The organism is Clostridium sp. YIM B02569, from assembly GCF_022320765.1.
GTDB lineage: Bacteria > Bacillota > Clostridia > Clostridiales > Clostridiaceae > Clostridium > Clostridium beijerinckii.
The window spans coordinates 1-41,654 of the sequence record NZ_JAKJJX010000040.1; the positions used below are offsets into that span (position 1 = coordinate 1).

At 29.3% G+C, this 41,654-nt stretch carries 43 protein-coding genes and 1 tRNA gene; 15 read left to right on the forward strand and 29 right to left on the reverse strand.

The genetic code is table 11. The features are described from left to right. Both L3B96_RS25260 and L3B96_RS25265 read right to left on the reverse strand, forming a co-directional pair. A tRNA-Glu gene (locus tag L3B96_RS25260) sits at positions 1 to 71 on the reverse strand. 180 nt (positions 72 to 251) lie between these two features. Further along, positions 252 to 800, reverse strand: a complete 549-nt coding sequence (locus L3B96_RS25265; protein WP_238948923.1) for a hypothetical protein — start codon at positions 798 to 800, stop codon at positions 252 to 254. A 233-nt stretch (positions 801 to 1,033) separates the two neighbouring features. On the opposite strand from L3B96_RS25265, the gene L3B96_RS25270 reads away from it, so the two are divergent. Next, a complete protein-coding gene (locus L3B96_RS25270; protein ID WP_238948924.1) occupies positions 1,034 to 2,278 on the forward strand; it encodes an NAD(P)/FAD-dependent oxidoreductase in 1,245 nt (414 codons plus the stop codon). A 103-nt stretch (positions 2,279 to 2,381) separates the two neighbouring features. On the opposite strand, the gene L3B96_RS25275 is transcribed toward L3B96_RS25270, so the two are convergent. The 3 genes from L3B96_RS25275 to L3B96_RS25285 form a co-directional block, all read right to left on the reverse strand. After that, on the reverse strand, positions 2,382 to 3,128 hold the full coding sequence (locus L3B96_RS25275; protein ID WP_238948925.1) for an acyl-ACP thioesterase domain-containing protein: 747 nt from the start codon (positions 3,126 to 3,128) through the stop codon (positions 2,382 to 2,384). 291 nt (positions 3,129 to 3,419) lie between these two features. After that, the gene (locus L3B96_RS25280; protein WP_012061222.1) at positions 3,420 to 3,602 is read right to left on the reverse strand and encodes a DUF1858 domain-containing protein; all 183 of its coding nucleotides are present in this window, start codon (positions 3,600 to 3,602) and stop codon (positions 3,420 to 3,422) included. 98 nt (positions 3,603 to 3,700) lie between these two features. Then, positions 3,701 to 4,987 (reverse strand): adenylosuccinate synthase, encoded by a 1,287-nt coding sequence (locus tag L3B96_RS25285; RefSeq protein WP_012061223.1) that lies wholly within the window; start codon positions 4,985 to 4,987, stop codon positions 3,701 to 3,703. 250 nt (positions 4,988 to 5,237) lie between these two features. On the opposite strand from L3B96_RS25285, the gene L3B96_RS25290 reads away from it, so the two are divergent. Next, complete coding sequence (locus L3B96_RS25290) at positions 5,238 to 6,413, forward strand: malic enzyme-like NAD(P)-binding protein (protein ID WP_238901116.1); 1,176 nt, start codon at positions 5,238 to 5,240, stop codon at positions 6,411 to 6,413. A 352-nt stretch (positions 6,414 to 6,765) separates the two neighbouring features. After that, positions 6,766 to 7,299 (forward strand): hypothetical protein, encoded by a 534-nt coding sequence (locus L3B96_RS25295; RefSeq protein ID WP_238948926.1) that lies wholly within the window; start codon positions 6,766 to 6,768, stop codon positions 7,297 to 7,299. 61 nt (positions 7,300 to 7,360) lie between these two features. Here the strand turns inward: L3B96_RS25295 and proC are convergent, their stop codons facing one another. Beyond that, positions 7,361 to 8,161, reverse strand: a complete 801-nt coding sequence (proC, locus tag L3B96_RS25300; protein ID WP_065417464.1) for a pyrroline-5-carboxylate reductase — start codon at positions 8,159 to 8,161, stop codon at positions 7,361 to 7,363. A gap of 145 nt (positions 8,162 to 8,306) precedes the next feature. On the opposite strand from proC, the gene L3B96_RS25305 reads away from it, so the two are divergent. Next, positions 8,307 to 8,645: a hypothetical protein gene (locus tag L3B96_RS25305; protein ID WP_017213159.1), complete on the forward strand. Its 339-nt coding sequence runs from the start codon at positions 8,307 to 8,309 to the stop codon at positions 8,643 to 8,645. A 100-nt stretch (positions 8,646 to 8,745) separates the two neighbouring features. On the opposite strand, the gene L3B96_RS25310 is transcribed toward L3B96_RS25305, so the two are convergent. From L3B96_RS25310 to L3B96_RS25360, 11 genes are all read right to left on the reverse strand, one after another. Further along, entirely contained in the window at positions 8,746 to 10,083 is a 1,338-nt protein-coding gene (locus L3B96_RS25310) for a replicative DNA helicase (protein WP_012061228.1), read from the reverse strand. A 135-nt stretch (positions 10,084 to 10,218) separates the two neighbouring features. Further along, a complete protein-coding gene (gene lonC / locus L3B96_RS25315; RefSeq protein ID WP_238948927.1) occupies positions 10,219 to 12,114 on the reverse strand; it encodes a Lon family ATP-dependent protease in 1,896 nt (631 codons plus the stop codon). A 12-nt stretch (positions 12,115 to 12,126) separates the two neighbouring features. Continuing rightward, positions 12,127 to 12,573, reverse strand: coding sequence for a 50S ribosomal protein L9 (gene rplI, locus L3B96_RS25320; RefSeq protein WP_017213161.1), 447 nt, complete (start codon positions 12,571 to 12,573; stop codon positions 12,127 to 12,129). Positions 12,574 to 12,576: 3 nt separating this feature from the next. Next, positions 12,577 to 14,517 (reverse strand): DHH family phosphoesterase, encoded by a 1,941-nt coding sequence (locus L3B96_RS25325; RefSeq protein WP_041900769.1) that lies wholly within the window; start codon positions 14,515 to 14,517, stop codon positions 12,577 to 12,579. Between the two features lie 20 nt (positions 14,518 to 14,537). Continuing rightward, positions 14,538 to 14,858, reverse strand: a complete 321-nt coding sequence (locus tag L3B96_RS25330) for a MazG-like family protein (RefSeq protein WP_012061232.1) — start codon at positions 14,856 to 14,858, stop codon at positions 14,538 to 14,540. A 177-nt stretch (positions 14,859 to 15,035) separates the two neighbouring features. Then, a complete protein-coding gene (rpsR, locus tag L3B96_RS25335) occupies positions 15,036 to 15,296 on the reverse strand; it encodes a 30S ribosomal protein S18 (RefSeq protein WP_012061233.1) in 261 nt (86 codons plus the stop codon). 24 nt (positions 15,297 to 15,320) lie between these two features. Continuing rightward, the gene (gene ssb, locus L3B96_RS25340; protein ID WP_012061234.1) at positions 15,321 to 15,770 is read right to left on the reverse strand and encodes a single-stranded DNA-binding protein; all 450 of its coding nucleotides are present in this window, start codon (positions 15,768 to 15,770) and stop codon (positions 15,321 to 15,323) included. 13 nt (positions 15,771 to 15,783) lie between these two features. Further along, the gene (gene rpsF / locus L3B96_RS25345; protein ID WP_012061235.1) at positions 15,784 to 16,071 is read right to left on the reverse strand and encodes a 30S ribosomal protein S6; all 288 of its coding nucleotides are present in this window, start codon (positions 16,069 to 16,071) and stop codon (positions 15,784 to 15,786) included. Positions 16,072 to 16,172: 101 nt separating this feature from the next. Beyond that, positions 16,173 to 16,367 (reverse strand): DUF951 domain-containing protein, encoded by a 195-nt coding sequence (locus L3B96_RS25350; protein WP_012061236.1) that lies wholly within the window; start codon positions 16,365 to 16,367, stop codon positions 16,173 to 16,175. Then, the gene (locus L3B96_RS25355) at positions 16,367 to 17,290 is read right to left on the reverse strand and encodes a mechanosensitive ion channel domain-containing protein (protein ID WP_012061237.1); all 924 of its coding nucleotides are present in this window, start codon (positions 17,288 to 17,290) and stop codon (positions 16,367 to 16,369) included. The genes L3B96_RS25350 and L3B96_RS25355 overlap by 1 nt, the downstream gene beginning before the upstream one ends. A gap of 15 nt (positions 17,291 to 17,305) precedes the next feature. Continuing rightward, positions 17,306 to 17,548, reverse strand: coding sequence for a DUF3343 domain-containing protein (locus L3B96_RS25360; protein ID WP_238901118.1), 243 nt, complete (start codon positions 17,546 to 17,548; stop codon positions 17,306 to 17,308). A 168-nt stretch (positions 17,549 to 17,716) separates the two neighbouring features. Here L3B96_RS25360 and L3B96_RS25365 point away from each other — a divergent pair, with 168 nt between their 5' ends. From L3B96_RS25365 to L3B96_RS25380, 4 genes are all read left to right on the forward strand, one after another. After that, entirely contained in the window at positions 17,717 to 18,364 is a 648-nt protein-coding gene (locus L3B96_RS25365) for a LysE family transporter (protein WP_012061239.1), read from the forward strand. 15 nt (positions 18,365 to 18,379) lie between these two features. Beyond that, positions 18,380 to 19,531, forward strand: coding sequence for an aminotransferase class V-fold PLP-dependent enzyme (locus L3B96_RS25370; protein ID WP_238948928.1), 1,152 nt, complete (start codon positions 18,380 to 18,382; stop codon positions 19,529 to 19,531). A 166-nt stretch (positions 19,532 to 19,697) separates the two neighbouring features. Continuing rightward, positions 19,698 to 20,285, forward strand: a complete 588-nt coding sequence (gene yyaC / locus L3B96_RS25375; protein ID WP_065417466.1) for a spore protease YyaC — start codon at positions 19,698 to 19,700, stop codon at positions 20,283 to 20,285. A 374-nt stretch (positions 20,286 to 20,659) separates the two neighbouring features. Beyond that, positions 20,660 to 20,896 carry a hypothetical protein gene (locus L3B96_RS25380; RefSeq protein ID WP_238948929.1) on the forward strand — a complete coding sequence of 79 codons (237 nt, stop codon included), beginning with the start codon at positions 20,660 to 20,662 and terminating at the stop codon, positions 20,894 to 20,896. A 1,095-nt stretch (positions 20,897 to 21,991) separates the two neighbouring features. Here the strand turns inward: L3B96_RS25380 and L3B96_RS25385 are convergent. The 12 genes from L3B96_RS25385 to rpmH form a co-directional block, all read right to left on the reverse strand. Continuing rightward, positions 21,992 to 22,480: a DUF4446 family protein gene (locus L3B96_RS25385; protein ID WP_238901120.1), complete on the reverse strand. Its 489-nt coding sequence runs from the start codon at positions 22,478 to 22,480 to the stop codon at positions 21,992 to 21,994. Positions 22,481 to 22,540: 60 nt separating this feature from the next. Next, positions 22,541 to 23,401, reverse strand: a complete 861-nt coding sequence (locus tag L3B96_RS25390) for a ParB/RepB/Spo0J family partition protein (protein WP_238948930.1) — start codon at positions 23,399 to 23,401, stop codon at positions 22,541 to 22,543. Positions 23,402 to 23,409: 8 nt separating this feature from the next. Then, on the reverse strand, positions 23,410 to 24,171 hold the full coding sequence (locus tag L3B96_RS25395; protein WP_012061244.1) for an AAA family ATPase: 762 nt from the start codon (positions 24,169 to 24,171) through the stop codon (positions 23,410 to 23,412). Positions 24,172 to 24,523: 352 nt separating this feature from the next. Then, a complete protein-coding gene (noc, locus tag L3B96_RS25400; protein WP_012061245.1) occupies positions 24,524 to 25,306 on the reverse strand; it encodes a nucleoid occlusion protein in 783 nt (260 codons plus the stop codon). A gap of 137 nt (positions 25,307 to 25,443) precedes the next feature. Next, entirely contained in the window at positions 25,444 to 26,163 is a 720-nt protein-coding gene (rsmG, locus tag L3B96_RS25405) for a 16S rRNA (guanine(527)-N(7))-methyltransferase RsmG (protein ID WP_238948931.1), read from the reverse strand. A 23-nt stretch (positions 26,164 to 26,186) separates the two neighbouring features. Continuing rightward, entirely contained in the window at positions 26,187 to 28,067 is a 1,881-nt protein-coding gene (gene mnmG / locus L3B96_RS25410; protein WP_238948932.1) for a tRNA uridine-5-carboxymethylaminomethyl(34) synthesis enzyme MnmG, read from the reverse strand. A 9-nt stretch (positions 28,068 to 28,076) separates the two neighbouring features. After that, complete coding sequence (gene mnmE / locus L3B96_RS25415) at positions 28,077 to 29,465, reverse strand: tRNA uridine-5-carboxymethylaminomethyl(34) synthesis GTPase MnmE (protein WP_012061248.1); 1,389 nt, start codon at positions 29,463 to 29,465, stop codon at positions 28,077 to 28,079. Between the two features lie 180 nt (positions 29,466 to 29,645). Next, positions 29,646 to 30,272 carry an RNA-binding cell elongation regulator Jag/EloR gene (gene jag / locus L3B96_RS25420; RefSeq protein WP_012061249.1) on the reverse strand — a complete coding sequence of 209 codons (627 nt, stop codon included), beginning with the start codon at positions 30,270 to 30,272 and terminating at the stop codon, positions 29,646 to 29,648. Positions 30,273 to 30,317: 45 nt separating this feature from the next. Continuing rightward, positions 30,318 to 31,082: a membrane protein insertase YidC gene (locus tag L3B96_RS25425; RefSeq protein ID WP_012061250.1), complete on the reverse strand. Its 765-nt coding sequence runs from the start codon at positions 31,080 to 31,082 to the stop codon at positions 30,318 to 30,320. A gap of 23 nt (positions 31,083 to 31,105) precedes the next feature. Next, entirely contained in the window at positions 31,106 to 31,315 is a 210-nt protein-coding gene (gene yidD, locus L3B96_RS25430; RefSeq protein WP_012061251.1) for a membrane protein insertion efficiency factor YidD, read from the reverse strand. Beyond that, positions 31,287 to 31,664 carry a ribonuclease P protein component gene (gene rnpA / locus L3B96_RS25435; RefSeq protein WP_012061252.1) on the reverse strand — a complete coding sequence of 126 codons (378 nt, stop codon included), beginning with the start codon at positions 31,662 to 31,664 and terminating at the stop codon, positions 31,287 to 31,289. The genes yidD and rnpA overlap by 29 nt, the downstream gene beginning before the upstream one ends. Before the next feature lie 59 nt (positions 31,665 to 31,723). Further along, complete coding sequence (rpmH, locus tag L3B96_RS25440; RefSeq protein WP_008419045.1) at positions 31,724 to 31,858, reverse strand: 50S ribosomal protein L34; 135 nt, start codon at positions 31,856 to 31,858, stop codon at positions 31,724 to 31,726. Positions 31,859 to 32,356: 498 nt separating this feature from the next. Between rpmH and dnaA the strand changes: the two genes are divergently transcribed. The 7 genes from dnaA (at position 32,357) to gyrA (ending at position 41,171) form a co-directional block, all read left to right on the forward strand. Then, complete coding sequence (gene dnaA, locus L3B96_RS25445; RefSeq protein ID WP_011967366.1) at positions 32,357 to 33,706, forward strand: chromosomal replication initiator protein DnaA; 1,350 nt, start codon at positions 32,357 to 32,359, stop codon at positions 33,704 to 33,706. A 261-nt stretch (positions 33,707 to 33,967) separates the two neighbouring features. Beyond that, positions 33,968 to 35,068, forward strand: coding sequence for a DNA polymerase III subunit beta (dnaN, locus tag L3B96_RS25450; RefSeq protein WP_238948933.1), 1,101 nt, complete (start codon positions 33,968 to 33,970; stop codon positions 35,066 to 35,068). 36 nt (positions 35,069 to 35,104) lie between these two features. After that, positions 35,105 to 35,311 carry a S4 domain-containing protein YaaA gene (gene yaaA / locus L3B96_RS25455; protein ID WP_031276195.1) on the forward strand — a complete coding sequence of 69 codons (207 nt, stop codon included), beginning with the start codon at positions 35,105 to 35,107 and terminating at the stop codon, positions 35,309 to 35,311. Between the two features lie 48 nt (positions 35,312 to 35,359). After that, entirely contained in the window at positions 35,360 to 36,463 is a 1,104-nt protein-coding gene (gene recF, locus L3B96_RS25460; protein WP_238901125.1) for a DNA replication/repair protein RecF, read from the forward strand. Beyond that, a complete protein-coding gene (locus L3B96_RS25465; RefSeq protein WP_011967370.1) occupies positions 36,463 to 36,723 on the forward strand; it encodes an extracellular matrix/biofilm biosynthesis regulator RemA family protein in 261 nt (86 codons plus the stop codon). The genes recF and L3B96_RS25465 overlap by 1 nt, the downstream gene beginning before the upstream one ends. 54 nt (positions 36,724 to 36,777) lie before the next feature. Beyond that, complete coding sequence (gene gyrB, locus L3B96_RS25470) at positions 36,778 to 38,685, forward strand: DNA topoisomerase (ATP-hydrolyzing) subunit B (protein WP_238901126.1); 1,908 nt, start codon at positions 36,778 to 36,780, stop codon at positions 38,683 to 38,685. 23 nt (positions 38,686 to 38,708) lie between these two features. Then, a complete protein-coding gene (gene gyrA, locus L3B96_RS25475; protein WP_238948934.1) occupies positions 38,709 to 41,171 on the forward strand; it encodes a DNA gyrase subunit A in 2,463 nt (820 codons plus the stop codon). The last annotated feature ends 483 nt before the right edge of the window (positions 41,172 to 41,654 follow it).

A 41,654-nucleotide genomic window follows, 5' to 3' on the forward strand; every position in this document is an offset into this window, starting at 1 on the left:
GACTCCTAGGGGAATCGAACCCCTGTTACCACCGTGAAAGGGTGGTGTCTTAACCGCTTGACCAAGGAGCCATGCTATATTGTCTTTCGCTTAAATGTCTTAACTAGATGTCCTTGAGTTATTCAAGCTGCTGACCACATAGACTATAATACCCAAAATTAGATTCCCTGTCAACACATTTTTTCATTTTTTTTATTTTTATATTATTTATTTTTAATAAAGTGGCATTATATCTACATTTCAGAGGTTCCTTAAATATAATCTCTAGCCTCCTTCAGACTAGATAAAAGATCTTTTTTTAAATTAATTTTCTCTTCAATATTTTTTATTTCACCACAACATATTTCTAAAAAATCTTCTTTCTCTATTTTATTAATATTTATACTATATCCATTCTTTTTAAAATTTTTTCCTGACGCTTTAACTTCTAAAGGAAATTTATTATTTATAAATAACAGCATTTCCTTTTCCCATACTTTACTTTTGTACAGTTTATATTTATCTCTTAAAATACTTAGATTTTTTACCTCTTCTTTAATTTCTAACTTTAATGATTCATATAGTGCATTGTAAAAAAGTACTGATATCCCTCTTTTTAATTTAATTTTCAAGAAATTTCTATTGTTAATTAAAAATTTATCTATATCACTTTCACTTATACATTCCACATCATTAAAAGAAAAACTCTTTACCCCACTCATATTCGGATAATTAACCATTATATTATCAAAGTTCATTCTGATCACTTTAAATACTCTTTCGAAATCTCCCGAATTCATATTAATTACCTTTACTTCCATTATAAAATCACCTCATTTTTAGTATTCCTTTCTTTTAACCTTAATATTACTATGATAAAATTTATTAAAAAGTATTATAAAATATTGAATAATATGATTTGAATCCTTTTATTTTAGTAGTGATTAATAAATTAATGGTATACTTAAAATATTCAGTTTATTTTAGCACTGGGTAAAATATGTGATTTAATTTTATATGGTCAATAAAACATACATAGGGAGTGATTGTTATAATGATTTATCACGATTTAATGATTGTCGGCGGTGGTGCCTCTGGCCTAATGGCTGCAATAATAGCCAAAGATTTTGGACTTGATGTGGCAATTATTGAGAGCAACGATAGAATTGGCAAAAAAATTCTTGTAACTGGCAATGGAAGATGTAATATTACTAATAAAAATATATCTCACCCATTTGGGTGTTTCCATAGTGAAAATCAAGATTTCTTTAAAGCGACATTAGATAACTTTACTGTTAAAGATACTGAAAGCACATTTTTATCTCTAGGATTGCCATTAATTGAATTGGAAAGCGGAAAGATGTATCCAAAATCTCTTCAGGCCTCTTCTGTAATAGATATATTCAGAATGGCAATAGATGATAGACAAATACCTCTATATACAAATTGTAAAATTGATTCTATAAGTAAAAAAAATAACTTTATTTTAACAAGTAATAATGATGACTTTAAAAATTTTTCTTGTAAAAAACTTATTTTAAGCTGTGGTGGGAAATCAGCTACTAAAACAGGTTCTGATGGATCTGGCTATAAACTATGCAAGTCATTGGGTCATAGTATTATAGAGCCTATTCCTGGCATTGTTCAATTAAAATTAGATTATCCTTATTTAAAAGCTCTATCAGGAGTAAAATTTGATGGCTCTGCTTCTATTTTAGTTGATAATAAAGTTATTCTAACAGAGTTTGGTGAAATACTTTTTACCGATTATGGAATTTCAGGCCCCCCTATAATGCAATTATCATCTTATGCTTCTAAAGCTCTCTATGAAAATCTAAATGTAACTATAAGAATAGATATGTTTCCACTAGAAAGTAAAGATGATATTGAAAATTTCTTTACCACACATTTTTCTATGTTGGGTCACAGAGAAATATCAACAGCCCTAATTGGGGTTATAAATAAAAAATTAATTTCTACAATTCTAAAAGATGTTGGGATAAAAGATATACATCTACCGTGCAGTAGTATTGATTGGAGAACTACCAGCAAATTAATTGATAAGTTTAAAAGATGGGATTTTAAATGTATTGGCACTAATGGCTTTAACAATTCACAAGTTACAGTTGGTGGTGTAAATACATCTGAAGTAAATAATATTTCCTTAGAATCTAAGTTAGTTAAAAATCTTTATTTCTGTGGAGAGATTTTAGATGTGCATGGAGATTGTGGAGGTTTCAATCTTCAGTGGGCATGGAGTTCTGGGTATTTAGCAGCTAAGTCTGCTGCCAATAGTTAAAAATTATTAACTTATCTATAAAAATAATACTATAAAATTAGCTGTCGTAATTATTAATGCTACCTAGATTCTTACAACAGCTAATTTCCTCTATTTACCTTTATTATCTTTTCCAATCTGCTTCTAATAGCGTTAGTTCAGTTCCTTCACCATTTTTTATAGTATGATATGATTTTAAACTATTTTCATCAATTACATTTATAGCAGCAGTTGATGAAATCTTATCCCCATATGTTGTTTCTTTCTCAAATACTACCTTAATTCTTTTAAGAGTATAATTATTAATGATATCGAGAGGAACAGCTTCCATTGCCCACTCAACATATTTGACATTATTAACATGGTTATTAGAATCAATATCACTGTATCTTATGTTAAATTGCTTATAGTATTGTGCATCATTTGTTCTTTCTATTTTATCCATACTTATATCGTAATCAACATCACCATCTGCTCCATACATATGATATTGTTCATCTTGTATTCGCATTGGCCTTCTTTTATCTATATTAATTAAGAAAAATAATGCTAGTGCTTCCCCTATAACATTATTATTCTCATCATTAATTGTATATTTTCTTAATCCATAGAATTTCTTAAAGCCTATAGCTTCTGTTGTGACACTTATTACCTCACCAAACATTGGATATCTATACATTTTTATATCGTATTTATAAAATACCCAAGCGCAGTTATTTTTCGTACAGTAATCAATTCCTCCACCTAAGGCTTCTGATTGTTGAGTGCCTACATCACATATAAAATCTATTATAGATGACAATTTACATCTTAAATTAGAATTTACTTCATAATAATGTATTTCATATTTTTTTGTAAACTTCTTACTCATAATTAACAATTGTAAAATGCAAAAATAAATCTCAAGCTAAATTTGAAACATTTTTATTTAACGAATAAATTATAGCTAAATGGCATCTATTTTGATTTACAACTCCTCCCCTCCTTTACTATATCTTATATTTATTATTATAAAAAATTATCAATAATATTGTTAATGAATTATTTAATATTATAATCACAAAAATTGAATTACCCATAAGAAAACATAAACGATATAAATATATTTTTTAATAAGTAAAAAAGGATTCCCTAAAAAGAAAATCCTTTTAAAATAATTATCTTATCTATTTAATGCTTCTAATAAATCGTCTAGATTTAATCCATGTACTGTTGCAGCTTCTGCTATAGTTTCAGCTTGAGCTGATGGACATCCAACACATCCCATTCCAAAACTCATTAAAACTTGAGCTTTAGATTGATCTGCACTAACTACTTCACCAATTGTCATATCTTTAGTTATCATACTTTCACCTTCTTTAATATAACTTTATGTAATTATTGTCTACAATAAAATTATATTTTATACAAAACATAAAGTCAATACCCGAGCATAATACTAAACTATAGATTATCTATTCTCATAGTTTGATCTCTCTTTGGTCCAACTCCAACTATAGAAATTCTAGTCCCCGTGAATTCTGATATTCTTGCTAAATACTTCTTAACATTCTCAGGTAATTCATCATAACTTCTAACATCAGCTACACTATCATCCCAGCCATCAAATTCTTCATAAATTGGTTCACACTCTGCTAAGTCTTCTAAACTTGCTGGGAAGTAATCTATAACTGTATCATTAAATTTATATCCAACACATACTTTGATTTTTTCTAGACCAGCTAAAGTATCAATCTTAGTAACAGCTAATGATGTCAATCCACTCACTCTAACTGCAGTTTTAATTATAACTAAATCAAGCCATCCACATCTTCTTGATCTTCCTGTATTTACACCATATTCGTGTCCCTTTTCTCTAATCCAGTCTCCAGTTTCACCAAGTAATTCTGTTGGGAATGGTCCTTTACCGACTCTTGTAGTATATGCTTTTGTTATACCTACTGCATTAGTAATCATATTAGGTCCTATACCAGAACCACTTGAAACGCCTCCTGCAGTTGTGTTAGATGATGTTACATACGGATATGTACCATAATCAATATCTAATAGCATTCCTTGAGCGCCTTCAAATAAAACTGTCTTATCTGCTTTAATTGCATCATATACCTTAACTGATGTATCTTGAACAAATGGTCTTAATTTCTTAGCAAAACCTAAGTATTCATCTAGTATCTCATCAAAATTTAATGCTTCTCCACCTAATACTTTAGTAATATAAGCATTTTTCATTTCAACATTTTCTCTTAATTTTTCTATAAAGACATCTTCATGCAGTAAATCACAAACTCTGATTCCACATCTTTCAAATTTATCTGTATAACAAGGTCCGATTCCTCTACCTGTAGTACCTATATCATTTTTTCCTCTAGCTTTTTCTTTTAATTTATCTAGTACCTTATGGTATGGCATTATAAGCTGTGCTCTATCGCTTACTATTAACTTTTCAGGCGATATTTTAACTCCAACACCTTCTAAGTATTCTATTTCTTCAAATAAAGCCTTTGGATCTACAACTACTCCATTACCTATAACATTTAATTTATCTTCGTATAAAATTCCAGATGGTATTAATCGCAATTTGTATTCTTTATCACCAACCACTACTGTGTGACCAGCATTATTTCCACCTTGAAATCTAACAACTACATTAGCTTCCTCTGCTAAGTAATCTGTCATCTTTCCTTTTCCTTCATCTCCCCATTGAGCTCCTAAAACAATAAATGCTGACATTTATATTGCCTCCCTTAATATATAAAGTTTAAATAAATAACTTTAATTTTTATTATCAATTTGGAGTTTCATTAAATTTATTTTAACCTCTCCTTTTAAATAGTAGCAAAGTACTTTTCTATGGTCAACCACATATCGAATATTTTTTTGCTTTTTTTATAAATAATTCGTATAATTGTTTTATATTGTTATGATCAAGATCATGTTTTTGTAAATTTGAATATATTTAGCATATTAAGGAGTGTTTTTAATGAATATTTATGAAGAAGCCTTGAAATTTCATGAAGAAAAAAAAGGTAAATATGAAATCAAACCTACCTGTGAAGTTAAGACTGCTAAGGATCTAAGTCTTGCATATACACCTGGTGTTGCAGAACCTTGTCGTGAGATACATAAAGACCCATCCAAAGCTTATATATATACTCGTAAATGGAATACAGTTGCTGTTATTTCTGATGGAACTGCGGTTCTAGGACTTGGAGACATTGGCCCACTTGCTTCTTTACCTGTCATGGAGGGTAAGAGTATTTTATTTAAGGAATTTGGTAATGTAGATGCATTTCCTATAGTTTTAGATACTAAAGATATAGATGAAATTGTTAATACAGTTGTAAATATCGCGCCAACTCTTGGAGGAATAAATCTAGAAGATATTTCAGCTCCTAGATGCTTCGAAGTTGAAAAAAGACTGAAAGAGAAATTAAATATACCAGTATTTCATGATGATCAACACGGAACGGCTATAGTTGTTTTATCAGGTCTCTTGAATGCCTTAAAAATAGTAAATAAAAAACTAGAAAGCCTAAAAGTAATTATAAATGGTGCTGGGTCTGCAGGAACTGCCATATGTAAGTTACTACTTTCTTCTGGAGTTAAAAATATAGTAATGTGTGATATAGATGGCGTAATAAGTAGAGATAAAGATTTAAGTCATAATATTTACATGCAAGAACTAGCTAATATAACTAATCCAAATAATGAAACTGGTACGCTTAAAGATGTTATAAAAGGTGCAGATGTTTTTATTGGTGTTTCTGCCCCAAATATAGTTTCTAAAGACATGGTTAGAACTATGAACAAAGATGGAATAATATTTGCAATGGCTAATCCAACCCCTGAAATTTTTCCTGAAGATGCAAAAGAAGCTGGAATTGCAGTAATGGGAACTGGTCGTTCAGATTATCCTAACCAAATAAACAATGTATTAGCCTTTCCAGGAATATTTAGAGGCGCTTTAGATGTAAGGGCTACAGAAATTAATGAAGATATGAAAGTAGCTGCTGCTTATGCTATAGCAAATGCTATACCGGCTGGTGAACTATCTCCTGATAATATAATACCAAAAGCATTTGATCTAAAAGTTCAAGCTTTAGTTGCTGAAGCTGTTAAAGAAGCGGCAATTAGAAGCGGCGTTGCTAGTATTTAGTATTCATGAATTTAAGTTTTTGATTTCCTATTTCAAATTAAGACCTACAATTGAATGATAAACTCAATTGTAGGTTTTATTATTTGTATTGCTTTTCTATTAAGATTCTACCAGATAATATAATACTGAAAATAAATATTTTATCCACAACTTCACTTAAGCAATAATTATTCACAGAATAAGTTTTATATAATTATCCACATTATATTATTATCAATCTTATCCACAAGAAGTATCTTCAAGAATTATGTTAATAAATATATTATTCTCTTAAAACCAACTTAACTATAACCAATACTATAGGCAACCATAAACTATTTAATTAATATTAATTACATTGGGAGTGAATCACATGAATAAATTACTAATACCTATAAATGATGATACCTTTAAAGCTAAAGTTAATATAAGATTTAATAATATACTTGATGGCTTATATTCTTTCAAAAATTTTACTCTTGTAGCTAGTGATATTGATGATGGTGAGAATAAACTAATCAAATTAATAGAATATATTTTTGAGATCAATAATTCTAACGCTTATATAGATTTTTATATAAACAAAATTTCACCTGAAGACAAAAATACGCTTTTTCATCTCCTTTCAGATGAAGATAAAGATATATTCACGTCTTATTTAAATTTTGATGAGCACACTGGTGTATTTTTTAGACTTATTGATAAAGAACTTATACCATTACTAGTTCGTTTAAATACAAGAGAAATTTTCTTCGTCACTTTTTATTTTACTAATAAACCTATAACAATTTGGGGAAATTATGATTTAAACTTTCCTTGTTTTTTTAATGCTCAAGAAGATTTTGAATTTTACTATAATATATCTAAATCATTTGGCCTATTAATTAATTCTGATTTGGAAGGTTAAAGTTATAAAAAAGGTATATTAAATAATTATAATTATTTAATATACCTCCACTTTTCAATTACTACATATTTTTAGATTTCTCTGCACATTTATCCATAGCCTGTATAACACTATTTCTAAAACCTAATTTCTCTAGTTCAACTACTGCATCTATAGTAGTCCCAGCAGGTGAACAAACCATATCCTTTAACTCTCCTGGATGTTTTCCTGTTTCTAAGACCATCTTTGATGATCCTAAGACACTCTGTGCTGCCATTTTATAAGCTTTAGCCCTAGGTATTCCTAATCTTACCGCTGAATCTGCCATAGCTTCAATAAACATGAAAACATATGCAGGTGATGATCCACATAATGCAATAAATGCGTGAAAATCTTTTTCTTCTAGTTGAACACATTCTCCGAAACTTTCAAATATCTTAAAGCAATAATCCAACTCATCTTTAGTTACATTCTTATTAGGGCATACCGCTGACATTGCTTGCCCTACAAGTGCTGGCGTATTTGGCATTGTCCTAATTATTTTAGCACTACTATTAATCCACTCCTCCATATTGCTAATTGTAATTCCTGCAGCTATAGTAATAATTAATTTATCTGTTGTTAATTCCGATTTAATTTCACTTATCATTTCCTTAAACATAAAAGGTTTAATAGCTAAAATAATAACATCAGATTCTCTTGCAACAATTGTGCTATCTAAAGTTGTTTTCACTTGGAAACTTTCTTCTAATCGCTTTGAAGAAGATTCCGTTTTAGTTGATACTATTATATCATCAGCCTTTATAAATCCAGATTTAATAAGACCTCCAACCATAGAACTTCCCATATTACCACAACCAATGAAACCAATTTTTTTATTCATATCATAGCCCCCATTAAAAAATTTTTGTTATTTATTCAAATTTTATCATTTTATATGAATATCTTAATTATAAACCACCACTATCATAGGATAGCTTGTATTAAAACTTCACAAACTATAATTAAATATGAAGGGAGGAATATATATGAAAGATAATTTTTTAGTATATAATAATTGTTTAATAAGCCCAAAAGAATTCATTAATTCCGTGCTATCTCTTGAGCTCGAAGAACAACTTCCTACATGTGAACTTGAAGAATCTTCAGATTTTTATTACATAAATGTAGATTCATTCTATGATAGTAAACATATATTAGAAATATCTTATAAAAATCATTTTTTAATATTAAAAATTATGTTTAATAATAATTCAAAAGAATTTTTATTTCAGCGAATTTTTTATTTATCAAAAGTTGATGTAAGTAATATTTTACTCCACGATAATAAAAGCAGTTTAAAATTAATAATTCCAAAAGCTGTTTAATACTAATCATATTATTCACATCATTTAAAGATATAAGAAATTTTATATTTATATAAATTTCTTATATCTTTTTAATTTAGTATTACTAATTATTTAAATTTTATTCCTTATGAATTAAATCTAAATTACCGAATTTACTATACTGACCAAGCCAAGCAAGTTTAACAGTTCCAACCGGTCCATTTCTCTGCTTAGCCATTATACATTCACCGATATTTTTATCTTCAGTTTCTTTATTGTAATATTCATCTCTATATAAAAACATAACAATATCAGCATCTTGCTCTATAGATCCTGATTCTCTTAAGTCAGATAACATCGGCCTATGATCTGCTCTTTGCTCAGGCGCACGTGACAGCTGAGACAAAGCTATTACTGGACATTCCATTTCTTTAGCTAACGCTTTAATCGATCTCGAAATTTCAGATACTTCTTGTTGTCTATTATCACTACCTGATCCTCCAGACATGAGCTGCAAATAGTCTATGACGATTAGATCTATTCCATACTCCATTTTAAGTCTTCTACATTTTGATCTCATTTCCATAACAGTTACGCCAGCAGTATCATCTATATAAATTTTTGCCTTTGAAAGTGGACCTGCAGCCATAGCTATATTTTCCCAATCCTTATCTTCTAAAGTTCCAGTTCTAAGGCTTAACATATCTACGTTTGCTTCTGAACAAAGAAGTTTATATGCCAATTGCTCTTTAGACATTTCCAGAGAAAAGACTACAACACTTTTATTTTCTCTAAGAGCTGCGTGTTCTACAATATTTAGTGCAAATGTTGTTTTACCCATTGAAGGTCTAGCTGCTATTAATATCATATCTCCACTTTGAAATCCGGATGTTTTTGCATCTAGATCAGTAAAGCCAGATCCTACACCAGTAATTGTTCCCTTATTGTTGAACAATTTCTCTATTTGTGCAAATCCTCTTTCTAATACATCGCTTAAAGGTTCGAAATCCTTTGATGTTCTTTTTTCAGCTATATTAAATATTTTCTTTTCAGCACTATCCACGACATCTTCCACATTACTTTGATTATTATAACTTTCTTCTATTATTGCAGTTGATGACTTAATAAGTTTTCTCAACGTAGATTTATCAGAAACAATTTTTATATATGCGCTTAAGTTTGCAGTAGTTGGTACAGAAGAGCTTATTTCTGTTATATAGGTTACCCCTCCAGCTCTCTCAAGCATATCAGAACTCTTCAAATATTCTAATAGTGTTAATAAATCTACTGCTATATCACTTCTAAACATTTCTTGTATAGCTTTATATATTACCTTATGACCATCTCTATAAAAATCCTCTTCTTCTAAACTCTCTAGAACTTTGGCAATAGCATTCTTATCGATGATCATAGATCCTATAACTGATTGTTCCGCTTCTATGCTTTGAGGCAAACTCCTCATAACTGATGCATCCAAGTTTTATTCCTCCTATCTAATTATCAATTGACAATTAATTTTCCCTTTATCTTTTGTATATCATCATTCTAATTCTATCATTTCTTAGTTGCAAAAAAAAGTCTCCTTCATATTAAGGAGACCTATTTCATTAAATTAAATAAGGGCAATGTCCATAATCTCTTTTATAGATCCTACAGTTCTAATATCTATGTCATCAGTATTTAGAGGAATTTCATTTTTATTATCACTTGGAATTAAAACAGTTTTTATTCCCATTCTTCTAGCTCCATATATTTTTTCAAATATTCCTCCAACTGGTTTGACATTTCCTTTGAGTGATATCTCTCCTGTAATAGCCATATCTTGTCTTATAGGTTTGTTTAACAACGAACTTATTATGCAAATGGTGATAGCTGCACCTGCTGAAGGTCCATCTATTTTTCCTCCACCAACTATATTAACATGAATATCATAATCTTTAATGTCTTTATCGGTTAAGCTTCGGATTACTGAAGCAGCATTAAATACGGAATCCTTAGCCATACTTCCAGCTGTATCATTAAATCTTACTATACCTGAACCCTTTTTCTTTGCAGCAAAAACTGTAGCTTCAATTTCAATTGTAGATCCTAAAAAACCACTAACGCCTAATCCATACACATGCCCAACTTCGCTTTTGTCTACATTGCTTAGTCTTTCATATGGTGTATATCTTCCAACTGATATTACCTCATCTAAATCTGATAATTTTATTTCTAAGTTATCAATAAATTTTTTAGATCGGTGTAACGCATATCCATATGTGTCTGTCAGAATATTTACAGCTTTTCTACCCTCAAATGTATAATTACTTATTTTTTTAGCAACCCCATCTTCTAATTTTACCTTTAATTTCTTAGCTGCATCTTCTACTATGAATACGACATCCTTTGAAGAAAGAGGTTCAAAATACACTTCTGTACATCTAGACCTTAAAGCCGGATTAATTTCACTTGGACTTTTAGTTGTAGCGCCAATTAAAACAAAGTCTGCTGGAGCTCCATTATCAAAAAGATATTTTATATATTTAGGTATTGTTTCATCATCCGGATCATAGTATGATGATGAAAATTCTACTCTTTTATCTTCTAAAACCTTCAACAGCTTGTTTTGAAGCATAGAGTCCAATTCTCCAATCTCATCTATAAATAGTATACCTCCATGCGCCTGTGTAACTAAACCTGGTTTAGGTTCTGGTATCCCAACCTCAGCCAGATCCCTTTTACTTCCTTGATATATTGGATCGTGCACTGATCCTAGCAATGGGTTTGTTATTTCTCTAGGATCCCATCTTAATGTAGTACCATCAACTTCAACGAATTTAGATTTGTCATCAAAAGGAGTAAATGAAAGTTTTTTAACCTCATCTAAAGCTAATCTTGCTGCTGTAGTTTTTCCAACTCCCGGAGGTCCATATAATATTATATGTTGTGGATATGGTGATGAAAGCTTTGATATTAATGATCTTATAGCTCTTTCTTGCCCAACTACTTGATTAAAATCAGTTGGTCTTAAAAAGCTCATAATATTTTTACTAGTAATTCTACTATCTAATTCTATTAAATTATTCAATTTGCTGATAGTCTTTTTATTTTCAGAACCCTTTTGCTTGTTTATAACTGAAAGTCTAACTTCATCTATATACTTTTCCTGCTTTTCCATAATAGATTGTTCAACTTGAGATTCGATTTTATTTTGAACATATCTTTTTGCTAGTTCATTTGAAATTAACCTAACTGTTCTATTTATAGCTTTTTGCAATTCTTCTTCCTTAGGTGTAACTTTTAAATCTTTTCCCTCTGCTAATATAGTATTTAGTGCGAAAACTTTATCGCGGAGATTTGATGATTGAATGAATTTATCTAGTTTAAACCTAACTGTTCTAGCCCTAAAAGCTCCTTTGTCAAGTACATTCTTAGTTATAGAAAATAAAGCCTCGATTTGTGATTCTAATGATAAGGTTCCTGAAATAATATCCTGCAATAAGCTTGCGTCATCATATGAATTCAAAATTAATCCTCCTTATTCTTGTGGAACAATAATCACCTTCATTTTAGTGCTAACTTCTGGATATAGTTTAATATCAATTTCATATCCACCTGCTAATTTTATTGTATCCATAACAATTTTCTTTTTATCTATTTCAATCTTATACTGTTCTTTAATTAATTCTGCAACATCTTTACTAGTAATTGCACCAAATAACTTTCCACTTTCTCCTGTCTTAGCTTTAATTTTTATTTCTTTTCCTTTTAATTCTTCAGCTAATTTTTGTGCTGCCTCAAGTTCTGCTAACTTTTGTTTTCGCTCATTTTCTTTTTTATTATTCAAAATGTGCATATTTGCATCACTAGCTTCTTGTGCTAATTTCCTTGGAAATAAAAAGTTTCTTGCATACCCGTCTGAAGCCTCAATGATATCACCCTTTTTACCTATCTTTTTAACATCTTGTAATAAAATAACTTTCATAACTTATTCACCTATCCTTAAGTATTTTTTCATTACTTCTTTTAATTCAACAATTACTTCCTCAATTGTCTTATTTGATATTTTTACGCCAGCAATATTCATATGTCCTCCTCCGCCAAGTGCTTCTAGCACTACTTGAACATTAATATCGCCTACTGACCTTCCACTTATATATATATCGTTATTTACTTCCCCTAAAACAAAGCTTACAGATATTCCGGATATATTTAGCAATTCATCTGCTGCCTTTGCTATAATTACTGTATCAATATTTTTAGGGGTTATAGCAATAGCTGTATTATCTCTTACTTCAGCAGATTTTATAGTCTCAGCAATAAGTAAATAATCTTCTAGGTCATCAGTAAACATCTTTTTAATTTCTATAGGATCTGCTCCCAAGGATTTTAAAAATGATGCAGCATCAAAAGTTCTGACACCAGTTTTAAAAGAAAACCCTTTTGTATCCATAAAAATACCTGCAAGCAAACCTTCTGCTTCTGTTCTTGTTAATTTAGGCTTATCAACCATATACTGAATAATTTCTGTTACCATCTCTGATGTAGATGAGGCATATACTTCTATATAATTAAGTATATCATGCTCTATCATATCAGGACTTCTTCTATGGTGATCTATTATTACTTTTCTTTGAACCTTATCTACTAGCGATAAATCAGCAACATAACTCTTATTATGAACATCCACAATAATTACTAGTGTTTGGGCATCTAAATCACTTTTTGCCTCTTCTACTGATATAAATAAATCATCATATTTAGATTCCTTGTTTAATTTATTTAAGAAATATCCAATTGCAGTAATGTCATTATTTAATATAATTTTACACCCGATCCCCAATTGCTTAACCACGCTAGCCAATCCGACTGCAGATCCAAAGCAATCCATATCAGGATTCTTGTGTCCTATTATATAAACCTTACTACTCTCTCTAATTAGTTCACTCAAAGCTCTAGCTATAACTCTTGCTTTTACTTTAGTTCTTTTTTCTATTTCTTTTGAATTTCCACCAAAAAACTTTATGTCATCATTAGTTTTAACAACAACTTGATCTCCACCTCTGCCTAACGCTAACTCTTTAGCTATATTAGCATTGTTATGATTTTCAAGTGGAGACATTCCACCTCTGCCAACACCAATAGATAAAGTAATTTCAATTGAATTCCCCTTATCTATTTTTGATATTACTTCCATTATATTGAACTTGTGTTTTATTTCATCTTCAATATACTTATCTTGAATTGATAATACATATTTATTGGTATCATATCTTTTAATCATTGCTTTTAAGTTATTGGCATATGTGTTTATTGTTCTCTCTATTTCAGCTACTAAAAGCGGTCTGTTGTTATCATCGGTTTTATCTATTACTTCTGTAAAATTATCTACTTCTATTAACATTACACTCTCTTGAGTGGTTTCATAATCTATTAGCTTCGTAATGTCATTAAAAGATAATAAGTATAGATTTTTTTTATTTTTAGTTTCAATTAAAGTAGCGTATACATCATATAATTTATTTTGTATGCTCAATCTTTGATGCAAATTATTTTCATTCTTTAAAAAATCATCTAGATTTATACCTCTGGCTATACTTAAAATATTCTTTTCAGTATTTTCTTCATCTGATTTTAAAGTGTTAAATAAATTATTATACCAAACTATTTCTCCATCTTCTTTTATCAATACTAATGGATATATTGATTTTAATGCATTCTCTGATATACCTTTATTTATACTTTTTATAAATTGGTTAAAATCACTTTCCTTTTCCAAGTAATAATTTAATTGGTGGAAATTATCTATAAAATAGATTACTAGGATAATTATACCTATGCCTGTATAATTATATGCAAATAATAGTATTAAAATTGTAATTAGTAATCCAGGCTTAAGCAAACGTTTAAGCATAGTTATCCAATTCATAAAAAGCCTCCTAAGAATATTTAATCTCTTCTGTTACTAATATAATGCTTCAACTTACTTAAGCTTTTACCTTCTTTTTCAACTTGATCCTCTGCTCTTACCCCTAAATCTAATTTTGATTTTATATTATGGTCTATATCTACCAATGAATATCCTAACTTATCACCTAGAATATATAGTATAATTATAGCTCCTGAAATACAATCTAAAATAGAATCACGGGCTACATTGTTACCTTTTGTCAATAGTCTGAAAAACTCTCCTATTATACAAAGAAGTTGTGCTTTTAAATCTTCTATAATCTTAATGTTAGTCATAATATTAAAATTATCTTTTCTCATAGTCTATCACCTCTCTCAAAACCCTTGTATTATTATTTTAATTTTTTTTTGTGAGTATTGCAAGAATTTATAGACAATTTGCTATATTTTTCCACAAAGTTGAGAGATTGATTTAATAATAATATTTTTTTATATTAAAAACCCCCTGATTTCTCAGGGGGGATATTACTACTACCATTATTCTGTTGTAAATGGTAATAATGCTATGTTTCTTGCTCTCTTAATTGAAGATGTTAATTCTCTTTGGTGCTTAGCACAAGTTCCAGAAATTCTTCTTGGAAGAATCTTTCCTCTTTCTGTAACATATTTTCTAAGCTTATTTATATCTTTATAGTCGATAAATTCAGCTTTATCTACACAAAAAGCACAAACTTTTTTTCTAGATCTTCTCATTTTACCGCCAGGTCTTCTACCGTTGTTACCTTCTTCTCTGCTCATTATATTCCCTCCTTACTTAAAATTTTAGAAAGGCATATCTCCGTCATCTACCGGAGTTATATCCTCTTCAAATCCACCACTGAATGCATCATTCGCTGGTGCTGAATATTCATTGCTATTACCAAAACTATTTCCTGATGAATTACTTCCTTTACTTCCTAGGAATTCAACTCCACCAAATTGATCTGCTACAACTTCCGTAACATATCTCTTAGTTCCGTCTTTCGCATCATAACTTCTGGTTTGGATTCTACCACTAATAGCCACTTGGCTACCTTTACTCATGTAATTAGCAGTACTCTCAGCTTGTTTGCCCCATACTACTACAGGAACAAAATCTGCTTCTCTTTGGCCAGTTTTTGTATTATATTTATCAACTGCTAATGTTAAGGTTGTTACTGCTGCTCCACTTCCTGGAGTAAATCTTAGTTCTGGATCTTTTGTTAATCTTCCGATTAGAACTACTTTATTCATTTACAACGCCACCTTATACTTGTTCATTAACAATGATATGTCTTATAACACCATCAGTGATTCTGAATATTCTATCTAACTCTCTTGGTAATTCAGGGTTAGCAGTAAAGTTAACTAAAGTATAAAAACCTTCACTAACTTTTGAGATTTCATAAGCAAGCTTTCTCTTACCCCAGAAATCAACATTTTCTACTGTTCCTCCACCATTTTCTATAACACCCTTAAACTTTTCGATGTTAGCTTTTACAGTTTCTTCATCGAATGATGGGTTTAATATAAATATAGTTTCGTACTTTCTCATTAATTTCACCTCCTCCCCTCGGACTAACGGCTATGCTTTGCATAGCAGGGATTACAATTAATGATTATACCATTAATAAAAGAATGAATCAAGTTATTTTGCTAACTTTCTGCAGCAATTACTATTTTTTTTGCTTCCTTTTTAAATTTCACTCTAGGAATCATTACAATTCTACCACAGCCAGTACATTTTATTTTTATATCTGCACCTACCCTTATTATTTCAAATTGATTTGAACCGCATGGATGTTGCTTCTTCATTTCAACCACATCTCCAAGATTAAAGTTTTCTACCATTACTCCCCATCCTTCTCTATATTTTCATTATCTAGTTGTTTCTCATCCAATGATACATTTATTCTATTTTTATCTAAAGCTAACTTTATTGACATTCTAAGCTCTCTTTCCATTTTCCACTGCATTAATGGCTTTGCATTCCCTACTACTCTTATTGTAACCTTTGATACTTCAAGAGCTATGACCCCAGTTATTTCTATGGATTCACCTATATATTCTTCGTTTTTGCTCTTAAAATCGTCACAAGCAGCTCTTATAACGTTAATAACTTTTTTAATATCTTCCTGTGGAGATATATCTATGTCTACCGTGAACCTAATATCATTCCTCGAATGATTTGTAACTCCACCTATTGACCCATTTGGAATTGAATGTATATCCCCTGTAAAATCTTTAATCACGGTGGCTCTAATTCCTATACTTTTGACAATTCCGTTAAAACTTCCTATTGTTACATGATCTCCTACTCCAAATTGATTTTCAAATAAAATAAAAAATCCATTAATTAAATCTTTTATTAGACTTTGCGCACCAAGACCAACTGCAATTCCACCTATACTCGCAAACGTAAATGACATACCACCAAATACAATTGATATTATTATTGTTATCCCCATAAAATATACTGAATATTTTAAAACACTTTTCAATACTTCCCCCAAAGTTTTTGCCCTTTGAGAATCCAAAGAAATCACTGCATTGCTTTCAATCTGCTTATCAACAAACTTTTTTATTAAATGCTTACCTATTTTTATAGAAAAATACATTATAATAATTACAACTGCTATTTTAAGTGCTTTATTTATTATTAGCTCGATTGATTTAACACTTATGATATCTACTAGCGTACTATTAATATTAGATTTCAATTCTTTTAAAAATTGGAAATCTTCCTCTAACTCTATTAAGTAATTACCATACAAACATAATCCCCCCTCCTATTTATTAATTAGTATATATCCTTCATCATTTCTATAGTATATATTTTTATATTCCATCAAATCATTATTTATTATGTTATCTATATCTGCCTTTTTATCTATTCTCACGCATATCCCACAACTCATAGTTATAGATGTAGGAGTTGGCATTATTCTAAACTCTAGATCTAATTCTTTTAAATTTTTTTCTGCTGACATTGCATCATATGTATTTTTGAATACTATTATATAATAATCCATATTTACACCACCTATATAATCTTTATTATAACTTATATTAATATTATATATATTTTTTTAAATTTATAAAGGTTAAGAACACATTCATATAAAAACTTCATAAATTTAGTGAAAAATATATCTTTTTATTTTATAATTATATAGAAATGCAATTAGAAGGAGAATATAATGTTTTCAGTAATTAACATATTAAAAGCTATATTAATTGGTTTTTTTACAGGTTTTGTTGCCTCTATACCTTTGGGGCCCTCAGGCCTTGAATCTGTTAGTCGTTCAATATCAAAAGGTTTTAAAGAGGGATTTAAAGTATCACTTGGTGCTGTATCCGCAGATATAACATATATAGTAATTATAAACCTAGGTCTTTTTACAATACTTACTAGAAATCCTAAGTTTCACAGTCTATTTTGGATAGTATCTGGTATTGTTTTAATTATATCTAATAAAATATCATTTACAGCTAAAAAGCCAGACCTTAACTTAGAAAAATCAATTTATAGACGTTCATCAAATGCTTTTTTAACTGGTTTTTTGATAACGTTTCTCAATCCAACAACTCCATCATTATGGATTGCATTAAGTGGAACCATATTCAATGTTTGGAGACATCATGGAAGGATATATTTTATATTCTCAATCTCATCAATGATAATTGGAAGTATAACTTGGTTTTGCTTTCTTAATATTTTAGTAAGTAAAGGTTTTAAGAAATTCAAACCTGATTTGGCCAATAATACAACTAAAATATTGGACTACTTCCTATTTGCTTTGGGTATAATATTTATTATTTGGGGCTCTTACAAATTATTTTTTTAGAGGTGAATACTTGATATGGAAGTTTACTTAGATAATTCATCAACAACTTTTCCTAAACCAAAGCAAGTTATTAATGCCATGTGTGACTATATGCTAAATGTAGGTGGCAATGCAGGCCGTGGAAATTACAGTAATTCTCTTCAAAGTAATAGATACCTTTATGATGCAAGAGAATTAATTTGCAATTTTTTTGGTTATGATTCCCCTAGTAATGTTATTTTTACAAACAACGTTACTACATCTTTAAACATATTAATCAAAGGTATTTTAAGGCATGGTGATCATGTAATAACATCTTCAATGGAACATAATTCTGTTATTAGACCATTATTCTCTTGTAAGGAGAATCTTCAAATTGAATTAGATATAGTGGCTGCAAATTCTGAAGGTTTTATCAATGCCAATGATTTAAAGAAGAAAATTACTAATAAAACAAGGCTAGTTGTAATGACTCAAGCATCTAACGTCACAGGCTCAGTACAAGACCTATATAACATCGGTAAAATATGTGATGAAAACAATATTTTTTTCATTGTTGATTCTTCTCAGGGTGCCGGTGTTCTGGATATCAATATGAAAAACATAAAAGCTAATGCGATAGCTTTTACAGGACATAAAAGTTTATTGGGTCCGCAAGGAATTGGTGGATTTATATTGGACTCTAAATTTAATGACTCTTGTTCAAGTCTAATACATGGCGGTACTGGAAGTCTTTCTTATTCTTTATCACAACCAGACTTTCTACCTGATAAGTTTGAATGCGGAACTCATAATCTTCCAGGGATAGTTGGATTATCAGAATCTATTAAATACATAAACTCAGTAGGTTTAAATTCAATTTATGAACATAATAACTACTTAATAAAACATATGCTAGAAGGTTTGCTAAACATCAAAGGAATAACTGTTTATGGTGATTTATCTGGCAAAAGGCTAAGTTCATGTATTTCTATAAATCTTAATTCCCTCGATCCTTCTGAATTGGGATATTATTTAGAATGTGAAGGAATAAAGACTAGATCTGGTTTGCATTGTTCTCCATTAGCACACAAGACCATAGGTAGTTATCCATCCGGAACTGTCAGACTAGGCATTAGTTATTTTACAACTAAGGAAGAAGTTAATTATGTGCTTACGGTTCTAAATAAAATTTCAAAAAATCTATAACAACAAATATTTCAAGTGCTCTTAGCACCGGCCTTAATACATACCTTTTATATTATTTTCTTGTTAGATGTGATTATTAATTTAATTTATATTCTATTTATTATTTTTAGATAATGAATAAAACCTCTTTTTATTGGAAATAAATCTAATAAAAGGAGGTTTTCTTATGTGTCAAAGTTTTTCTGTAAACTCATCTTCACTGGCTTCTTGTACTAAAATCAAAGATTATTTATTGACTGAATTACAACCAATACTTTATGAAGATAGACCAATTATATTTATTTGTATTGGAAGTGATAGATCTACTGGAGATTCATTAGGCCCATTAGTAGGACATAAATTAAAACATTTTTCTAAGAATAATATACATATATTTGGAACACTCGAAAATCCAATACATGCAAAAAATATAGTAAGTAAATTAAATGAGATAAATTTTAATTTTATAAATCCATATATTATAGCAATCGATTCTTGTTTAGGATCTATAAATAATATAGGTAAAGTTTTCATACAGAAAAAGCCTCTACTTCCTGGTTTGGCTTTAAATAAGAACCTTCCTGCCGTTGGTGATATGAGTATAACTGGTATTGTAAATGTATCCGGAGGATTTGATTTTTTGGTTTTACAAAATACTAGATTATATACTGTTATGAATCTCGCAGATTCAATTTCTAGAGGTATCTATTATTTTATTTTAAAGAGCTTAGATAGGCCTAGCACTACTAGCACTTCTGTAAATATTCAATTTTAGTAACTTTTAATTCTTAATTGTTTTAACAAAACAATTCTCATTTCTATGATTATTAATTTATTTTAAACTTATATAGTTGTCATCAGTGTAATACTATTTTGTATTATTTTTTAATAAAGATTGTTTCACGTGAAACAATCTTTATTTTCTTTGCTAATTTTCTTTTAATAATAAAAACTTTCTAACCATGCGTGGTATATTATAATTTAATAATTTTCTGGTTTTTAACATAACTATAATCACTTACTTATAACTATACTAGTGTAAGAATGCTTGAATAATTCTACAACTAAATAAAGTAAAAAAACACCTATGACAAATCCTTATTATAATTGAGTTACCACACAATAATGCCAACAAGGAGCCATACATAAATGCTTGAAAACACAATTGTATCGGATGAACTATCAATATACAATTTTTTAAAAGAACTAAATTTTAATTTTTACTTAACTACGCGTCAATTAAGGAATTTAGAAAATATAATGAATGCTATGATATCAGAAGGTTATAATGTTAAAATTTCCGACATAGCAGAGCTTGCTCCTTCGAAACATAGAACTAGTATTACTAGATTTCTTTCAAATAATAGTTTCTTTACTACCGTGTAACGGATTAGTTCTGCCATACTCAATTGATATCTATGATAAAGATAGAATTAACTCAAAAATTAATTACAACACTTCTCAAGCTTGAAAATAAAGCCTATATATTAGCTGTTCGTTAGGCGATTGAACCATTTTTTAGAGATTACAAAACTTACTTAGGGCTAGATGGAAATCAAGTGAAAAGTAAAAAAAGTATTAATAGATATCTAATCATAATGTTAGTAAATTATACTTATTGCGAAATATACTGTATTGATTTTCTTCACATTAATACTGAATATAAGTTGCTAATAAGAATTTAGAAAAGTCTAAAATAATATATTTACAAAGCTACTTCAAGCGGGTAGGTCTAGAAAAATTTTCTAGTCATTAGAAATAGCTTGTAATCTGTTTTTTTATTCAACTGTAAATTTCTTTAAACAAAGCTGCACCATTGTAGATAATATCTATTTTTGAATAAGGAAATCAATCTTGATTATCTATGTAAATGCGTCGATATATTCCTTCAAGGTTCATTTATTCATACGCTATATCTTCTCTATATTTTATTTTTATATACTCTTTTATTATCTTTATGCTTATTCCTATTATATCTACATAATATCCTTACAGAAAATTGTCCATTTCTATACTTGCATTTTTGTGTGTCTATAAAAAATCATCAATGAATTCTACCTTTCAGATACCCCCTAGATTTCACTACACTTAATTTAGGTGGTATACTTACAAACATATTATATAATCTAGAAATGCTTTCACTTCTATAATTTCAAGTATTTTTTTCACATAATAATCCAGGTGTTTTCATATATCATTCTTTATCTTCTTGTATATAAATTTTTTTCTAAACCTTGGCATGAAAACTATATGATATTTACCATTCCGTTCACTATACTCTAAATTATCAATGTCCATAAAAGCACCTCCTTGTAGTTCATAGTTCAAGTCGGCGAACATGCTATAATTTTGCAGCAGAGATTTATTTCTTCACTTACAGCCAAAAGCTTTCCGTAACCACAAATCCAACTTGTTACATTCTTAAATACAAAAATAGAGCACCAAAATCTATTGGTGCTCACTTAACTAAAATCAATTCTACTAATTTTTATTTTCTTTATTAGCTGCTTCATTTAAAACATATAACTCTTCCTCCGAAAGGTCATATCTTGATATTCCCTTATCAATTGGTTTTGCATAAGTTGTACTTTCTTGCCTTCCATATATACCAGTTAAAATAACCCCATCATTTCTATCATCTAGCATAGCTATCGAAAAGCTCAAGTCACTACCAACATTCTCGAATGCCTTATATCTCATAATTGCTACTTTTTGAACACAATCCTTCATCTTAACTTCTAATCTCTTACATTCTTCTAGAGCCTTATCAGATCTTTCTTTAGCATCCTCAATACTATCTAATCTTTCCAGTAACATTTCTTCTAAATTATTATTAGTAGTACCTTTCATTAATTTTCTGTATCTGCTTTCTACTTTTCCAACTGCTTTAAATAAGACCACTACCATTATAAATAATAATATAATTATTATTGCCATTCCAATTAATAAATATGGCATTATATCATTCATTGCACTAATTAGCATATCCAATTTTGTGTCATTCCTTTCATAATTGTTTCACGTGAAACATTACATATTAATAATGTCGAGTATTCTTTGAAGATCTTCCTCTGAATAATATTCAATTTCTATTTTACCCTTGTTTTTCTTGTTTAAAATATTTACCTTTGTTCCAAAATAGTTCTGAAGCTGATTCTTAATTTCTTTATAATAAGGATTTACTTCTCCTATATTTTCATTATTTTTTTCCTTTTCAATATCATCATTAATTCTTTTTATTAATCTTTCTAATTCTCTAACGGATAATTTTTCATCAATTACCTGCTGAGCTATTTCATACTGTTTCTGCTTATCATTTATTGAAAGAAGCACTCTTCCATGTCCTTCCGTTATGATACTCTCAATTATATATTGTTGAACACGTTCATCCAGATTCATCAATCTCATTGTATTAGCAATAGCAACCCTTGACTTTCCTATTCTTTTACTTAATTCTTCTTGTGTTATTTTAAAATCATTTAACAATTTTCTATATGCTAAAGCCTCTTCTATTGGATTTAAGTCTTGGCGTTGAATATTCTCTATCAATGATATTTCTAATATATCTCTATCACTTAATTCCATTATTATTGCTGGGACTTCTTTTAAGCCAACAATTTTAGCCGCTCTCCATCTGCGCTCTCCAGCAACTATAATGTATCTATCATCTTTTAGCTCTCTTAAAATTAAAGGTTGAATAACACCATGGGTTTTGATTGACTCTGCTAATTCAGCTATTTTTTCTGAATCAAATAATTTTCTTGGTTGATCTTCATCACTTTTAATTTTATTTATAGGAATGAGCAAACTATTATTTTCTTGTTCAGTATTATCTGATTCCTCCGGTATAAGTGCGCCTAATCCTTTTCCTAAGGCGAATTTCTTTGCCATTCTATCACCTACTGTCTCTCTAAAAACTCTTTAGTTAATTTTACATACGCCTCAGCGCCCTTACATTTTTCGTCATACAACATTATCGGAAGTCCAAAGCTTGGCGCCTCTGCAAGCCTTACATTTCTAGATATTGTAGCTTCATATACCTTATTCTTAAAATATTTTTTTACTTCTTTCAAAACTTCATTACTAAGATTTGTCCTATAATCAAACATTGTCATTACAACACCTTCGATTTCTAGCTTTTTATTAAGAGATTTTTTTACTAATTGTATTGTGTTTATTAATTGACTAACTCCCTCCAATGCATAGAATTCACATTGTATTGGTATTAGCACTGAATCTGCACATGTTAATGCATTTATTGTTAATACCCCTAAAGACGGCGGACAATCTATAAACACATAGTCATATTCTGATTCAATTTCTTTTAATTTATTCTTCATTATATTTTCCCTATCACTTCTATTTATAAGTTCCACCTCTGCACCAGCTAGTTCCATCGTTGACGGTGATATGTACAAGTTCTGGACTAAGTCACTCCTTACTATAGATTCCTTCATAGTTGCATCAGAAATTAACACATCGTAAATGGATAAGTCTAAATTACTTTTATCCAATCCTAATCCACTCGTAGTATTTCCTTGAGGATCTATGTCTATAGTCAATACTCTATAACCTTCCATTGCTAAGTATGCACATAAGTTTATATTAGTAGTTGTTTTCCCAACCCCACCTTTTTGATTAAAAATGCAAATTACTTTCATAAGCACAGCCCTAAAAGAGCGTCCCCCCTTTCCATATTAATATTATATATACTTTTTTATTATAATAAAAGAATTATGTTCTAAAAAACAATAACTCTTAATAAAATATATTCTATCATAAAATATTTTTCATTAATTCTTAATTTTCTGTGTATAAATATGATTGACAATCCTATATTTCTATATTTATAAATATAAGATTAATATATACTTGCAATAATAAATTTACATTTATAATTCCAGTCATGTAATCCCTAAGTTAAGACCAAAATGTAGAAATTTAATTACAACATGTATATATAATTAAAGTTAAGGCAATACTTAGTAAAACCTTAACTTCCAATTATTCCGCTTATTTTTTTGTTTTTGGTATCTTTACTACTACTTCTATAAACTCATCATCATCTTTATATGCATATTCAGCTGGAATATCAAATTTCTGCAAAACTTGTTTTATTGTATTAACATAAAGTTTAGCCGGCAATACGCCTCTTATATTTCTTTTATTCTTATTTTTTAATTCTTCTCCAGCTAATTTAAGCAATTCTTTGTTAATTAATTCCTCTGTTTTCTTAACATTTAATCCGTCTTTTATTACTTTTTGAACAATTCTTAACTGCATTTCTTCAGTCGGAATTGTTAATAAAGCTCTTGCATGTCTTTCAGTTAATTTATTCTTTAAGCATAATTCCCTAACTTCACTACTTAACTTTAGCAATCTTAATTTATTAGCGATTGTTGATTGCTTCTTTCCCATCTTTTTTGCTAATTCATCTTGCGTAAAATTATGATCACTTATTAAATTATAATACGCTTCTGCTTCTTCTATGTAATTTAAATCTTCTCTTTGAAGATTTTCAAGTAGAGCTATCTGAGCAGATTCAGAGTCAGTTATATCTATAATATTGCAAGGAACCGTCTCTAACTCAGCTAACTTAGCTGCTCTAAGTCTTCTCTCTCCTGCTACCAATTCAAAGACCTCTCCACGCCGTCTTACAGTAATTGGTTGAATTATTCCATGTTCTCTAATTGATTGTGATAATTCTTCTATAGCTTCTTCATTAAAATATTTACGTGGTTGATAAATATTTGGAATGACTTTATTTATGCTAATACTTACTATTTCATTATTCATGTTCCCAACCCATCCCTTATTAAAATACTACATACATATTTTACCTTAATATCCTTATTTGTCTATTTAACTCCTACCTTAATATTTTATCATATACCTGCTTACATAATCAAATTTCAATTATTTATGTAATATCTTTATTTAATTGGATTTTTACTTATTACTCCTGCTCTTCTTGGATATCCCTTAGGAGATCTATCTATCTTTTTCACGACAACTAAATTATGTTTTAATTCTGTATCTTCAATGTTAATTTCACAAACTTCCAATACTTTTCCACCTAAAATCTTTATTGCATTTGTGCTCTCTGTAATTTCTTGATCAACTGATGGACCTTTTAGCGCAATAAAACTTCCTCCAACTTTTACATATGGTAAGCATAATTCAGATAATACACTCATATTTGCAACGGCCCTAGATGTTGCAATATCAAAATTCTCTCTTAGCTTAATATCTTTTGCTCCATCTTCAGCCCTAGAATGTATAGTTGTTACATTAGATACTCCAATTCTATTAATAACTGTGTTTAAAAAACTCACTCTTTTGTTCAATGAATCTAATAATGTAACATTCAAATCAGCTCTCATTATTGCAATAGGCAAACCTGGAAAACCAGCTCCTGTACCAACATCTATTAAGCTGCTAGCAATTTTGAATTCATCTCTTTTAAATGCTTTTATTGAATCAATAAAATGCTTTTTGATTATTTCTTCATCATCAATTATAGCTGTTAAATTAATCTTTTCATTCCATTCTTGAAGAAGTTTCATATAATCAATAAATTTTTCATACTGCTCTTTCGATAGTTGTAAACCAACATCTTCTGCTGATTTAGACATTAAATCATAAAACTTCATAATTCCTCCAATAATAATTAAAATTATTTATTATAATAATGTTCAAGATAAATAAGTAATACTGAAATATCTGCTGGAGACACTCCTGAAATACGTGTTGCCTGACCTATGCTTATTGGTCTAATATCACTTAACTTTTGTATTGCTTCAGTTCTTAACCCCTTAATATCACTATAATTAATATCCTTAGGTAATAATTTCTTTTCAAATTTCTTAAATTGAGCAACTTGTTCAAGCTGACTTTGGATATATCCTTCATATTTTGTTAATATATTAATTTGCTCTCCAACGTCATGAGGTAATTCTGGCCTCTCTGAATCTATTTGTTGTAAATCAAAGTAATCTAATTCAGGTCTTTGTAGTAGTTCATAAAAAGTAATTGGCTTTCTCAATTCAGCTGAATTTAATGATATTAAAAATTCATTTATTTCTTTTTTATTAGTTACCTTTAAATTCTTTAATCGTTCTAATTCATTTTCAATATTTTGTTTCCTCTTTATAAATTTATCATATCTTTCCTCTGTGACTAATCCAACTCTATACCCTAAATCCGTTAATCTAAAATCTGCATTATCCTGCCTCAATAATAATCTATATTCTGCTCTTGAAGTCATCATCCTATAAGGTTCATTAGTCCCTTTTGTAACTAAATCATCTATTAGAACTCCTATATAAGCATCAGATCTAGTTAATATTAGTGGTTCTTTTTCTTTAATTTTTAATGCTGCATTTATACCTGCAATTAACCCCTGTGCTCCAGCCTCTTCATATCCTGAACTTCCATTAAGCTGACCTGCACCATATAATCCCTCAATATCTTTAAATTCTAATGTTGGTTTTAATTGAGTAGGATCAATTGAATCATACTCAATTGCATATGCAGTTCTCATCATTTCAACATTTTCAAGTCCTGGCAAGGTTTTAAGCATTTCAATTTGTACTTCTTCTGGTAAAGATGATGAAAATCCACCTACATACATTTCTAGTGTGTCAATCCCCTCAGGTTCAATAAATATTTGATGTTGTGGTTTATCTGGAAATCTCATTATTTTATCTTCTATTGATGGACAATATCTAGGACCAACACCTTTTATACTTCCATTATAAATTGGAGATCTTCCTATATTATCTCTAATTATTTTACGTGTTTCATCATTTGTATAGGTTAAATAACAAGATACTTGTTCCCTTTCAATATTTTCACTCATAAATGAAAAAGGTATTATATTATCATCACCATTTTGTTCTATCATCTTAGAAAAATCCACAGATCTTCTATTTATCCTAGCTGGGGTTCCAGTTTTGAATCTCCTCAAAGAAACTCCTAAATCTAATAATGATTGTGATAGGTCATTAGCTGGAAATAAACCATTAGGACCGCCACTATATGATACTTCACCAATTATAATTTTTCCTTTTAAATATGTACCAGTTGCAAGAATTACCGCCTTACATTTAAAAATAGCTCCATTTTTAGTAACTACGCCTGTCACCTTTCCATTCTCAACATTAAGTTCAGTTACCTCAATTTGCCTTATTTTAAGATTTTCCTGTTCCTCTAAAATTCTCTTCATTCTAAATTGATAACTTTTTTTATCTGCTTGAGCTCTCAATGAGTGAACTGCTGGTCCTTTTGAAGTATTCAACATTCTTGACTGGATAAATGTATTATCAATATTGATCCCCATTTCTCCACCAAGTGCATCAATTTCCCTAACTAAATGACCTTTTGCAGTACCACCGATATTAGGATTACAAGGCATCAATGCTATTGAATCTAAATTTATTGTACATACTAATGTATTAAGGCCTAATCTTGCTGATGCCAATGCAGCTTCACATCCCGCATGACCTGCACCAACAACAACTATATCGAATTGACCACCATCATAATTTACTGCCATTACTTTTACCTACTTTCCTACACAAAATTCACTAAAAATTTTGTTTAATAAATCTTCTTCTAATTCATCTCCAGTTATTTCTCCTAAAGCTTTCATAGCCGCTGTTATATAAATTGATATTAAATCAAGATATTCATTAGCATTAATTTTATCTAAAGCCATTTTACAATTTTCTAATGATTTATATAACGCTTGCTTATGTCGTGCATTAGAAATTATTAAGCTTTCAGAGCTTATCTCTCCATTAAAGAATAACTTTTTAACTTCATCTTTTAAAATATCTATTCCTTGGCCAGTTTTAGCTGATATATTTATTATATTACTTAAATTCTTAAGTATTTCTTCTTGAATTTTTATATCTTTCAAATCCATCTTATTTAATAATACTATATATTTTCTATTCTTTATTTTATTAATTATTCTACTGTCTTCTTCATCTATATATCTAGATGCATCAAGCATGAGTATTATTAGATCTGCTTCTTCAATTTTCTCTTTTGATTTTTCCACACCTATTTTTTCTACTACATCTTCTGTATCTCTTATTCCTGCTGTATCGGTTATTTTAACCGGTATTCCATCAAGATTTATATATTCCTCAATTATATCTCTAGTTGTCCCTGGGACATCTGTTACTATAGCTCTATTTTCTCTTAATAATGCATTAAGTAATGAAGATTTTCCTACATTTGGTTTTCCTACAATAACTATATTGAGTCCATCTCTCACAATTTTACCCGCATCCGCATTAGACAATAAGGTTTCAATTTTTGAATTTGTATTCTCGATCCCATCTTTAATCTGTAAAATTAAATTGTCATCAACGATATCCTCATCATCTTCTGTAAAATCAACTGCATATTCAATTAGCGCTAAAACGTTTAGCAAATACCCTCTTAATTCATTTATTTCTTTAGATAAAGCCCCTTTGCTTTGAATCATAGCGGCTTTCATCGATAACTCTGTTTTAGCAGTTATTATATCCATAACTGCTTCGGCCTGACTCAAATCTATTCTTCCATTTAAAAATGCTCTTTTAGTAAATTCTCCAGGTTCTGCAAGTCTTGCACCAGCTTTGATAACCTGATCTAATACACTATTAGTAGATATAACTCCTCCATGACAATTTATTTCTACCACGTTTTCACCCGTATAGCTTCTTGGCGCTTTCATATAACTTAAAATAACTTCATCAATTATCTCTTTTTTGTTCTCTAAATCCACAATATTACCATACTTCATAGTGTATGTTTTCATGCTTTCAATATCGTATTTATTCCTAGGAGTAAATATCTTACTAGCAATCTTTAAAACATTCTCCCCTGAAATTCTTATTATTGAAACTCCGCCTTCTCCGATTGGTGTAGCGATCGCACAAATAGTATCAAATTCTTTCATTTAATTTCCTCCTCTTTTTAAAGAAGAATATTTTCTAAACTAAAACTCCTTTTTAACTATTATCAATTTTACATAACAAAATTTAAATAGTCAAAGTTATATTAGCTAAAACTTCTCTTTTTAATCATAAATTTTATTTATAAACTTAAAAAGAAAGCCATTATGGCTTTCTTTTTAAGTTTAATCTTTCTTTAATTCAACGACTACCCTTCTAAACGGCTCCTCGCCCTCACTATATGTATTAACAAAGGCATCTTCCTGAAGTGCAGAATGAATGATTCTTCTCTCGTATGGATTCATTGGCTCTAGTTTAAATGATTTTTTTGTTTTCTTAACTCTATTAGCTGTTTTAATTGCAACACCTTTAAGAGTTTCCTCTCTTTTGCTTCTATAATCTTCGGTATCTAGTATAACCTTTTTATGAGGAAGTTCATGTAACTTATTAACTACAAGTGAAACTAAATATTGAATAGAATCTAATGTCTCTCCTCTATAACCAATTATCACTCCCATTTTTTCTCCGGATAAATTAATTATAATGCTATCATTCTCTTCTTTAATATCAATAGTTGCCTCAACTTCCATTCCCTTGAGTATATGAACTATAAAGTTTCGTGCTTCTTCAATATAATTATATTTTCTAGAAACTCTAATTCTTGCTGGTTTAACTCCTATAACATTAAATAAACCCTTTGAGCCATGATCCAAAATTTCAATATCAACCATATCCTTATTTGCATCAAGTTCACTTAAAGCTTTATTTAAGGCTTCTTCAACAGTCTTTCCTTCCACTTCTACTGATTTCATCTGTTAATTCACCACCTCTAATATCAAAGCAAAATCACTTTTTGATTATTTCTTTTTTCTCTTTTTACTAGCTGAATTTTTAGATTCTTCCACTGCCATAACAAATTTATCTGATTCTGTTACAGCATCTTTTTGAGTCTTATCATCCATCTCTCTCATTGCTGGCCTATAGTTTAAAAAATATGTTTGTATTGTTTGAATTAAATTACCAATTATCCAGTAAAGTACAAGTATTGATTTAAAATTCAATGACATAACACCCATCATTCCAGCCATAACTAAATTCATACTTCCCATATTCATTCCACCTGGTTGTGATGGTGTTGATTTAGACATTAAATAAGATGGTATATATGTTGACAATGCAGCTAATACTGGTAATATATAATATTTATCTGGTGCAAATAAATCGTGAATCCATAGGAATGAAGCACCTTCTATTCCTTGTATCCCCATAAATACCCAATAGAGAGCCATTAGTATAGGTAGAGGTAATAATGATGGAAGGCATCCACCAGCTACACTAACATTATTCTCCTTATATAGCCTCATAGTTTCAGTATTCAATTTTTGAGGATCGTCTTTGTACTTAGCCTGAAGCTTTTTCACTTCTGGTTGAATTTTCTGCATTCCTTGTGATGACTTTGCTGCCTTAATGTTAAATGGTAATATTAAAATTCTTATAATCAATGTAAAAATAAATATTGCCAAAACATAAGATAGCCCAACATCCGATATTCCCATACTAACTATAAAGTCATGCAGGGAATCAAATATCCCTTTCATAAAGTTAACTATTGCTTGAAACATTAAAATATATACCTCCTAATATCTCACCTAACCGGATCATATCCACCCTTACAAAAAGGATTACATCTTAATATTCTGTAAACTGCTAATGCACTACCTTTAAAAGCTCCATATTTATTTATGGCATCTATTGCATATTGTGAACAAGTAGGCACAAATCTACAGCATGAAGATCTTCCAGGTGAAATATATTTTCTATAAAATTTAATTAGGCGTATTAGTAATTTCTTCATTATTATATAAGCCTGCCTTTTTAATTAAACTTCTCATAGCTCTTTCTACTTCAAAGTAGCTTTTACTTTGAAGAGGATTTCTTGCTATAAAAACAAAATCATATCCCTTTACTATATAATTATAATTTAATCTAAAGCTTTCAGTTATTAATCTTTTACATCTACTTCTAACAACACTATTCCCAACTTTTTTACTTACAGAAATACCTACCTTGCTATAGGCTAAAAAATCTCTATCCTTATTCCTTCTATTTTTTAATATGTACATAACTAGAAGCTCATTTGCAAATGATTTACCTCTTTTATATACAATTGTAAATTCAAAATTTTTCTTTAATCTATAAATCATAGATATTTTTATACTCCTTTTTTCCCTGCATTTGCAGAAAAAAGGCCACTAATGGGCCCTTAAGCTGTTAATTTTTTTCTTCCTTTTTGTCTTCTACTCTTAAGAATGTTTCTTCCTGATTGAGTGCTCATTCTTTTTCTAAAACCATGTTCTTTTTTTCTTTGTCTCTTTTTAGGTTGGTAAGTCATAAACATTACATATGCACCCCCTTAAATTTATTATTTATAGTAAAAACTATACTTCGCTATTTAAATTTTACTTTATCATTATATAGATATACTATTTTTCTGTCAAGGTGGTAATAATTGTTGATAAATATATTTATATATATTTTTTTGTGGATAACTTATTGAATATGAGTATTTACTTATGTTATCATAAATATTATGTTGTGAATAACTTATTAATATAAAAACTTATCCACATGTGTGGATAAAATTGTGCATAACTTGTTTATTTTTATTGTTAGTACATGCTTTATAGTTGATTTTATTTAGATCTTAGCATGTTTATAACACTTAATAACAGATTGTTATTAAATTTATAGAAATTTAATATATACACATAGTTATTAACATGTTGATATATTTATATACATACTTGGCTATAATATATGAATGTTAATATCCTTGTTGATAAACTGTACATAACTATTATAAAAATTTTTTTATTACAATATTGGAGGAATAAGAATGGATGCCGATCTTAAAAATTTATGGGATAAAACCTTAGATATTATAAAAAGTGAGCTAAGTGAAGTTAGTTTTAATACTTGGATTAAAAGCTGCGAACCTCTGTCTATTTCTTCTAATACTCTAAAGATAAGCGTTCCAAATTCCTTTACTCAAGATATTTTAGATAAAAGATATAAAGATTTAGTTGCAAATTCCATAAAAGCAGTATGTTCAAAATTATATACAATTGAATTTATTATAATGTCTGAAATCTATGAAAAAGAAGAAATTAAGAGTTCATCAAATCAGAAATCAAAAGCTATTGTAGTTAATGATGAAATGTCGTCTACATTAAATCCAAAATATACTTTTAATTCTTTTGTAATAGGTAATAGTAATAGATTTGCTCATGCTGCATCTTTGGCAGTTGCAGAATCACCAGCAAAAGCATATAACCCGTTATTCATATATGGTGGAGTCGGACTTGGAAAGACTCACTTAATGCATGCTATCGGTCATTACATCTTAGATGGTAATCCTAATGCTAAAGTTGTATATGTCTCATCTGAAAAATTTACCAATGAATTAATAAACGCTATAAAAGATGATAAGAATGAAGAATTCAGAAATAAATACAGGAATGTTGATATCTTACTTATAGATGATATACAATTTATAGCCGGAAAAGAGCGTACTCAAGAAGAATTCTTTCATACATTTAATGCGTTACATGATGCGAATAAACAAATTATATTATCTTCAGATAGACCGCCAAAAGAAATTCCAACATTAGAAGATAGGCTTCGATCTAGATTTGAATGGGGCTTAATAGCAGATATTCAAGTCCCTGATTTCGAAACTAGAATGGCAATACTAAAAAAGAAAGCTGATGTTGAAAATCTAAATGTAGCAAATGAAGTTATGGGGTACATTGCTACTAAAATTAAATCTAATATAAGAGAACTTGAAGGCGCACTAATAAGAATAATTGCTTACTCCTCATTAACTAACAGAGAAGTTACTGTAGATTTAGCTACAGAAGCATTAAAAGATATAATATCTAAAAAGCAAGGAAAGCATGTGACTATTGACTTAATACAAGATGTAGTTTCTAGTTACTTTAATTTGCGTGTTGAAGATTTAAAATCTCAAAGGCGGACTAGAAATGTTGCTTACCCAAGGCAAATAGCAATGTATTTAAGTAGAAAGCTAACAGATATGTCTTTACCTAAAATTGGAGAAGAATTTGGAGGAAGAGATCATACCACAGTAATACATGCTTATGAGAAAATATCTGAGAATCTCAAAACTGATGATTCATTACAAAGTACTGTTAACGACATTACAAAAAAATTGACTCAGAATTAATCCACAGAGCTGTATAATAAGTACATAATAACTTGTGGATAATATTTTTTTAGTTATATTATGCTTATACTTGTGGATAACCAGTCTGTTTTGTTACTGATTTATCCACAATATTTTTGAATTAAATTTTGTTGATATTACAGCGATTATACTAGTTATCAACAAATTAACAGCCCCTACTACTATTATTACTATAAAAATATTTATCTAACTACTAATTATCATCTTTAATTCTTGTGAATAAAATAAGGAGGATTTTCAATGATCTTTACATGTGAAAAACAAAAAATATTAGAAGGTATATCAATAGTTCAAAAAGCCATAACAGGTAAATCAACAATGCCCATATTAGAAGGTATTTATATAAATGCACATAATTCAACAATAACTCTTATAGGTTCAGATATGGATGTTAGTATTCAAACATTAGTTGATGCAACTATTATGGAAGAAGGAAGTATAGTTATTGATGCTAAAATATTTGGAGAAATAATAAGAAAACTGCCTAATTCAACTATAAGAATAGAAACTATGGAAAATCAGCTAATAAAAATAACTTGTGAAAAATCCATATTTGATGTAGTTTATATGAACACAAATGAATTTCCAGAGTTACCTGAAATTAATGAGAATTTAAAAATATCAGTAAATCAAAATATATTAAAAAATATGATAAAAGGGACTTCTTTTGCTATCGCTCAAGACGAAACAAGACCTATTCTTCAAGGAATATTATTCGAAGTGAGAAATAAAAACTTAAACCTAGTTGCTCTAGATGGATATAGACTAGCTATAAAAAGTGAATTTTTGGATACGGATATTGATATAGAAGTTGTAATTCCAGGAAAAACATTAAATGAAGTATCAAAGATACTAGAAGATATAGATGAGATTGTGGATATAACATTTACTAATAACCATATATTATTTAATTTAAAAAGAACTAAAATAATATCTAGATTATTAGAAGGTAAGTTCATAAATTATAAATCATTATTACCACAAGAACACAAACTATTTGTAAATGTTAATAGACAAGAACTACAAAATGCGATAGAAAGAGCATCTCTAATGGCTAAGGATGGAAATACTAACTTAATAAAATTAGATTTACATCAAGATAACTTAGTAATAACCTCTAATTCTCAATTGGGAAAGGTAAGAGATGAAATTTCGATAAAATTGCAAGGAGATGAAATAGAAATTGCATTTAACTCAAAATATCTGTTAGATGTTTTAAAGAACATGGAGGATAATGAAGTTGTTATGAAAATGACATCTGGTATAAGCCCATGTGTTATTGAAGAACATAATAATGAAAATGCAAAATATTTAGTTTTGCCAGTAAGACTAATGAGATAGGAGGATAAATATTATTTTAATATTTATATAATGAAAATGAATAAAATAAAAATTGATACTGAAATTATAAAATTAGATGCTTTTTTAAAATGGGCATCTATTGCTAGCTCAGGTTCAGAAGCTAAGATTTATGTGCAAGATGGAATGATAAAGGTTAATGGAGAAGTTTGTACTCAAAGAGGTAAAAAATTAAGAATTGGAGATGTAGTAAACTTCGAAGGTTCAGATTTTGAAATAATATAGAGATAGTTATTTGATTAGTTATGATATAATTATTATAGGTGTATTTTTATGTATGTTAAAAATATAAATTTGCTTAATTATAGGAATTATAAAAAATTAAGCGTAGAATTGACTGAAAATGTTAATGTGTTTGTGGGAGATAATGCTCAAGGAAAAACAAATATTTTAGAATCAGTATATTATTGTGCTTTTGCAAAATCACACAGAACATCAAAAGATAAAGAATTAATAAATTGGGAAAATAGTACAGCCTACATAAGTTTACTTATAGGGAAAAATAGATTAGATAAAAAGATCGATATAAATATACTCAGAGATGGTAAGAAAGCCATAAAAGTAAACAATATAAAAGTAAATAAGATAGGTGAACTATTTGGAATTTTTAATGTAGTAATGTTTTCTCCAGAAGATTTAAAAGTTATAAAAGAAGCACCAAGTTTGAGAAGAAGAGTATTAGATATGGAATTATCTCAGGTAAATCCAAATTATTACTTCAACTTAGTACAATATAATAAAGTTCTAGGCGAAAGAAACATTGTGTTAAAGAGCAGGTCATTTAGTGAAGATATTTTAGATGTATATGATATGCAATTGAGTAAATATGCTGATTATATTATTTCAAAAAGGTTAGAATATATAAATAAGATAAATTTTTACGGTGATATAATTCATAAAGAAATTACATCTGGAAAAGAAGCAATAAACTTTAAATATAATTGTACTGTTAATCTAGAGAATGGAAAATTTAAAGATAATTATTTAAAAAAACTAAAAGATAATATTCAAAAAGATAGGGAAAAGGGGTTAACATCTGTAGGACCTCATAGAGATGATTTTAGCGTATTTATAAATAATATTGATACTAAGATTTTCGGATCTCAAGGACAACAAAGAACATCGATTCTAACTATGAAATTTGCATCTTTAAAAATCATTAGAGAGATTACAGGTGAATATCCAGTATTATTGTTAGATGATGTTTTATCGGAGCTTGATTTAAATAGGAAAAAATATATATTAAGATCAATAAAGGATATACAAACTATAATAACATGTGCTGGAATTGAGGATTTAAATGATTATTTAGATGATAAAGTCAAGATATTTAATGTATTAAACGGACAAATTTTAAATCAAGGGAGGAATATATAATGTTTTTGCATTTAGGTGAAAATGTAGTAGTTCCCATTAAAGACATTATTGGAATATTCGATCTTCAAAATACGATGTATAGCTCTGACACAATACAATTTTTAAGACTAGCAGAAGAAGACGGATTTGTAGAAAGAATAACAGAAGAAAAGCCAAAGTCGTTTATAATAGCAGAAGTAGATAATAAGAGTAAAATATATTTATCACCAATATCATCAACTACATTAACAAAAAGAACAGATATAGAATATAGTTCTTAGTTTCATAAAATTAAAAATTTTAATAATACTTATTAAGTTTAGGAGGAGTCTGATTTGGAACAAAATAACAGAAAATATGATGAAAATCAGATACAAGTTCTTGAAGGATTAGAAGCAGTAAGAAAAAGACCAGGAATGTATATTGGAAGCACTAGTTCAAGAGGCCTTCATCATTTAGTATATGAAATCGTAGATAATAGCATTGATGAGGCTTTAGCAGGATATTGTAATAAGATAGAAGTATACATTAATGAGGATAATTCGATTACAGTAAATGACGATGGTAGAGGGATGCCTGTAGGAATACATCCTAAGATGGGAAAATCAACTGTTGAAGTTATAATGACAATATTGCACGCAGGTGGTAAATTTGGAGGGGGAGGATATAAGGTTTCAGGTGGATTACACGGAGTTGGTGCATCTGTAGTTAATGCTCTTTCGGAAGAATGTACTGTCACAGTTAATAGAGATGGGCATATATGGCAGCAGAAATATAGTAAAGGAAAGGTTCTAAACGAACTTACAAAAGTAGGGGACAGTGACCAGACTGGAACACAGACATATTTTAAGCCTGATGCAGAAATATTTGATGAAATAGTGTTTGATTTCGAAGTTTTATCTCAAAGATTAAGAGAACTAGCATTCTTAAATAAAGGAATATATATAAGGTTAGTAGATAAAAGAGATGAGAAAGAAGAAGTTTTCCATTACGAGGGTGGAATTAAATCCTTTGTTAGCTACTTGAATAGGAATAAAGTGCCACTTCATGAAGAACCTATATATATTGAAGGGGTGAAAGATAATATATCCGTGGAAGTAGCGCTTCAATATAATGACGGTTATACTGAAAATATATTTTCTTTTGCCAACAATATTGATACAGTTGAAGGCGGAACGCATCTAGTTGGATTTAAAACTGCACTAACTAGAGTATTTAACGATTATGCAAAAAAATTTGGGCATATAAAAGAGAATGACAAGAATTTTACTGGTGATGATATAAGGGAAGGTCTGACTGGAGTAATATCTATAAAAATTGAAGAGCCACAATTTGAGGGGCAAACAAAAACTAAGTTAGGAAATAGCGAAGTAAGAGGAATTGTAGACTCAATTGTTGGTGAAAATATAGGCATATTCCTTGAGGAAAATCCTAACATAGGTAAAATGATTGTTGATAAGGCTCTAATGGCTGCCAGAGCCAGAGATGCAGCTAGAAAAGCAAGAGAATTAACACGAAAATCAGTTTTGGAAAGATCTACATTGCCAGGGAAATTAGCAGATTGTTCATCTAAAGACCCAAGGGAGTGTGAAATTTATATAGTCGAAGGAGATTCGGCAGGTGGATCTGCAAAGCAAGGAAGAAATAGAAAATTCCAAGCTATTTTACCTTTAAGAGGTAAGATATTAAATGTTGAAAAACAAAGATTAGATAGAATATTAAATGCAGATACTATTAGATCAATGATTACTGCATTTGGAGCAGGCATAGGAAATGATTTTGATGTTGAGAAGATTAGATATAATAGAATTATAATTATGACAGATGCCGATGTTGATGGTGCTCATATTAGAACATTATTACTAACATTTTTTTACAGATATATGAGGAATTTAATAGATGATGGGCATGTATACATAGCACAACCACCATTATATAAAGTTAGTAAGAGTAAAAAGGAGTATTATGCATATAGTGATCCTGAATTAGAAAGTGTTTTATCAGAGTTAGGTGGAAAAGATAATTCTACTGATATTCAAAGATATAAAGGTCTTGGAGAAATGAATGCGTCTCAATTATGGGATACAACTATGGATCCGGAAAAGAGAATTTTATTAAAAGTAAACATAGAAGATGCTATGGCAGCCGATGAAATTTTTACAATACTGATGGGCGAAAAAGTCGAACCAAGAAAAGAATTTATACAACAAAATGCTAGAAATGTTGTTAATTTAGATATTTAGTACTGAAATACGAGGTGAAGTACATGGATTTTAATGAAGGAAAAGTTATACCTGTAGATATTAAAAATGAAATGAAGAAATGTTATATAGATTATGCAATGAGTGTTATAGTCGGTCGTGCATTGCCAGATGTAAGAGACGGACTAAAACCTGTTCATAGAAGAATACTATATTCGTTGCAGGAATTGGGATTAACCCCTGAAAAGGGATATAGAAAGTGTGCAAGAATAGTTGGAGATGTTCTAGGTAAATATCATCCACATGGTGATAGTTCAGTTTATGATGCATTAGTTAGAATGGCTCAAGATTTTTCAATGAGATATATGCTAGTTGATGGACATGGAAATTTTGGATCAGTTGATGGTGATAGTGCAGCTGCTATGAGATATACAGAAGCAAAAATGAATAAAATAGCAGTTGAAATGTTAAGAGATATTAATAAGAGCACAGTTGATTTTATGCCTAACTTTGATGGCGAAGAGCAAGAGCCAGTAGTATTACCATCAAGATTTCCTAATCTCTTGGTAAATGGTTCATCAGGAATTGCAGTTGGTATGGCAACTAATATTCCACCACATAATTTGGCTGAAATAATTGATGGGACTATTATGCTTATAGATAATCCTGAAAGCACAGTTTTGGAACTTATGACTAAAATTACAGGACCAGATTTTCCTACAGGGGCTACCATTATGGGTAAAGCAGGAATTAGGGCTGCATATGAAACTGGTAAAGGAAAGATAATAGTAAGAGCGAATGCTGAAATAGAAGAAGAAAACGGAAGGCACTCAATAATTGTTACTGAGATACCATATCAAGTAAATAAAGCAAAACTTGTAGAAAATATTGCTGATTTAGTAAAAGATAAAAAGATTACTGGAATCTCTGACTTGAGAGACGAATCAGACAGAGACGGTATGAGAATTGTAATTGAGCTTAAAAGAGATGCTAATCCAAGTGTAGTATTAAATTTATTATATAAGCATACAAAGCTTCAAGATACATTTGGCATTATTATGTTAGCATTAGTTAATAATGAGCCAAAGGTTTTAAATTTAAAGCAAATACTGGAAAATTATGTAGAATTTCAAAAAGAAGTTATAACAAGAAGAACTATATTTGATTTAAACAAGGCAGAGGCTAGAGCACATATCTTAGAAGGCTTAAAGATAGCATTAGATAACATAGATGAAGTAATAAGTATAATAAGAAATTCTAATACTACTGAAATTGCCAAAAATACTCTAATGGAAAGATTTGAACTTTCTGAAAAGCAATCTCAGGCTATATTAGAGATGAGATTAAGAAGATTAACTGGATTAGAAAGAGGTAAAATCGAGGAAGAGTATAATGAGCTAATGAAACAAATAGAATATTTAAAATCTATTTTAGCTAGTGAAGAAAAACTGTTAGATGTTATTAAAGAGGAACTATTAGAAATAAAGAATAGATACTCAGATGAGAGAAAAAGTAAAATTGAAAAAATAGTAAATGAAATTGATATAGAGGATCTAATTCAAGAAGAAGATGTTGTGATAACATTAACACATTCGGGATATATAAAAAGAATTTCGGCCGACACTTATTCATCACAAAGAAGAGGTGGAAAAGGAATTCAAGCAATGTCAACTAAGGAAGATGATTTTGTTGAGCACTTGATGATAACATCAACACATTCAGATGTACTATTCTTTACAAATAAAGGAAGAGTGTATAAATTAAGAGCTTATGAAGTTCATGATGCTGGAAGACAGGCGAAAGGAACAAATCTGATAAATCTTATAGCAATAGAACCTGATGAAAAGATTCAAACAGTACTTACTGTAACAGATGAGAAAAAAGAAGGCTTTTTGTTTATGGGAACTAAGCAAGGAATAGTAAAGAAGACTCCATTAAGTGAATTTAAAAATCTAAGAAAGAATGGATTAATCGCAATAAGCTTAAAAGATGGCGATGAATTATTAAAAGTAAAGAATACCTATGGTGATGCTAATATTATGGTTGTAACTCAAAATGGTTATGCCGTTAAATTTAATGAAAAAGATGTTAGATCAATGGGAAGAACTGCATCAGGTGTTAAAGCCATTAATTTAAAAGAAGATGATATAGCAGTATGTATGGATATTGCTGTTGATGGAGAAGAGTTATTAGTAATAAGTGAAAATGGATATGGAAAGAGAACTCCTATTGCTGAATATAAGCTTCAAAATAGGGGCGGAGTAGGACTAATAACTTATAAAATTAGTGAAAAGACTGGAAAGCTTGCTGGCGCTACAATTTGTAAGGTAGATGATGAATTAATGCTTATAAATTCTAGTGGAGTAGCTATTAGAATTAATGTAGCAGATATCTCTGTAACAAGTAGATCAGCAATGGGGGTAACATTGATGAGAACGAATGAAGATGAGAAAGTTGTTGCAATAGCTAAAATATTAAGCAGTGATGATCAAGAAACTGAATCTGAAATAAATAATATAGAAGAATAATATTAGATATAATAAATCTTATAAGATTATAAATAAGGCATAACTATTGAATATACGTTATAGCCTTATTTTTTTATAGGTATTATATATTAAAATTTTATAAAAATATCTACATATATGCGAGGTGTATCATAATAAGATATATTAAGTATCATATAGATATATTAATTAATGTTAACATAAATTAATATAATTGGGTTATATTATATAAGTACTGTTGAATTATTATGTTAATATAAAAAACGTCGCTGAAGCAGATAAACACTTTAATTAAATTTAGAAAAAGTATTTTTGATATAATTTAAAAAAAATTTTAAAAAGTTGTTGACAGTGTATAAATCAGGTGATATACTAAAAAAGTCGCTTGAGGGTGATGAAAATTAATAACTACAATGAGAATTGTAGGAAAGAAAATTGGTCTTTGAAAATTGAACAGAATAACATAAATACATTTAAGTAAACCAGCAATTTTTATTTGAGTAA

Excerpts from the sequence above, each read along its gene's own strand:
- rplI (WP_017213161.1), bottom strand. The coding sequence starts at position 12,573 with ATGAAAGTTATTTTATTACAAGATGTTAAAAAGATAGGTAAAAAGGGT.
- dnaA (WP_011967366.1), top strand. The coding sequence starts at position 32,357 with ATGGATGCCGATCTTAAAAATTTATGGGATAAAACCTTAGATATTATA.
- L3B96_RS25380 (WP_238948929.1), top strand. The coding sequence starts at position 20,660 with ATGCTTGAAAACACAATTGTATCGGATGAACTATCAATATACAATTTT.
- L3B96_RS25370 (WP_238948928.1), top strand. The coding sequence starts at position 18,380 with ATGGAAGTTTACTTAGATAATTCATCAACAACTTTTCCTAAACCAAAG.
- L3B96_RS25365 (WP_012061239.1), top strand. The coding sequence starts at position 17,717 with ATGTTTTCAGTAATTAACATATTAAAAGCTATATTAATTGGTTTTTTT.
- rpmH (WP_008419045.1), bottom strand. The coding sequence starts at position 31,858 with ATGTTTATGACTTACCAACCTAAAAAGAGACAAAGAAAAAAAGAACAT.
- mnmG (WP_238948932.1), bottom strand. The coding sequence starts at position 28,067 with ATGGCAGTAAATTATGATGGTGGTCAATTCGATATAGTTGTTGTTGGT.
- L3B96_RS25295 (WP_238948926.1), top strand. The coding sequence starts at position 6,766 with ATGAATAAATTACTAATACCTATAAATGATGATACCTTTAAAGCTAAA.
- yyaC (WP_065417466.1), top strand. The coding sequence starts at position 19,698 with ATGTGTCAAAGTTTTTCTGTAAACTCATCTTCACTGGCTTCTTGTACT.
- recF (WP_238901125.1), top strand. The coding sequence starts at position 35,360 with ATGTATGTTAAAAATATAAATTTGCTTAATTATAGGAATTATAAAAAA.
- L3B96_RS25390 (WP_238948930.1), bottom strand. The coding sequence starts at position 23,401 with ATGGCAAAGAAATTCGCCTTAGGAAAAGGATTAGGCGCACTTATACCG.
- L3B96_RS25275 (WP_238948925.1), bottom strand. The coding sequence starts at position 3,128 with ATGAGTAAGAAGTTTACAAAAAAATATGAAATACATTATTATGAAGTA.
- noc (WP_012061245.1), bottom strand. The coding sequence starts at position 25,306 with ATGAATAATGAAATAGTAAGTATTAGCATAAATAAAGTCATTCCAAAT.
- yaaA (WP_031276195.1), top strand. The coding sequence starts at position 35,105 with ATGAATAAAATAAAAATTGATACTGAAATTATAAAATTAGATGCTTTT.
- gyrA (WP_238948934.1), top strand. The coding sequence starts at position 38,709 with ATGGATTTTAATGAAGGAAAAGTTATACCTGTAGATATTAAAAATGAA.
- L3B96_RS25305 (WP_017213159.1), top strand. The coding sequence starts at position 8,307 with ATGAAAGATAATTTTTTAGTATATAATAATTGTTTAATAAGCCCAAAA.
- rpsF (WP_012061235.1), bottom strand. The coding sequence starts at position 16,071 with ATGAGAAAGTACGAAACTATATTTATATTAAACCCATCATTCGATGAA.
- L3B96_RS25350 (WP_012061236.1), bottom strand. The coding sequence starts at position 16,367 with ATGGTAGAAAACTTTAATCTTGGAGATGTGGTTGAAATGAAGAAGCAA.
- L3B96_RS25385 (WP_238901120.1), bottom strand. The coding sequence starts at position 22,480 with ATGAATGATATAATGCCATATTTATTAATTGGAATGGCAATAATAATT.
- L3B96_RS25395 (WP_012061244.1), bottom strand. The coding sequence starts at position 24,171 with ATGAAAGTAATTTGCATTTTTAATCAAAAAGGTGGGGTTGGGAAAACA.
- rpsR (WP_012061233.1), bottom strand. The coding sequence starts at position 15,296 with ATGAGCAGAGAAGAAGGTAACAACGGTAGAAGACCTGGCGGTAAAATG.
- L3B96_RS25290 (WP_238901116.1), top strand. The coding sequence starts at position 5,238 with ATGAATATTTATGAAGAAGCCTTGAAATTTCATGAAGAAAAAAAAGGT.
- L3B96_RS25330 (WP_012061232.1), bottom strand. The coding sequence starts at position 14,858 with ATGAGAAAAGATAATTTTAATATTATGACTAACATTAAGATTATAGAA.
- dnaN (WP_238948933.1), top strand. The coding sequence starts at position 33,968 with ATGATCTTTACATGTGAAAAACAAAAAATATTAGAAGGTATATCAATA.
- jag (WP_012061249.1), bottom strand. The coding sequence starts at position 30,272 with ATGAAATCAGTAGAAGTGGAAGGAAAGACTGTTGAAGAAGCCTTAAAT.
- L3B96_RS25465 (WP_011967370.1), top strand. The coding sequence starts at position 36,463 with ATGTTTTTGCATTTAGGTGAAAATGTAGTAGTTCCCATTAAAGACATT.
- L3B96_RS25280 (WP_012061222.1), bottom strand. The coding sequence starts at position 3,602 with ATGATAACTAAAGATATGACAATTGGTGAAGTAGTTAGTGCAGATCAA.
- yidD (WP_012061251.1), bottom strand. The coding sequence starts at position 31,315 with ATGAAGAAATTACTAATACGCCTAATTAAATTTTATAGAAAATATATT.
- L3B96_RS25265 (WP_238948923.1), bottom strand. The coding sequence starts at position 800 with ATGGAAGTAAAGGTAATTAATATGAATTCGGGAGATTTCGAAAGAGTA.
- L3B96_RS25285 (WP_012061223.1), bottom strand. The coding sequence starts at position 4,987 with ATGTCAGCATTTATTGTTTTAGGAGCTCAATGGGGAGATGAAGGAAAA.
- mnmE (WP_012061248.1), bottom strand. The coding sequence starts at position 29,465 with ATGAAAGAATTTGATACTATTTGTGCGATCGCTACACCAATCGGAGAA.
- rnpA (WP_012061252.1), bottom strand. The coding sequence starts at position 31,664 with ATGATTTATAGATTAAAGAAAAATTTTGAATTTACAATTGTATATAAA.
- L3B96_RS25360 (WP_238901118.1), bottom strand. The coding sequence starts at position 17,548 with ATGGATTATTATATAATAGTATTCAAAAATACATATGATGCAATGTCA.
- ssb (WP_012061234.1), bottom strand. The coding sequence starts at position 15,770 with ATGAATAAAGTAGTTCTAATCGGAAGATTAACAAAAGATCCAGAACTA.
- proC (WP_065417464.1), bottom strand. The coding sequence starts at position 8,161 with ATGAATAAAAAAATTGGTTTCATTGGTTGTGGTAATATGGGAAGTTCT.
- rsmG (WP_238948931.1), bottom strand. The coding sequence starts at position 26,163 with ATGAAGTTTTATGATTTAATGTCTAAATCAGCAGAAGATGTTGGTTTA.
- L3B96_RS25425 (WP_012061250.1), bottom strand. The coding sequence starts at position 31,082 with ATGTTTCAAGCAATAGTTAACTTTATGAAAGGGATATTTGATTCCCTG.
- L3B96_RS25325 (WP_041900769.1), bottom strand. The coding sequence starts at position 14,517 with ATGAATTGGATAACTATGCTTAAACGTTTGCTTAAGCCTGGATTACTA.
- L3B96_RS25270 (WP_238948924.1), top strand. The coding sequence starts at position 1,034 with ATGATTTATCACGATTTAATGATTGTCGGCGGTGGTGCCTCTGGCCTA.